Annotated in this window: 38 protein-coding genes; 18 read left to right on the top strand and 20 right to left on the bottom strand. The window is 68.1% G+C overall.

Going from position 1 to position 41,804, the window contains the following annotated elements; all coding sequences use genetic code 11:
* Window positions 1-88 precede the first annotated feature (88 nt).
* The gene (gene proP, locus DBY63_RS24115; protein WP_027599979.1) at window positions 89-1,540 is read right to left on the bottom strand and encodes a glycine betaine/L-proline transporter ProP; all 1,452 of its coding nucleotides are present in this window, start codon (window positions 1,538-1,540) and stop codon (window positions 89-91) included.
* A gap of 293 nt (window positions 1,541-1,833) precedes the next feature.
* Between proP and DBY63_RS24110 the strand changes: the two genes are divergently transcribed.
* Window positions 1,834-2,811: a DUF6515 family protein gene (locus DBY63_RS24110; protein WP_108583004.1), complete on the top strand. Its 978-nt coding sequence runs from the start codon at window positions 1,834-1,836 to the stop codon at window positions 2,809-2,811.
* A gap of 3 nt (window positions 2,812-2,814) precedes the next feature.
* Here DBY63_RS24110 and DBY63_RS24105 read toward each other — a convergent pair whose 3' ends face one another.
* Window positions 2,815-3,498 carry a class I SAM-dependent methyltransferase gene (locus tag DBY63_RS24105; RefSeq protein ID WP_007161037.1) on the bottom strand — a complete coding sequence of 228 codons (684 nt, stop codon included), beginning with the start codon at window positions 3,496-3,498 and terminating at the stop codon, window positions 2,815-2,817.
* Window positions 3,499-4,407: 909 nt separating this feature from the next.
* On the opposite strand from DBY63_RS24105, the gene DBY63_RS24100 reads away from it, so the two are divergent.
* Window positions 4,408-4,854, top strand: coding sequence for a type IV pilin protein (locus DBY63_RS24100; protein WP_052504157.1), 447 nt, complete (start codon window positions 4,408-4,410; stop codon window positions 4,852-4,854).
* Here DBY63_RS24100 and DBY63_RS24095 read toward each other — a convergent pair.
* Both DBY63_RS24095 and DBY63_RS25065 read right to left on the bottom strand, forming a co-directional pair.
* Window positions 4,851-5,690, bottom strand: a complete 840-nt coding sequence (locus DBY63_RS24095; RefSeq protein ID WP_007161030.1) for a DUF6502 family protein — start codon at window positions 5,688-5,690, stop codon at window positions 4,851-4,853. The two genes, DBY63_RS24100 and DBY63_RS24095, sit on opposite strands and share 4 nt — an antisense overlap.
* Window positions 5,691-5,810: 120 nt before the next feature.
* Window positions 5,811-5,954, bottom strand: a complete 144-nt coding sequence (locus tag DBY63_RS25065; protein WP_017642700.1) for a hypothetical protein — start codon at window positions 5,952-5,954, stop codon at window positions 5,811-5,813.
* A 177-nt stretch (window positions 5,955-6,131) separates the two neighbouring features.
* On the opposite strand from DBY63_RS25065, the gene DBY63_RS24090 reads away from it, so the two are divergent.
* Entirely contained in the window at window positions 6,132-7,232 is a 1,101-nt protein-coding gene (locus tag DBY63_RS24090; RefSeq protein WP_108583003.1) for a catalase family protein, read from the top strand.
* Window positions 7,233-7,239: 7 nt separating this feature from the next.
* On the opposite strand, the gene DBY63_RS24085 is transcribed toward DBY63_RS24090, so the two are convergent.
* Window positions 7,240-7,872 (bottom strand): glutathione S-transferase family protein, encoded by a 633-nt coding sequence (locus DBY63_RS24085; RefSeq protein WP_108583002.1) that lies wholly within the window; start codon window positions 7,870-7,872, stop codon window positions 7,240-7,242.
* A 127-nt stretch (window positions 7,873-7,999) separates the two neighbouring features.
* Here DBY63_RS24085 and dbpA point away from each other — a divergent pair, with 127 nt between their 5' ends.
* Window positions 8,000-9,373: an ATP-dependent RNA helicase DbpA gene (dbpA, locus tag DBY63_RS24080; protein ID WP_007161026.1), complete on the top strand. Its 1,374-nt coding sequence runs from the start codon at window positions 8,000-8,002 to the stop codon at window positions 9,371-9,373.
* Window positions 9,374-10,120: 747 nt separating this feature from the next.
* Here the strand turns inward: dbpA and DBY63_RS24075 are convergent.
* From DBY63_RS24075 to DBY63_RS24055, 5 genes are all read right to left on the bottom strand, one after another.
* Complete coding sequence (locus tag DBY63_RS24075) at window positions 10,121-10,993, bottom strand: oxygenase MpaB family protein (RefSeq protein ID WP_074584811.1); 873 nt, start codon at window positions 10,991-10,993, stop codon at window positions 10,121-10,123.
* Window positions 10,994-10,996: 3 nt separating this feature from the next.
* Complete coding sequence (locus DBY63_RS24070; RefSeq protein WP_007161024.1) at window positions 10,997-11,584, bottom strand: NUDIX domain-containing protein; 588 nt, start codon at window positions 11,582-11,584, stop codon at window positions 10,997-10,999.
* A 115-nt stretch (window positions 11,585-11,699) separates the two neighbouring features.
* Window positions 11,700-12,347, bottom strand: a complete 648-nt coding sequence (locus DBY63_RS24065; RefSeq protein WP_027599991.1) for a TIGR04211 family SH3 domain-containing protein — start codon at window positions 12,345-12,347, stop codon at window positions 11,700-11,702.
* A gap of 235 nt (window positions 12,348-12,582) precedes the next feature.
* A complete protein-coding gene (locus DBY63_RS24060; RefSeq protein WP_077171466.1) occupies window positions 12,583-12,795 on the bottom strand; it encodes a hypothetical protein in 213 nt (70 codons plus the stop codon).
* Between the two features lie 22 nt (window positions 12,796-12,817).
* Window positions 12,818-13,654: a CDP-diacylglycerol diphosphatase gene (locus tag DBY63_RS24055; protein WP_256594524.1), complete on the bottom strand. Its 837-nt coding sequence runs from the start codon at window positions 13,652-13,654 to the stop codon at window positions 12,818-12,820.
* On the opposite strand from DBY63_RS24055, the gene DBY63_RS24050 reads away from it, so the two are divergent.
* On the top strand, window positions 13,653-13,919 hold the full coding sequence (locus DBY63_RS24050; protein WP_027599993.1) for a DksA/TraR family C4-type zinc finger protein: 267 nt from the start codon (window positions 13,653-13,655) through the stop codon (window positions 13,917-13,919). The two genes, DBY63_RS24055 and DBY63_RS24050, sit on opposite strands and share 2 nt — an antisense overlap.
* Window positions 13,920-13,987: 68 nt before the next feature.
* Here DBY63_RS24050 and DBY63_RS24045 read toward each other — a convergent pair whose 3' ends face one another.
* Complete coding sequence (locus DBY63_RS24045; RefSeq protein WP_108583000.1) at window positions 13,988-14,692, bottom strand: glutathione S-transferase N-terminal domain-containing protein; 705 nt, start codon at window positions 14,690-14,692, stop codon at window positions 13,988-13,990.
* Window positions 14,693-14,833: 141 nt separating this feature from the next.
* On the opposite strand from DBY63_RS24045, the gene DBY63_RS24040 reads away from it, so the two are divergent.
* The 3 genes from DBY63_RS24040 to DBY63_RS24025 all read left to right on the top strand — a co-directional run bounded on the left by DBY63_RS24040 (window position 14,834) and on the right by DBY63_RS24025 (window position 18,441).
* Entirely contained in the window at window positions 14,834-15,583 is a 750-nt protein-coding gene (locus tag DBY63_RS24040) for an alpha/beta hydrolase (RefSeq protein WP_042137551.1), read from the top strand.
* A gap of 3 nt (window positions 15,584-15,586) precedes the next feature.
* The gene (locus DBY63_RS24035; protein WP_108582999.1) at window positions 15,587-16,633 is read left to right on the top strand and encodes a metal-dependent hydrolase; all 1,047 of its coding nucleotides are present in this window, start codon (window positions 15,587-15,589) and stop codon (window positions 16,631-16,633) included.
* A 362-nt stretch (window positions 16,634-16,995) separates the two neighbouring features.
* Entirely contained in the window at window positions 16,996-18,441 is a 1,446-nt protein-coding gene (locus tag DBY63_RS24025) for a PLP-dependent aminotransferase family protein (protein WP_177411495.1), read from the top strand.
* Here DBY63_RS24025 and DBY63_RS24020 read toward each other — a convergent pair.
* The gene (locus DBY63_RS24020) at window positions 18,438-20,156 is read right to left on the bottom strand and encodes a GGDEF domain-containing protein (RefSeq protein WP_108582997.1); all 1,719 of its coding nucleotides are present in this window, start codon (window positions 20,154-20,156) and stop codon (window positions 18,438-18,440) included. The two genes, DBY63_RS24025 and DBY63_RS24020, sit on opposite strands and share 4 nt — an antisense overlap.
* A gap of 246 nt (window positions 20,157-20,402) precedes the next feature.
* Here DBY63_RS24020 and DBY63_RS24015 point away from each other — a divergent pair, with 246 nt between their 5' ends.
* Window positions 20,403-20,912, top strand: a complete 510-nt coding sequence (locus tag DBY63_RS24015; protein WP_108582996.1) for a nucleoside 2-deoxyribosyltransferase — start codon at window positions 20,403-20,405, stop codon at window positions 20,910-20,912.
* A gap of 128 nt (window positions 20,913-21,040) precedes the next feature.
* Here DBY63_RS24015 and DBY63_RS24010 read toward each other — a convergent pair whose 3' ends face one another.
* A complete protein-coding gene (locus DBY63_RS24010) occupies window positions 21,041-21,742 on the bottom strand; it encodes a glutathione S-transferase N-terminal domain-containing protein (RefSeq protein ID WP_027600000.1) in 702 nt (233 codons plus the stop codon).
* Window positions 21,743-21,885: 143 nt separating this feature from the next.
* Window positions 21,886-22,800: a LysR family transcriptional regulator gene (locus tag DBY63_RS24005; protein WP_108582995.1), complete on the bottom strand. Its 915-nt coding sequence runs from the start codon at window positions 22,798-22,800 to the stop codon at window positions 21,886-21,888.
* A gap of 86 nt (window positions 22,801-22,886) precedes the next feature.
* Between DBY63_RS24005 and DBY63_RS24000 the strand changes: the two genes are divergently transcribed.
* Window positions 22,887-23,669, top strand: coding sequence for an NAD(P)H-dependent oxidoreductase (locus tag DBY63_RS24000; protein WP_108582994.1), 783 nt, complete (start codon window positions 22,887-22,889; stop codon window positions 23,667-23,669).
* Between the two features lie 273 nt (window positions 23,670-23,942).
* Here DBY63_RS24000 and DBY63_RS23995 read toward each other — a convergent pair whose 3' ends face one another.
* The 3 genes from DBY63_RS23995 to DBY63_RS23985 are packed head-to-tail and all read right to left on the bottom strand — an operon-like array spanning window position 23,943 to window position 27,369.
* On the bottom strand, window positions 23,943-24,242 hold the full coding sequence (locus DBY63_RS23995) for a DUF2845 domain-containing protein (protein ID WP_007161013.1): 300 nt from the start codon (window positions 24,240-24,242) through the stop codon (window positions 23,943-23,945).
* Window positions 24,239-24,523 (bottom strand): DUF2845 domain-containing protein, encoded by a 285-nt coding sequence (locus DBY63_RS23990; protein WP_007161012.1) that lies wholly within the window; start codon window positions 24,521-24,523, stop codon window positions 24,239-24,241. Before DBY63_RS23990 ends, DBY63_RS23995 begins: the two co-directional genes overlap by 4 nt.
* Before the next feature lie 17 nt (window positions 24,524-24,540).
* The gene (locus tag DBY63_RS23985) at window positions 24,541-27,369 is read right to left on the bottom strand and encodes a DUF748 domain-containing protein (RefSeq protein WP_108582993.1); all 2,829 of its coding nucleotides are present in this window, start codon (window positions 27,367-27,369) and stop codon (window positions 24,541-24,543) included.
* Window positions 27,370-27,826: 457 nt separating this feature from the next.
* On the opposite strand from DBY63_RS23985, the gene DBY63_RS23980 reads away from it, so the two are divergent.
* The 5 genes from DBY63_RS23980 (at window position 27,827) to DBY63_RS23960 (ending at window position 33,370) form a co-directional block, all read left to right on the top strand.
* Window positions 27,827-28,780 (top strand): bestrophin family ion channel, encoded by a 954-nt coding sequence (locus DBY63_RS23980; protein ID WP_108582992.1) that lies wholly within the window; start codon window positions 27,827-27,829, stop codon window positions 28,778-28,780.
* 251 nt (window positions 28,781-29,031) lie between these two features.
* Window positions 29,032-30,336 carry an MFS transporter gene (locus DBY63_RS23975; protein ID WP_037008010.1) on the top strand — a complete coding sequence of 435 codons (1,305 nt, stop codon included), beginning with the start codon at window positions 29,032-29,034 and terminating at the stop codon, window positions 30,334-30,336.
* 1 nt (window position 30,337) lies between these two features.
* A complete protein-coding gene (locus DBY63_RS23970; RefSeq protein ID WP_108582991.1) occupies window positions 30,338-31,441 on the top strand; it encodes a metallophosphoesterase in 1,104 nt (367 codons plus the stop codon).
* A gap of 48 nt (window positions 31,442-31,489) precedes the next feature.
* Window positions 31,490-32,758 (top strand): arsenic transporter, encoded by a 1,269-nt coding sequence (locus DBY63_RS23965; RefSeq protein WP_007161006.1) that lies wholly within the window; start codon window positions 31,490-31,492, stop codon window positions 32,756-32,758.
* A 78-nt stretch (window positions 32,759-32,836) separates the two neighbouring features.
* Window positions 32,837-33,370: a cytochrome b gene (locus tag DBY63_RS23960; protein WP_108582990.1), complete on the top strand. Its 534-nt coding sequence runs from the start codon at window positions 32,837-32,839 to the stop codon at window positions 33,368-33,370.
* Here DBY63_RS23960 and DBY63_RS23955 read toward each other — a convergent pair.
* Entirely contained in the window at window positions 33,367-34,299 is a 933-nt protein-coding gene (locus DBY63_RS23955) for a LysR family transcriptional regulator (protein ID WP_027600009.1), read from the bottom strand. The genes DBY63_RS23960 and DBY63_RS23955 overlap by 4 nt on opposite strands.
* Window positions 34,300-34,463: 164 nt before the next feature.
* Here DBY63_RS23955 and DBY63_RS23950 point away from each other — a divergent pair, with 164 nt between their 5' ends.
* The 3 genes from DBY63_RS23950 (at window position 34,464) to DBY63_RS23940 (ending at window position 40,682) form a co-directional block, all read left to right on the top strand.
* Window positions 34,464-36,695, top strand: coding sequence for an FUSC family protein (locus DBY63_RS23950; protein ID WP_108583005.1), 2,232 nt, complete (start codon window positions 34,464-34,466; stop codon window positions 36,693-36,695).
* A gap of 101 nt (window positions 36,696-36,796) precedes the next feature.
* The gene (locus DBY63_RS23945) at window positions 36,797-39,229 is read left to right on the top strand and encodes a glucan 1,4-alpha-glucosidase (RefSeq protein ID WP_108582989.1); all 2,433 of its coding nucleotides are present in this window, start codon (window positions 36,797-36,799) and stop codon (window positions 39,227-39,229) included.
* A 307-nt stretch (window positions 39,230-39,536) separates the two neighbouring features.
* Window positions 39,537-40,682 (top strand): acyltransferase, encoded by a 1,146-nt coding sequence (locus tag DBY63_RS23940; RefSeq protein ID WP_108582988.1) that lies wholly within the window; start codon window positions 39,537-39,539, stop codon window positions 40,680-40,682.
* Here the strand turns inward: DBY63_RS23940 and DBY63_RS23935 are convergent.
* Window positions 40,609-41,511 carry an NAD-dependent protein deacetylase gene (locus tag DBY63_RS23935; protein WP_108582987.1) on the bottom strand — a complete coding sequence of 301 codons (903 nt, stop codon included), beginning with the start codon at window positions 41,509-41,511 and terminating at the stop codon, window positions 40,609-40,611. The two genes, DBY63_RS23940 and DBY63_RS23935, sit on opposite strands and share 74 nt — an antisense overlap.
* Window positions 41,512-41,614: 103 nt before the next feature.
* Window positions 41,615-41,804: effector binding domain-containing protein (locus tag DBY63_RS23930; RefSeq protein WP_177411494.1), on the bottom strand; the 190-nt coding region annotated here is incomplete at its 5' end.

The following is a 41,804-nucleotide window of genomic DNA, read 5'->3' as shown; positions in this document are numbered from 1 at the left end:
CGCGGCCATGGGCCGCTCCTACAAAAGTCCAGGCTTGTAGGAGCGGCCGCCTCGGCGGACCGTCATGGCCGCGAGCAGACCTTCAGGCTTACGCCTGCCCAGGCGGCTGCTTGTCCACGGTCAGGGGTGCGTCGCTGGCCAGGTATTCCTTGGCTTCCTCTTCGCTGGCCACCGAGGGCGGCGAGCCGCGCAGGGGTTTGCCGGCGGTTTCGCGCACGGTGAGCATGGTCAGGATGCCGATCACGGCCGCCGCCATCAGGTAGTAGGCCGGCACCAGGGGGTCGCCGGTCTTTTCCACCAGCCAGGCAGTGACCAGCGGGGTGGTGCCCCCGAACAGCGACACCGAGATGTTGAAGGCGATGGACAGGGCACTGTAGCGGATCGGGGTGTAGAACAGCGCCGGCAGGGTGGACGGCATGGTGCTGGTAAAGCAGGCCAGGGCCACGCCCAAAAGCATCAGGCCGAGGAAGATCAGCCAGTCGTGGCCGCTGCCGATCAGTTTGAGGCAGGGAATCGCCAGGACCAGGATCGCCAGACAGGCGCCGATGATCATCGGCTTGCGGCCCAGGCGGTCGCTGAAGAAGCCGCCGAGAATGTTGAGCGGCATCATCACCACCATGACGATGAGGATCAGCAGCAGCCCCTTGGTCTCGGCGTAGCCCATGGTCACGGCCAGGTAGCTGGGCATGTAGGTCAGCAGCATGTAGTCGGTGACGTTGAACACCAGCACCAGGCCGATGCACTTGAGCAGGGCGACGCGATGCAGGGTGAACAGCTCGCGCAGGCTGTGCGCCGGACCGTCCGCCGCCTTGCCTTCGTTGGCTTCGGTGTGGGCCTTGAACGCCGGGGTCTCTTCCAGCTTGAGGCGCATATAGAGGCCGAGCAGGCCGAGCGGGCCGGCGATGAAGAAGGGAACCCGCCAACCCCAGTCGAGCAGCTGTTCCTGGGTCAGGGCCGCGGTGAGCGCCGTGACCGTTCCCGCGCCGGCGATATAGCCGGCCAGGGTGCCGAATTCCAGCCAGCTGCCCATGCGTCCGCGGGTCTTGTCGGTGGCGTATTCGGCGATGAAGGTCGCTGCGCCGCCGTATTCTCCCCCGGTGGAGAAGCCCTGCACCACGCGCGCCAGCAACAGCAGGGCCGGTGCCCAGATGCCGATGCTCTCGTAGCTGGGAATCAGGCCGATGCTGAAGGTGCCCAGGGCCATCATGATCATGGTCAGGGCCAGCACCTTCTGGCGACCGTACTTGTCGCCCAGGGGGCCAAAGACCATGCCGCCGATCGGGCGGACCAGGAAGGCCACGGTAAAGGTGGCGAAGGTGGCGATCAGCTGGGCGGCGGCATCGCCATCGGGAAAGAAGACCTTGCCCAGGGTCACGGCCAGGTAGCCGTAGACGCCGAAGTCGAACCATTCCATGGCGTTGCCGAGGGCGGCGGCGCCGACGGCGCGCTTGACCAGAGAATTATCGACGATGGTGAGGTCGTCCGGTTTTACCTCATGGCGGCGCTTGAACCAGCCAACGTGATGATGGTGTTTCGACATGTGTTTTCCTCCTTGCGTGGGGCCATAGACCCGAGCGGACCGCTAGAAGTGCGATTACAGAGGGGCAGAAACTTCCCCGCCGCCTCCAGGGAGCGACCCGGGAATGCCTGCACGGCCCTGGGAGATTTCAGGCCCGGGCGTCCGCTCCGACCTTGCGGCCTCCGGCTTTCCCGGCTCGTCCTCGGCAGTCTGTGGCGGCCAGTCGATGGCAGAGGGGCGCGCGGCTAACGGCCAGGCTGGGGAAGGGTCCAAGCCTTGGGGTACTCTGGATCATCCCCTCGTGGAGCCGTGCGATGAAATCGCCTGCCGTGCTGTGTGCGCTCGTCCTTTTCGGCGTTTCCCTGTGGAACGCCGCGCCCGCCTGGGCCGACAACAACTATCGCCTCGGCGGCGGCTACGTGACCCCGCCAGCCGGGGCCCAGCCGCCGATCGCCCCCGCCGGCAACGCCGGGCGCTGGCAGGGCGGTGGCCAGGGTGACTGGAATGGGGGGCCGCCCGGGCGTGGCGACGGTCCTGGGCGCGGCAATGGTCCGGCGCTGGAGCGCTGGGAGCGCAACGACCCCCCGCCACCGCGGCCGGGCTATCAGCCGGCCTGGCAGGATCGCCCCGTTCCCTTGCCGCGCCCGGGATATATGATGCCGGCGCCCGACCAACCGGGACGGAACTACCCGCCGCCGCCGCCACCGCGTCCGGAGCGGGATCCCCAGTGGGCCGGTCCGCGTCCGGGCTGGGGCACCAATCCCCAGTGGCGTCCGGGCTTCGAGGTGCCGGGCGTGCCGGCCGGCTTCACCCGCGTCTGGTACCGCGACAGCCAGTACTACTATGCCGATGGCTACTGGTATCGACCCCAGGGGCCGCGCTATGTGGTGACCCTGCCACCGACCGGGGTACGGGTCAGCGTCCTGCCGGCCTTCGCCGAGACCCTGTGGATGGGCGGCACCACCTACTACTTCGCCGCGGGCAGCTATTACCGCACCGATCCGGGCGGCGGCTTCGTCACCGTCGCCGATCCCACCGTGGCGGCCGTGCCGGCCACGACGGCAGCGCCTGCCGGAACGGACTACGATGCCTATGACGTCACCGCCTATCCTATGCAGGGGCAGTCGCCGCAGCGCTACGCCACGGATCGCTACGACTGCCGGCGCTACGCCGCCGGGGAGTCGGGCTTCGATCCCGAACGACCCGGCGCGGTCGGCGATCCCTACCTCACCCCGCGCTTTCGCCAGGCGCTGGCGGCTTGCCTGGCGGGGCGTGGCTATCGCGTGGAGTAGCGATCAGTCATTGGTCAGCTGCACCAGGGTGAACAGCCCGAAGGGCGGCACGCTGCTGCGACTGGCGCGGCGCAGGTCTTCGCGGGAGAGGATGGAGTCCATGGCGAAGTCCGGGTGCCAACCGAGCTTGCGCGAGGCCGGTGCCAAGGCCTTTTCCGCCAGCAGCCGCAGGCCGCTCTCGGCCTGGAAGTGATTGACCAGCAAGAGGTGACCTCCCGGCTTCACCACCCGGCGCATCTCCTGCATCAGCTTGCGCGGATTGGGCACCACGGAGGCCACGAACATGGCCACGGCGATATCGAAGGAGCCGGTGGGCAGGCCGGTTTCCTCGGCATTGGCTTCGAGCAGGGCGTCCACCGTGGTGATGTCGTCGCGAATGACTCGCTCCCGGGCCTTGGCCAGCATGTCGGGCGAGAGATCGATCCCGGTGACACGCTTGTCGGCGCCATAGTGGGGCAGGGCCAGCCCCGTCCCGACGCCCACTTCCAGCACCCGGGTACCCGCCAGGGCGTTGACCGCTGCCACCGCGCGCTTGCGACCGGGGGCGGAAACGCCGCCGAACACCCGATCATAGACATTGGCCCAGCGCCGGTAGGCGGAAATGATGGCGGCATTGTCCAGCGCGGAGTGCGGTGCGGAAGTGTCGGCGGTATTCAGCGAATAATCGATTTTCTTCGAGTCGTGCATAGCGGCCTTGTCATTGTCGGTAGATGAAAGCAGAGGCGTTACGGCGCCAACTCGGCGCGGCGTCCGAGGGTGAAGAGTTGCGGCCCGTCGATGGAAGCAGGCGCTTCGCTATTTCGTCGTGCGGATTGGAAGTGGCTCTTTCGCTTTTGTATCCAGGGGCTGCAAGCCAGGCGTGACGGCTGCTCCAGATAGGATCTTTACTGTTTTAGAACAATCGCACGGTGTTTGGCTAGTTGTGTCAGGCGTTATCTGGCTTGAATGAGAATTTGGTAGTTCTAATTATTTTTGATTGTTCGTTCTTTCAATTTAAATATCAGTTTATTGTTTGTTCGTTCAATCAAATCAGTTGTGGGCTGAAAGTGAGGCCGTTTTTACGCTTCTGTGGCGTAGTAGTAAGACCTTGGTGATGGGATAGGGTCAGGCAAGGACGAGAGAAGCAAATCGCAGAGGATATTGCAGGCGTGGAAGAATCAAGCGTGTGGGGCAAAGAGGGCGGATGCCGTTCGTACGGATTGTCCGTGCTGCATCCCCACACCGACTCATCCATGTCCTTGAGTCTCAGCAGGTCTCAAGATCGGGCTTGTCGGCGTGCAGGTTTCTCTCCAGCAAGAATCCTTGCGATTCGAACGCCATTACCTATCGTTAGGCTATGGGCACGAAAGGCTAGGTCCTTATTCCTACGGCTTTTTGTGTTGGCTTGGCTGCCGGTCGCCGAGCTTTGCGCAAGCTGAGAATCTGGTGTGTGGTAGTGGTCCAATCGAGCGTGAGGCCCAGCATGCTGCTAGGCAAAGCGTTTGCCTAAAGCGCAGCAACGTGGCCTGGCAGTTTGAGTATGGGTGTCAGGCATAACACCCGCACGTCAGACCTGGCGTACCTTCTTCAATCAGATTCCCGATCTCTGAGGTAGCGATGCGAGCACGAGGCTTTACCCTGATCGAACTGATGGTCGTCGTGGCGATTGTTGGCATCCTGGCAGCCATTGCCTATCCGACTTATCAGACCTCTGTGCTGCGCTCCAACCGCAGCGAGGGGCAGGCACTGCTCAACGAGGCGGCGGCACGGATGGAGCGCTTCTATGCGCAGAACAATTCCTATCCGGCGAAGGTAAAAGACCTAAACATTGTCAATACAAAGACCAACCCCGGCAGTGACAGAGTGTTCTCCAGCAGCGGGTACTACGAACTGACGATTTTAACCAGCGCTGCTGGTAGTGCTGGCTATAGCAGTGATGGTCCCTATGTGCTGACCGCACTGCCCAAGGGCAGTCAGGAAAAAGATTCCTGTGGCAATCTGATACTTAACGCTCAAGGCGTCAAAAAGGTATCGAGGGGTGATCCCACTGACTGCTGGCGCTAATCCTCCCGTCCCTGTACCAGGCCGGCATCCCTGTCCTGTTCCACGCGATAGCCGCCGAAGCCCAGGGTGACCCGCTGGGTGGCGTCGGCCTTGCCGGCGTCGCGGGCTTCGTGTTCGACCACCAGGCGGTTGAGGCGGTTGAGCAGGTGCATGGATTCGTCGTAGGCGGTGCGATAGAGGCTGAGCGTGGAATCCTCGGTCAGGTTGTGGCCGTAGACCACGTGAAAGGTGAAGTCCGGCGCGGCGCGGTCCTGCAGGTAGAGGCGCTCGAAGCCGGCCAGCAGGTCGCCGGTGAAATGGGCCAGCAGCCGCCCTGCGCCTTCCTGGCTCTCGGTGCCGCGCAGCAGCGAGCGGGGGGTGAGCACCACCCGGTCTTCCTCGTCGAGGCGGGCGTAACCCTTGCGCAGCCATTCATCCAGCACGGTGCGGGCGCGCACGTCGCTGCCGACGCTGGCGACCAGGGCGTCGAAACTCTGTTCGCCGCCACGGCGCTGAGTGCGGGGGAGGGGGCGCAGATTGCCCTCGGCATCGAGCAGATCCAATCGTGAGGTCCAGGCGCTGAGCACCTGCCATTCCAGGCTTGGCGTGCAGGGCGTACGTTCCGGGCTGGCCTCGCGCAGGGCGCGGACCTCGCGGCGCGGCAGGCCGGTCAGCACCGAGATACGGCTGTCGGAATTGGGCTTGTCGCGCAGCGGTTCGAAATCCTGGGCGACCTCGAAGTAGGTCTGGCGCAGCAGGCGATCGAAGGTCTGGTAGGTCACGCCGGAGGCGATGGCGATACGCACCAGCCGACCGATCAGGCTACGCAGAAGCAAGGGTACCTTGGTGGAAAGCATGGGGGACTCGACACGGCAGACGCCTGCCCATCTTCGCGGCGCCTTGGGCCCCAGTCAAACCGGCCGGTCACAAAGTGTCGCGGACGCCGCTCAGGCTGTCGTCCGCGGGTCAGGGCATGGCTAGCCAGGAGTGCCCGATTCGGTCTCGCCGGCCACGTCCGGATCGTCCGGAAACTCTTCCGGCTCCATGTCCGCATAGGGCAGCTCTTCGGGCGGCGGGGTGTTGCTGGGATTGTCGTAGGTCTTCTGGTCGGCGTCGCTCATGGTGGCTCTCCGGGGTGGGTGTGGAGATATCGAACCCCTCTGGGCGGGGCCGTTCCCGAGCGGCTGTCGACAGTGACCTCGTGTCGGCCGGGTGGCCAGCGCTCGAACGTCGTTAGCGCGATAGCGGTCTATCGGTTGACCGTCTCATCCGAATGACGGCGCCCGAGGAGTCCCGTGATGACCACGACTACCGCTGTCCACCCGCTGCCGTTCCAGCCCGCCTTCGAACAGGTGCCGGATGATGAAGCCGAAACCGTTCGCGAGATGGTCGCGGCCATGAGAGACATTACCGAGACCACCTACGCCAACGGCGGCCATGCCATCCGCAGCGTGCACGCCAAGAGCCATGGCCTGCTCACGGGTCGAGTGATGGTGCTGGGCGGCTTGCCGCCGGCTTATGCCCAGGGTGCCTTCGCCGTGCCGGGCAGCTATGCAGCGGTGCTGAGATTCTCGACCAATCCGGGCGACATCCTGGCCGACAGCGTTTCCACCCCGCGGGGTCTGGCGCTCAAGCTGATCGACGTGCCGGGCGAGCGCCTGCCCGGTAGCGAAGGCCAGGTGACCCAGGATTTCGTCATGCAGAACGCCCCGGCCTTTACCGCGCCGGATCCCAAGACCTTTCTCAAGACGCTCAAGCTGCTGGCCAAGACCACCGACCGCGGCGAGGGCCTGAAGAAGGTGGCGTCAGCGGTGCTGCGCGGCACCGAGAAGGTGGTGGAAGCCTTTGGCGGCGAAAGTCCGACGCTGAAGAGCCTGGGTGGCCACCCGGAGACCCATCCGCTCGGCGAAACCTTCTACACCATGGTGCCCTTTCTCTACGGCCCCTATTTCGCCAAGCTCAGCGTGGTCCCGGTGGCGCCCGAGCTGACCGCTCTGACCGACGCGCCGGTCGAGGTCAACGGCAAGCCCGACGGCCTGCGCGAGGCGGTCAATGCCCATTTCGCCCGGCACGGCGGCGTCTGGGAGATCCGCGTGCAGCTGGGCGTCGATATCGAGCAGACACCTATCGAGGACGCCTCGGTGGTCTGGCCGGAAGACCTCAGTCCCTATGTGACCGTGGCGCGCCTGGAGGTGCAGCCGCAGCCGGCCTGGAACGAGGCGCGCTCGCGCGAAGTGGACGATGGCATGGTGTTCAGCCCCTGGCATGGTCTGGCTGCGCACCGCCCGCTGGGCGGCATCATGAGATCGCGGCAACCGGCCTACGAGATGTCGTCGCAGTTTCGCAGCGAGCGCAACGGCTGCCCGTTGCACCATCCGCGCGGACCGGTGGAGCTGTAGCGCGGGCTCAGTTGAGCGTGGCGAGCTCGGCGTCGTCGAGTTCGCGGGCGCGTATCGCCGCCGGGCGGGACACCAGCCCGGCGACATAGCGCTCGAAGTGGGGGCGCTTCTCGATGGTGCCGAAGGCCATGCCCCAGGCGAGATGGGCACCGACATAGACGTCGGCAGCGGTGAAGCGGTCGTCCACCAGGTATTCACCGGGGGCCAGGGCGGCGTCGAGGGTGTCGAGCACCTCGGCGAGACTGCCATAGCCCACCGCGCCGCGCTTTTGCGGATCCTCGGGCAGCACGACGCCCAGCGCCTGGTTGGTGGTGGCCGCCTCCAGCGGACCGGCAGCGAAGAACAGCCAGCGGTAGTAGGTACCGCGCGCCGGATCGCTCAGCGGTGGGGCGAGCCCCGCAGCGGGAAAGGCGTCGGCGAGATAGGCGCAGATGGCGGCGGTCTCGGTCACCACGGCTGCGCCATGGCGCAGCGCCGGCACCTTGCCCATGGGGTTGATGGCGCGATAGGCCGGGGATTTCATCGCCGGCCCGTAGTCGACCCGTTGCACCTCGTAGGGTTGTCCGAGCTCCTCCAGCAGCCAGCGCACGATGCGTCCGCGCGACATGGGGTGGGTATAGAGCACAGGCCGGTCGAACATGGTGAAGCTTCCTTGAGTTGTCGTACCCCTTAGCATAGGTAGGCCCTCATCCAGCGTCCATTCGCAGGAGAGCCGGTACCCTTCTGCTAAACTGGTAAACCTTTACCAGCCGTTTCACAGGACTCCCGTGCCCTCATCCTTCGATTCCCTGCCGCTGGCCGAGGCCATGCAGGCCAATCTGGCCGAACTCGGCTACCTGAGCATGACGCCCATCCAGGCGGCCAGCCTGCCCATCATCCTCAAGGGCCAGGACCTCATCGCCCAGGCCAAGACCGGTTCGGGCAAGACGGCGGCCTTTGGCATCGGCTTGCTGACGGGACTCAATCCGCGCTATTTCGGCTGTCAGGCGCTGGTGCTCTGTCCGACCCGCGAACTGGCGGACCAGGTGGCCCGCGAACTGCGTCGCCTGGCGCGCACCACGCCCAACATGAAGATCCTGACCCTCTGTGGCGGCATGCCGCTGGGGCCGCAGATCGCTTCCCTGGAGCATGGCGCCCAGGTGATCGTCGGCACCCCGGGGCGGGTGCAGGAGCACCTGCGCAAGGGCACTCTGGTGCTGGACGGCCTCAACGTCGCGGTGCTCGACGAAGCCGATCGCATGCTCGACATGGGCTTCATCGACGCCATCGCCGACATCCTCAGCCAGACGCCGGCACGGCGGCAGACGCTGCTGTTCTCGGCGACCTATCCGGAAGGCATCGAGCGCCTGGCCCAGGACTATCTGCGGGCGCCGCTGCGCATCAGCGTCGAGAGTCAGCACAGCGAGACCCAGATCCGCCAGCGCTTCTACGAGATCGCCGCCCAGGATCGCCTGGCCGCCGTGGTGCGCCTGCTCCGGCACCATCGCCCGGCCAGTGCCGTGGCCTTCTGCCAGACCCGCCAGCAGTGCCAGGAGGTGGTCGAGGCGCTGCATGCCCAGCGCATCTCCGCGGCCGCCCTGCATGGCGACCTGGAGCAGCGCGAGCGCGACCAGGTGCTGGCGATGTTCGCCAACCGCAGTCTCTGCGTGCTGGTGGCCACCGACGTGGCGGCCCGCGGCATCGACGTCGCCGGCCTGGAGGCCGTGATCAACGTGGAGCTGTCCCGCGATCCGGCGGTGCACGTGCACCGCATCGGTCGCAGCGGTCGGGCGGGTGAGCAGGGCCTGGCGCTGTCGTTGGTGGCGCCGGCCGAGGCCAGCCGCGCCCAGGCCATCGAGGTGCAGCAGGGCTCGCCGCTGGACTGGCAGCCCCTCGGCGCCCTGCGCGACACCCCGGAGCCGCTGGTACCGGCCATGCACACCCTGGCCCTGGCGGCCGGCAAGAAGGACAAGCTGCGCCCCGGAGACATCCTCGGCGCCCTGACCGGCGACGCCGGCCTGCCCGGCGCCAAGATCGGCAAGATCACCCTGTTCGACAACCAGGCCTATGTCGCCGTGGAAAGAGACATCGCCCGCCAGGCGCTGCAGCGGCTGAGCGAGGGCAAGATCAAGGGGCGGTCGATCAAGGTGCGGATGCTGTAGGGCGGATTTGGCTACGGCCATTGTGGCGCTGACGACCCGCGCCTGACGGTATTGGCTTTATCGCGGCCATGGGCCGCTCCTACAGGTAGCAAACCGATCTGTAGGAGCAGTCGCTACGGCGCACCGGCACGGCCGCGATCAGCGATAGGCCTGTCTCAGGTGTGTGGTAGCGCCGTAGCGTGGAAAACGGCGCAGCCTTTTCCACCGGGACTTCGTCGCGAGGCGCGCCCTCACCCCAACCCTCTCCCAGGGGGAGAGGGGGCTATCCAAGCAGCGCCGTAGCGTGGAAAACGGCGCAGCCTTTTCCACTGGGACTGCGTCGCGAGGCGCGCCCTCACCCCAACCCTCTCCCAGGGGGAGAGGGGGCTATCCAAGCAGCGCCGTAGCGTGGAAAACGGCGCAGCCTTTTCCACTGGGCTTCGTCTCGAGGGGCGCCCTCACCCCAGCCCTCTCCCAGGGGGAGAGGGGGCTATCCAAGCAGCGCCGTAGCGTGGAAAACGGCGCAGCCTTTTCCACTGGGGCTTCGTCGCGAGGGGCGCCCTCACCCCGACCCTCTCCCATGGGGAGAGGGGGTTGTCCAAGCAGCGCCGTAGCGTGGAAAACGGCGCAGCCTTTTCCACTGGGGCTTCGTCGCGAGGGGCGCCCTCACCCCAGCCCTCTCCCAGGGGGAGAGGGGGTCGCTTGAGTGCCTTGACGTACCTCGGGCTGTTGGGCTTCGACGATGGAGCCGTCCCGACCCCACCTGCCTCAGCCCTCGATCCCCATCCGCCGTCTGGCGCGATGCGAGGAGCCGTTGCGCACGGCCCAGCGCAGCACCGGGGCGGTGGAGCCTATTCCCGTGCGAATCAGCTGCCGTTGCAGCGCACTCTGGTGGAAACCCAGCTCCGCGCTAGCCCAGTCGGGCAGCAGGTCGATGCCGGCCTGCATCATCAGGGCGCCGAAGGGCTTGGCCAGGGCACTGGGCGCGGGCGCCTGCAGCAATACCCGGCAGACCTCGCGGCTGCGTTCGTCGCACACCAGCTGCGGGCGGATCGCCTGGTAGTAGGCGGCTATCTCCGCCCGGGAGCGGGGCACGTCGGTCGCGCCCAGGCGTTCGGCGACCAGGGCGATTTCGGCGTAGTAGCGATCCTGTTCGGTGCCCGGCAGCCGGGGATCGAAATAGCGCAGATAGGCCGCCAGGAAGTGACTGACCTCGGCCACATGGACCCAGGTCAGCAGCGCCGGGTCTTCGGCGCTGTAGGGGCGGCCGTCGGCGGCCTGGCCCCGGATATGCCGGTGGATGGCCTTGACCCGGGCGATCAGTCGCTCGGCATCGCCGCGGCTGCCAAAGGTGGTGGCGGCGATGAACTGACCGGTGCGCCGCAGGCGGCCGAGCATGTCTTCGCGAAATTTCGAATGGTCCCAGACCCCGGCCAGGGCCAGCGGGTGCAGGGTCTGCATGAGCAGGGCGGCGATGCCACCGATCAGCATGCAGGTGAAGTCGCTGTGCACCCGCCAGGGCACGCTGCCAGGCCCGAACAACCCGGGATCGCCCGGTGGTTGCTCGTAGTCGACCTCGCCCAGGGCCAGTCCGGTAAGGCTCATCACCTGTTGCTCGATACGGCTGCGGATCCGCTCCATGGACTAGCGCGGCAGCAGGTAGAGCGCCGCGTACTGCAGCAGCATGATGGTCTTGCCATCCAGCAGCCGGCCGTCGCGCGCCATGGCCAGGGCCTCGTCGAAGGGCAGTTCCAGCAGCTCGATGTCCTCGCCTTCCTCGTGCAGTCCACCGCCGTCGGCGATGCGCTGGTCGGCGCGGTATTCACCGGCGAAGAAGTGCAGCAGCTCGGTCACCGAACCGGGACTCATGAAGGCGTCGAACAGGTGCTGGACATTGTCCAGGCGGTAGCCGGTCTCTTCCTCGACCTCGGCCTTGATGCGCGCTTCGGGGGCGGCCGCGTCGAGCAGGCCAGCGGGGGTCTCCACCAGCAGGCCGTCGTCCAGGCCGTTGCCCAGGGTCGGCAGGCGGAACTGGCGGATCAGCAGCACGGTGCGCCGCTCGCGGTCGTACAGCAGGATGGTGGCGCCGTTGCCGCGGTCGTAGGTCTCGCGGGTCTGGCGTTGCCAGCTGCCGTCGCGGCGCAGGTAGTCGAAGGTGGTCTTCTTCAGCAGGCCCCAGTCCTGGGAAAGGGTCTCGACCTGCTGGATGCGAATGCGGGAGGTGTCGGGCATGGGGGCTCGTCTGGACAGGAGGCGTCGGGCCACGGTAGCAGAAGCGCTGCCTTTCTGAGGCATGCCCCGTGACCCCGGGTTCCACCCTGTCGTGAGGACGGCAGACCGCCGACGTCTAGAACCAGCGGTCGTTCTTCTTGCGACCCCGCGTCATGGACGGCAGGATCAGGCCGGCCAGCAGGCCGGCGCCGGCGATGCTGCCGCCGTAGACCATGTACTGCATCAGCGCCTGCTTGTTCTCGTTGCCGAGCTTGGCCTGGGTGCTGCGCAGTTCGGACTGGGCCTGGGTGAGCTGGGCGTCGAGGTCCTTGCGGCGGCTCTCCAGTTCGTCGATCTGCTTCTTGCGCGAATCCAGGGTCTCCTGCATGCCCTGGACGCGATTCTTCCAGCTGTCGTCGATGGTCTTGAGCTGGCCGCTCAATTCGGCCACCTGCTGTTCCAGCTGCGGCAGGCGCTCGGCCTGGCCGGGCTTGGCCTGCAGATCGGCATTGGGAATCCAGACGGTGCTGCCGCCTTCACCGCGCACCTGGCTGTAGTCGCCCTGGGTGCTGATCAGCTCGACCTTCTGCCCGGACTTGAGGGTGCCGACGATGCGATAGCCATCGGTGGGACCACTGCGGACATAGGTGGTCAGGCTGTCGCTGACCCAGCGGGCAGTGCCTTCCTGGGCCACGGCGGTGCCGGCCAGGGAAGCGAGGGAGGCAGCCAGGCAGAGGCCGAGATGCGGTAGGCGGGACAGCAGGCGAGTTGGGGACATGGGCATGATCGGGTCTGTATGCATGAGCTGAAAAGATGAAGGCCGTGATGAACAAGCCGGATTATTGTGGGGCAGTACCCTAGCAAGCCGCCGCGATCTATCCGCCAACCCGTAGCGCCCTCTGTTCGAGACGGTGAAGCAGTTCAAGCTTTGGCGGCGGAAAGCGACGGTCAGTGTCATCTTGCCGCCATGCGGTAGGCGGTAAAAGCGGCAAAGCCGTTCAGGATCTTGCAGCGGCGGTTCAGAGCCGATGGAGCAGATCCAGACTCAGGGCCGCGAGTGCGCCCAGGCCGGCGCAGCCAAAGGCCAGGGCCTTGCCCCACCAGCGTCTCCAGGCGATCGCGCCAGCCACCATGCCCACCCCGCAGAGCAACAGGCCGGACTTGAGATAGAAGTCGGACCAGGCGAGCAGCTGATCGATAAAGTCGAAGAGGTCTTGGAATTCCTGCGGCATGGGGCCTCCTGGCGCGCTGGCGCTATTGAGTCGCCGGGGCCGCGGTCGTTCCCTGGCAGTCCGCCGCCAGCAACCGTTCCGCCGAACCCTGGTCGCCCGGCTGGCTGCCCGCGCGACCGGCCAGCAGCAGGAACTGGCGGCTGGCGTCCTGGCTCGGCAAGGCCACCACCGCCAGTGACAGCCGTGGATCCGGCAGCGGATAGGGCGGCCGGTTGGCCAGGGCCTGGAAGAAATCCACGGCCAGCAACTGGGTTTCGCTCAGCCGCCGCGCCTGATAAAGACTGCCCGCCAGCGCCTTTGGCAGCGCGCGCCAGTGTTCGTCCAGAGCGGGCGCCAGCGGCAGGAGCTGCGCGCGTACTTCCGGCCGCAGACAGGCCAGATGCACATGCAGCTGATCCTGGCTGCGCCCGCTGGGGGCATTGAGGGCCAGGGCGATCCGCTCGTCCGCCACCGGCGCCTGGCCCCAGGCGCTCAGGTACCAGCGCTGGCGCCAGGCCAGAGCGAACCAATTGGGTTGGCCGGGCTGCCACAGCGCCGGACTTTCCAGCCCGCGCAGGGGCCGCAGCGGGACCAGAATGAAATGCTGTCGCTCACCCGGCGCGCGCAGCACGGCGAAGCCGGGATCCGCCACCACCTGGCGACAGGGCGCCGCCAGACCGGTGAGCCGGGCATTGGGCAGGCAGAGCCCGGTCGTGACCTGGCGCAGCAGGTCGCGGCTGGCACAGCCCGTCAGCGCCATGCCCAGCATCAGCAGCGACAGCAGACGCCGCCACGACGAGCGGCCGCCGGTCGGCAGCGAACAACTGCGCGCGCGGCGCTTCCAATGGCTATCAGGGCAACGCACTGGGAGATCAGTCATGGCCAATGGTTGGGCCGGAGACGGCGCGGTTCAGGAACAGATCGACAGCACGGTGGACGATGCGGTGCAGCGCGCCCGCAGCCGTCTGCATCGGGGCGCGAGCCTCACCCATTGCGAGGAATGCGGCGACGCCATCCCCGAAGCACGCCGCCAGGTGGTACCGGGCGTGCGCCTGTGCATCCGCTGCCAATCCGAGCAGGACGCCGAAGACCAGCGCGCCGGCGGCTACAACCGGCGGGCGAGCAAGGACAGTCAGTTGCGCTAGGGCCGAGCGCGTGAACGCCGGGCCGATTTCCAGCCACTGGCGCAGCCCCAGCTCGACGTCGCCCGGCATCAGGGCGCTGCCGGGATCTGCAGGCCGCGTTGCACCGCCGGGCGGGCGAGGAAGGCGTCGAGGGCGCGACGCACCTCGGGGAAGTCCTGGAAGCCGACCAGGTCGGCCACCTGGTAGACCTCCAGCAGGGCGCGGATCCAGGGGAAGGTGGCGATGTCGACGAGGCTGTAGTCCTCGCCCAGGATCCAGGCGCGGCCCTTGAGCTGGCCATCCAGCACGCCGAGCAGGCGCCGGGCTTCGGCTACATAACGCTCGCGGGGACGGGGGTCCTCGATGTCCTTGCCGGCGAATTTGGTGAAGAAGCCGAGCTGGCCGAACATGGGGCCGATGCCGCCCATCTGGAACATCAGCCACTGGATGGCCTGGTAGCGCCGCGCCGAATCCTCCGGCAGCAGGCGCCCGGTCTTTTCCGCGAGATAGAGCAGGATGGCGCCGGATTCGAACAGCCCCAGGGGTTCGCCGCCAGGGCCGTCGGGGTCGAGGAGGGCGGGGATCTTGTTATTGGGGCTCAGGGAGAGGAATTCCGCGGTGTGCTGGTCGTTCTGGCCGAAGTCGATGCGATGCACCTCGTAGGGCAGGCCGAGTTCTTCCAGCAGGATGGCGACCTTGACGCCGTTGGGCGTGGGCAGCGAATAGAGTTGCAGGCGCTCGGGATGCCGAGCCGGCCAGCGGTGGGTGATGGGAAAGCGCGACAGATCGGCCATGGTGGACTCCTGGCAAGGGGGCGGTTCTGGTGAGACCGGCCGGCGCGGCCCGGGTTGCCGGGCCTCGAGCGAAGCGGAACTTAGCGCGATGCCCACCTCTCCATCTGAGGAGTGCCTTCAGCCCCGCACCGAGGATTTCCCATGCTTCCCCACAGCCAGCAGGGCAGCGGTTCGCCCACCTTCGTGCTCATGCACTTTCTCGGTGGCTCGCACCGCACCTGGTTTCCCACCGCCCCCTACCTGGATGGCGAACACCGCTGCGTGGCGCTCAATACGCCGGGCTTCGGCGACGCCGCCGAAGTCGAGGGCTACAGCGTGGCCGAGATGGCCGATCAGGTGGATGCCAGCATCCGCGCCCTGGGTCTTACGCGTTGCATCCTGGTCGGCCATTCGATGACCGGCAAGGTGGCCGTGGTGCTGGCGGCGCGGCGACCGGACTATCTGGTCGGGCTGATCCTGGTGGCGCCTTCGCCGCCCGGACCGCAGCCCATGAGCGAGGCGGATCGCGATGCCCAGCGCGCCTATGGCAAGAGCCGGGCGGAAGCCGAGGCCTTCGTCGACGAATCCAGCGCCCACCGCCTGCCCGATGCCATCCGCGAGGTGGTGATCGCCGATGCCCAGCGGCTGAATCTGCAGGCCTGGCGCGCCTGGGTCGATCACGGCAGTCGCGAGGACTGGAGCGAGCGGATCGACACCCTGGACTATCCGGTGCTGCTGGTCTGCGGCGCCGACGACCAGCAGGTGCCGGGGCCGGACGAGCAGCGCCGCACCACCCTGGCGGCCTTTCCCAACAGCCGCCTGGAGGTCATTCCCGGCGCCGGCCACCTGATGCCGCTGCAGACGCCCCAGGCCCTGGCGCGACTGATGCTCGACTTCGCCCGGGAGCTCTGACCGGTGGATTCGCTGACCCAGGCCGTGCTCGGCGCCACCGTCCAGACCGCACTCCTGGGTCGCTGGCAGGGGCGGCGCGCCATCCTCTATGGCGCCGCCCTGGCCACCCTGCCGGATCTCGATGTGGTCATCGACTACGGCGATGCGGTCAAGGAAATGACCTATCACCGCGGCTTTAGCCATTCGCTGTTCGTGCTGACCGGACTGGCGCTGTTGCTGACGGGGATCTGCGGTCGCTGGCGCGATCCCGGTTACAGCCAGGGACGCCTGTTCCTGACGCTCTGGCTGGTGCTGGTCACCCATCCCTTGCTGGATGCCTTCACCACCTATGGGACCCAGTTGTTCTGGCCGCTGCCGACGACCCCGGTGTCCTGGTCCAGCGTCTTCATCATCGATCCGCTCTATACCCTGCCGCTGCTGGCGGCGGTGCTGGCCGGGCTGCTGATCGGCCCGCGCGGACGCTCGCCGCGGCTGGCCGTGGCGGCGCTGGCGTTGTCCACCGTCTATCTGGGCTGGACCCTGGTGGCCAAGTACGCCGCCGAGCGCCAGGTGCGCCAGGTACTGGCGGCCCAGGGGCAGGCGGATGCCCGCCTGTTCAGCGCGCCGCTGCCGTTCACCAGCCTGCTCTGGCGGGTCATGGTGGATGACGGACCCGAGCGCTACCGGGAGACCTGGGTGGGACTGTTCGACGATCGCCCACCCACCTTGATCCCGCTGCCACGGGGTGGCGAACTGGCGCCGATCCTCGCCGATTCGCCGGCCGAGCAGCGGCTGCGCTGGTTCACCGATGACTGGCTGCGTTACGACCGCCTGGGCAACGACCTGGTGGTGACCGATCTGCGCCTGGGCGCCACCGGCTACCACAGTTTTCGTTTCGTCCTGGCTCAGCGGGAGGCGAGCGGTTGGCGACTGGTCGCCGAGCCGTCGTTGTGGCCGCGCGAGCGAGGGGGCCGCGAACAGCTGGCGGTGGTCTGGCGCAGACTCTGGCATCCGGAGCTGCCATCGCCAGTGGCGGACTGGGCCGCGCGACTGTCGCGCCTGCCGGACTGACGCCAGGCCTCCAGCAGCAGTCGCCACCAGGGGCGCCGGGCCTCGCGCAGGGCGGTATGGCGGTCCAGGCCGACATCGGCCAGTTCCCGGTCGGTAAGCTCGGGCAGGACGCGGCGGGTAGTCAGCTGGCGCTGGAACAGCAGCCAGCAACCGCTGGCGCGCGTCTGGTCGTGAAGGCTGGGGTCTCTGGGCATGGCGTCTCTCCTGGGCTGTCTCCATGCTCCGCCGTCAGCCGCTTCAGGGGCAGATCCAACGCGATGGGTTGTCCGCCATACAGCTGCCTTACAGCGCTCAGCTGTATGGTGCGCGGCGTGGCCATCTGTATGGCGCGCGATGCCTGTCTGCGCCGCTATAGTCCGGGCATGAATCGCTATCAGCTGTTGGCCGATGCCCTCGGCCGCCGTATCGAACAGGGCCTCTATCGACCGGGCGAACGCCTGCCGTCGGTGCGCGCCCTGGCCCAGGAGCACGGGGTCAGTCTGGCCACGGTGCAGCAGGCCTATCGGCTGCTGGAAGACCGCGGCCTGGTGGAGCCCCGGCCCAAGTCCGGCTATTTCGTCCGCCTGGAGCGACGCGCCATCGAATTGCCGCGGGTGACCCGGCCGGCGCGCTGGCCGGTGGAGGTGTCCGGCTGGGAACCGGTGCGGGAGCTGATGACCTCCACCCCGGATTCGGTGCGGGTGCAACTCGGCCGCGGCCTGCCGGATACCGAGGCGCCGACCCTGGCCCCCTTGCTCGCCGGCATGGCGCGGCTGGCGCGGCGGCCGGGCAATGCCGGGCTGTCCTACGACAGCATCCAGGGCGTGGCGGCGCTGCGCGAACAGGTGGCGCGGCTGCAACTGGACGCCGGCTGCGTGCTCACCGCCGATGACATCGTCATCACCAGCGGCGCCCACGAGGCGCTGGCCATCGCCCTGCGCGCCACCTGCCAGGAGGGCGACATCGTCGCGGTGGATTCGCCGACCTTTCACGGGGTGATGCAGACCCTCAAGGGCCAGGGGCTCAAGGCGCTGGAGATCCCTACCGATCCGCGCACTGGCATCAGCCTGCCGGCGCTGGAGCTGGCCCTGGAGCAGTGGCCGGTGCGGGCCATCCAGCTCACCCCCAGCTGCAACAACCCCCTGGGCTACTGCATGCCCGAGGCGAACAAGCGCCAGCTGGTGGCCCTGGCGCGCAAGCATGACCTGGCGGTGATCGAGGACGATGTCTACGGCGACCTGCTCTACAGCTATCCCCGGGGCCGGGCGCTCAAGGCCTTCGACGAAGACGACCGGGTGGTGCTCTGCAGTTCCTTTTCCAAGACCCTGGCGCCGGGTCTGAGGGTCGGCTGGGTGGCGCCCGGGCGCTATGCCGAGCGCATCCTGCACCTCAAGTACATAGGCACCGGTTGCACCGCGCCCCAGCCGCAACTGGCCATCGCCGAATTCATCGCCGCCGGTCACTACACCGTGCACGTCCGGCGCATGCGCGCCCAGTACCAGCGCAATCGCGACCTGATGAGCGCCTGGGTGCAGCGCTACTTTCCCGCCGGTACCCGGGTCAGCCAGCCCCAAGGCAGCTTCCTGCTATGGGTCGAGTTGCCCGAGGCCTGCGACAGCCATCGACTCAATCGCGAGTTGCTCGCCCAGAGCGTGCAGATCGCCTGCGGCAGCATCTTTTCCGCCTCGGGCAAGTACCGTAACTGTCTGCGCCTGAACTATGCCCAGGCCCAGCGTCCAGGGATCGAGGAGGGCGTACGGCGCGTGGGCGAAGCCGCCTGCCGACTGCTCGACGAGGCGCTGCCGCGGTCGCTGGCGACGCTGGCTTAGCCGAGTTCGGCGATCTCGCTGCAATTGCGCCCGCGATGCTTGGCCCGGTAGAGGGCTGCATCGGCTTGCGCCAGCAAGCGAACCGGGACGCCTTCCGCCAGGCGCGGCGTCACCGCCACGCCGAAGCTGGCGGTGACCGGCAGCGCCTCGGTCGGGCCAACGGCAAAGGGCGTCGCGGCGATGCCCTGGCGCAGGCGCTCGGCCAGTGCCAGGGCATCCGCCGGCTGGGCCACGTCGGCGAGCACGGCGAATTCCTCGCCACCGATCCGGGCGATGCGATCGCCAGGGCGCAAGAGCTCGCGGCAGCGCTGCGCCAGCTGCTGCAGCAGCAGATCGCCGGCGGCATGGCCGTAGGTGTCGTTGATGCGCTTGAAGTGATCGATATCGAAGGCGATTGCCGCCAACTGCCCGGGCGTGCTGGTTACCCCCTGCGCCAGCTCGCGTTCGAAGGCGCGGCGATTGGCCAGACCGGTGAGGTAGTCGGTTTCCGCGCGGATGCCCAGTTCGGCGATCAGGGCGTCGCGCTCCTGGCGCAGCCGGTCGGCCTGCAGCAGTTCGTCCTCCAGCTGGGCGAAGGCGGCGAACAGGGTGCGCGGATCGTCTTCGGCCACCGTCCCCAGCGGTCGGGCGCGCCGGCTGAGGCTGAGCAGCCGCTGGGTATTGGCCAGCAGCGGCGTCAGCAGGCGCAGCTTGAGCAACAGCAGGCCGGTACCCAGCGCCAGCAGGATGCCCACCGCCGCGGCGATGGTCAGCAGCAGCCGCAGCTGGGCCTCGCGGGCCAGGACGTCGGCTTCCTCGCGGGCCAGGCTCAGGGCTTCGTCGCGCAACTCCAGGATGCTGACCATGGTCGGGACATAGCCCTGGGCGAAGCTGGCCGCACTGGGCGCCGTGCCGGTCGCCAGGGCGGCGAGGGTCTGGTGGTACCAGTCCAGGCCTTCGCCCAGGTAGCGCTCCTGCACCTGCACGAAACGATCGCGTTCGGGGCGACCGGGGGCCAGATTGAGATTGCTGCGCAGGAGGTCCATCAGCTGGTTGATGCGGCCCTGGGTCTGCAGCAACTGGACCTGTTCCGCGCCGCTGGGTAGGCGCTGCGCCTGCAGCGCGGGGGTCAGCAGCGAGCCCAGGCGTCCGGCGGTGTCGCGCAGGCGCGCGGCCAGCTTGGCATTGACCAGGTAGATGGCCACGGCCGGGCTGCGCTGGATGAGGTCGTGCAGGGTGAGGTCGGCGGTGATGAAGTTGCTGTCGAGGGCGCGGAACATGCCCTGGACCAGGGTGGCGATGTCCTGGGGCGCGGGATCGTCGGGCGTGGCCCAGAGGCGCTGGTCGACCCGGGCACGCGCCTGCAGCAGCGCCTGATAGCCGTTTGCCGCCTGCTCGGCGGTCACGCTGCATTGCTGGCAACCCTGCAGCAGGTCCCGAAGGCGAGCGAAGCGCTGATCGCTCAGGGCTCGGGCACGCGCCAGCTCACGGCTATCGCCGCCGCGACCGCCGAGCAGGGCATTGGTCGGGCCACGCTCGGCAGAGACGGCTTCCACCAACCGCAGCGCCTCTGCGTAGACCGGCAACTGATCCCGGGTCAGGCGCATGCCTGTCGAATTCTCATGGGCCTGCCGCACGAGCAGGGCCATGCCGCAGGCAGTGGCGAGCGAGGTCACCACCAGCAAGGCATTGATCAGTCGATTGAGGTGAACGGTCAGCAGAAAACGGCCAGACATCAGGCGACACCGAAGCGAGCATGCCCAGGAGGCGAGCCGATTCCGGACAGCGGGGGAGTCAGGCTCTCAAGGTGCGCCGATCTTAAAAGGTCTAGCTTTCAAAACGTATACAGGCGGGGGCGGGCGGATTGGTTATTGCGTAAACGGTCGTGCCGGGAGCACGAGTGGCATGGCGATCACGAAACCTTGTCAGGCAGACGAGGTAGTACCCACCCTCTACACTGGCGCTTTTCGCGAGGTCCTGCCATGCCACCCCGTATCTATCTTGCCGGCCCCGAGGTCTTTCGTCCCGACGCCGTCGCCCAAGGCGAGGCGCTCAAGGCACTGTGCGCCCGTCACGGCTGCACGGGCCTGTTTCCACTGGACAATGCCATTCCCCCGGAGCTGACCGAGCCGGGGGCGCAGGCCGCCTGGATCTATCGGGCGAATCTGGCGCTGATCAGGCAGGCCGATGGGGTCCTGGCCAGCCTGGACTTCTTTCGCGGCGCCGAGCCCGACAGCGGCACCTGTTTCGAGGTGGGCTACGCCGTCGCCCTGGGCAAGCCGGTGGTCGGCCATGTGCCGGAAGCGGGCAGCCTGGCCGAGCGGATTCGCGCCCGCCATCCCGAATGGGTGGGCAAGGGGCTGCTGGACCGTGACGGCTGGACGCTGGAGGAATTCGGCCTGCCGCTCAATCTGATGCTGGCGGTGCCGGCCAGCATCGTCGTCGGGAGCCCGGAGGAGGCCCTGGCGGTATTGCGCGAGCGGCTGGGCTAGCCGGGCGGGGGCGTGCAGCCCTCTCCCAGAGGGGAGAGGGGTGGTTGGCGGTCAGGACAGTGGAAAAGGCTGCGCCGTTTTCCACGCTACGGGGCCTTGAGCCGGGGAGGAGCGCGGTTGCAGCGGAGTCAGCCGTGCGCCAGGGCCGCCAGTTCGTCCAGTCCGCTGTGGCCATCGGCATAGGCCGCACGGAAGCTGTCGCGCTGCTGCCAGCGCGCCCAGAAGGCCGCTAGGTGCTCGAAGCGCTCGTCCAGCGGCGTCTGGTTGGTGGGGAACTTGGAAAAGGCGATGGCGGTGCACAGGGTGATGTCGGCGAAGGTCGGCGCTGCGCCGCCCAGCAGCCATTCGCGCCCGTCGGCCAAGTGCCGATCCACCAGCGCGGCGTGCATCAGGGCTTCCTTGCGGCAATGCTCGCCCCATTGCGGGTTATGGGTCAGCTCGAGCTTGTGGCCGAGGCCTTCGTGCTGCACATGGAACATGGTCACGATGCGATAGAGCACATGGACGAAGATGCGGTCGTTCCACATGGCGTCCTGGCCCTGCTCCAGCGGCGTTTCGCCCATGACCTTGCGCCCGGGATGGCTGTTGTCCAGATAGCGGGCGATGGCCGCGCTCTCGGCCAGGTAGCCGCCTTCGGCCAGTTCCAGGGTCGGGGTCTCGCCCCAGGGATTGCGCTTGAGGTGCTGCCACTGGCGTTGCTCGCCTTCGGGCGCCATCTTCAGGATGACCTCCTCGAACTGATCGGCGATGCCCTTTTCATGGATGAACAGCCGCAGCCGTTGCGGGTTGGGGAAGGCGGACGGCGAGGTGAAGAGGCGTAGCTTGGCCATGGCGGGCTCCGGAAGGGACAGTGACGCAACATGCGACTGCGGGCGGTCGTGCCGCGTTCGTCTGAGGTGACCAAGAATGCCGGGCCAGGGCGGGGGAGCAACAGCCAACTCGCTGTATGCCCTCCATGCAAAGAGTCGATTGGTCAGGCCGGCGTTTGGCTCACGAGGCTGGCGACGATTCGTTCGCGCAGCCAGGCATGGGCGGGATCGCGGTGCAGGCGTTCGGGCCAGAGCAGCAGCATGTCGAAGCCCGGGATGGCCAGGGGTGACGGCTGGACCTGCAGGCCGGGATGATTCAGGGCGATCTGGGCGGGCAGCAGGGCCACCAGATCGCTGACCAGCAGGACACTGGCCAGGGTGGCGAAGTGGGGCACCGACAGCACCACCCGCCGCGCGCGGCCCTGTTCCGCCAGCAACCGATCGGTGACGCTGGCGAAGCCGCCGCCGCTCGGCGAGACCAGCGCCTGATCCAGTTGGCAGAAGGTGTCCAGGGACACAGGTTGCTGCAGGGCCGGATGGCCGCGCCGGCCCGCCAGCAGATAGTGTTCGGTGAACAGCAGACGCTGGCGCAGACCCGCTGCGGCGGTATCGGCCACATCCAGTGCCAGGTCCAGGTGATCCCCCTCCAGCTGTTCCGCGAGCAACGCTGGCTTCTTGTCCAGCAGCGCCAGGCGGATACCGGGCGCCTGCTGACGCAGGTCAGCCAGCAGTGGGGTGAGCAGGGTGGTTGCACTATGGTCGCTGGCGGCGATGCGCCAGGTTCGCTCGGCGCGGGCCGGTTCGAAGGGGGCGGCCGGTGCCAGGGCGTCTTCCAGCGCAGCCAGTGCCTGGCGCAACGGCTCGCGCAGGGCCTCGGCACGCGCCGTGGGGCGCATGCCGCGGGGACCCGGCAAGAGCAGGGGATCTTCGAGCACCTGGCGCAGTCGGCCGAGTTGCAGGCTGACGGTGGGCTGCGCCAGGTTGAGCCGGCGTGCGGCGCGGGTCACGTTGAGTTCGGCGAGCAAGGCGTCGAGGGTGACCAGCAGATTGAGGTCGAGGCGCCTTAAGCTATTGTGCATGGCAATGGCTGCTGTTTCGGCAATTCATTTTCAGCATAGCGCGACCGCTTCTAGTCTAGGCACTTCTTTCTCACGAGGTGATCACCATGAAGGTCCTGCTGGTCTACGCCCATCCCGAACCCCGGTCGCTCAACGGCGCGCTGCGCGACTTCGCCGTGGCCCATCTGCAGGCGGCCGGCCATGAGGTCCAGGTCTCCGATCTCTATGCCATGGATTGGAAGGCCACCCTGGATGCCGCGGACGCCCCGCACCTGGCACCCGGTGAGCGTTTCGATGCAGTCGTCGATTCCCAGCGCGCCTATGCCAGTGGTGGACAACCGGCGGATATCGCCGCCGAGCAGGCCAAGCTGCTGTGGGCCGACGCCGTGATCCTGCAATTTCCGCTGTGGTGGTTTTCCCTGCCGGCCATCCTCAAGGGCTGGGTGGAGCGGGTCTATGCCTGCGGCTTCGCCTATGGGGTGGGCGAGCACAGCGATAGCCACTGGGGCGATCGCTACGGCGAAGGCACTCTGGCCGGCAAGCGCGCCATGCTGGTGGTGACCTGTGGCGGCTGGGAATCACACTACAGCGCGCGTGGGATCAACGGGGGCCTGGATGACATCCTCTTTCCCATCCAGCACGGCATCCTCTTCTATCCCGGTTTCAGCGTGCTGCCGCCGTTTCCGGTCTATCGCACGAGCAAGGTCGACGCGGTCGCCTTCGAGCGGCTGTGCCAGGCCTATGGGGCACGGCTGGATGGGCTGGCCACGGACACACCCCTGGCGTTCCGGCGGCAGAATGGCGGGGACTACGAGATTCCGGCGCTGACCCTGAAGCCTGACCTGGCGCCGGGGCGGACGGGGTTGGGGGTTCATCTGCGGGAGGAGTGAGGGTTGGCGCGGCCTGGTTTCCGTGGCTCGGGGCTCAACGGCGGGGCTGGGCCTTGGGTGGTGTCGGGCTTCGCTGGCGCTCAAACCAACCTACGATGCTTCCCTCACCCCAGCCCTCTCCCAAGGGGAGAGGGGGCGGTTACATGCAGTGCATGGACTGCAGCGAAGTTGGCCTGGTCGAGACAGTGGAAAACGCTACGCGGTTTTCCACGCTACGAGCTGTAGGGTGGACGACGGCGCAGCCTCGTCCACGCGAATCTCACAAGGCAAGCCTCAGTTGGCTCTCTTGCTGTCCACCTGATCCAGACGGCCGCCGCGGAAGGTGAGGAAGTACAGCATGCCGTTCCAGGGGCCGTAGGCCCATTCCTCGACGAATTCCACCTGGCGATAGCCGTAGCCATCGGTGACCTGGCGTTCGCCCAGCGGCGTGACGCTCAGCGGATCGCCGCACTTGCCGCGGACCTCGTGGGTGGTGGAGCCGGTGGAGACCAGGGCGCTGCCGCAGCGCAGCGACGCGGCCTGACTGGTGCCGGTGGCGAGCAGGAGCAGCAACAGCAGGGGGCGCAGGTTCATTGGCGCTGGAACTCGATGCGAGAGAGGCGATTGGCTTCGAAGGTGAGGATGTAGTTGGCGCCGTTCTTCGGGCCGTACACCCATTCTTCGATCACCGCCTCGCGGCGTTCGTTGCGGCCCAGTTCGTAGCCCACCAGGTCGCGATGGGCGGGTTCGCCGCATTTCTGCAGCACTTCGAAGGCGCGATCACCCCGGCTGACCAGGGCGTTGCCGCATCTCATGGAATCGGCGGCGGCGCCGGTGGCGACCAGCAGGGTGAAGGCGGCGAGCAGGCAACGCATGAGGGTCTCCTGACCGGTCAGAGCACCCCGAGCTGCAACTGCGCGGCCGTGGGCGATTCGCCGGATTGGGCTTGAGTGCTGACGTCCAGCAGGTAGACCCGCTGGGCGTCCAGTTTCGCCGTGTCCACCAGGTAGGTCTTGATGGCGCCCGCGCGCTGCTGGGCCAGGCTGCGCAGGAGGCCGTCGTTGCCGCTCCAGGCTTCGAGCACCGCCTGGCGCAGGCGCGCCGTGCGGGTGGCATCGTCAAGACTATCCCATTCCTGCGGCGGTTGCGCCTGCAGTCGCAGGCGGTACAGGCCTTCCAGCAGGGGCGCGCGCATGTCGGCGGGCACCTGCAACTGGCTGGGATCGGCCGGGACCTTGTCGCCGCGACGCTGCAGCAGGTTGAAGTACTGGGTCTGGAAGTCCTTTTCCAGCTGGCTGGCGGCCAGGGCGCGACCATCGCTGGCGGCACCAGCATGCCCCTTGACCTCCACCGTCAGCTGCGGCCGCTGGCGCAGGGCCGCGGCCAGCTTGTCCAGTTCGCCGCGGGCCTGGGCCGAGAGGCTGGTGCTGCCGGGGGCGAAGTCGATGGCGCTGAGATCCGCCTCGTGCCCGCCGACCAGTCCCGCCAGCATGCGGAAGGGCGCCTGGACGGCGCGGCTGAGCACATTGCGCAGGGTCTGCCAGACCACCGGCATGACGCTGAAGTTGGGGTCGGCGAGATTGCCCGCCACCGGCAGGCGCAGGTCGATGCGACCGTGGCTGTCCTTGAGCAGGGCCACCGCCAGGCGCACCGGCAGGTCCACGGCGTCCTTGCTGTCCACCCGCTCGCCCAGTTCCAGCTGGTCGAGCACCACGTGGTTCTGCGCCTGCAGCTTGCCGTCGTCGATGCGGTATTGCAGATCCAGGTCGAGGCGCCCCTTGCGCACCGCATAGCCGGCGAACTTGCCGGTATAGGGCGACAGGGTGGTGAGTTCGACCTGGCGGAAATAGGCGGTCACGTCCAGCTGCTGCAGGGGATCGAGGGGATCGAGGCGGCCCTTGATCTCCACTGGGGCGAAGCGATCGACCTTGCCGGCGAGGTGGATGTCGGCCGGCTTGGAGGCGGCGGTGTCCAGGGTGCCGATGCCGCCTTCCAGGGACTGGATGTTGGTGGCGAAGCCGGGCTTGAGGCTGTTGTCGGCGAAGTCGGCGCTGCCGTCCCTGATGCTCACCCCGCCGATGCGGATCTGCAGCGGTGGTGAGCTGTCCTTCGACTCGGTTTTCGGCTGGGGAACCAGCAGGGCGCTGAAGTTGTTGCTGAGGTCCTCGTTGATCACCAGGGTGCCATAGGGCTTTTCCAGGTCGATCCTGTCGATCACCAGCCGCTTGCCCAGTTCGAAGGCGATGCCCTGCACGTCCAGCCGCTGCCAGCGCATGAAGTCCTGCTGGTGCAGGGTGTCGAGCACGTGCACCTGGGTGACCTGGGCCGCGCCACTGACGGTGAGGCCCAGGGGTTCGCCCGGGACCAGGGCCACCTTGAGCCGGCTGGCCAACTGGCCGCTGCGGATCTCCAGGCGCACATAGGGGCTGAGATAGGGCTGGGCCTGGCGCAGGTTGAGTTCGTCGATGCCGATGTCGAAGCTGCCCTGCAGCGGTGTCAGCGCCAGCTGGCCATCGGCGGTGATGCGCCCGCGATCACCCAGGGTGGTCTTGAGCGCCAGGTCGAAGGGCTTGCTGCCGGCGCTGTCGAAGCCTTTTACGGCCAGGTCCAGGCCGCTGAAATAGAGACTGGCCGGCTCCTGGGGCACGCGGTCCACCAGGTGCAGCTGGTTGTCGCTGAGCTGGGCGTCGTCGAGGCGCACGCGCCAGCCCGGGCCGCCGCTGCTCGGGGCGTCGCTGGCGGGGAACAGCCTCTGCCAGTCGAGACTGCCATCCTGCTCGCGATTGCCCCAGGCATCCAGGCCATTGCCGCGCAGGCGGGCGATGCTGACCTCGCGCTGCTGCAGATCCAGGGCGATGCCCTCGGCGGCCAGGCGCTTGAAGCTGGCCTTGGGTTCGGCGTTCACCGCCTGCACGGCGACGTCGTCCAGCGCCAGGCGGCCCTGGCTGAGCTGCAGTTGCAGGGTCTTGCTCAGGTCCAGGCGGTAGTGGGCGCTGGCTTCCAGGCGGCCCTTGCCAAGCGCCAGCGGCAACTGGTTGCGCACATAGGGCCACCAGGGCGCGAGGCTGACGCCCTTGAGGGTCAGGTCGCCTTCGCTGCGCAGCGGCAAGAGATCCAGGCTGCCCTTCCAGGTGAGCTGGCCGCCCTGGGCGGTGGTGGCGGTCAGTGCCAGCTGGCCGGGGGCGTCGCCGCTGCGGGTGCGGAATTCCTGCAGGGTGGCATCCAGGGGGGTGAAGGTGGCTTCCACCGGCTGGGCGCCCTGGGCGTCGAGGAAGTGCAGCCGGCCACCGACCAGGGCGATGCGCTCGATGTGCACCGGGAAGGGTTGACCCGGCTCCGTGGCGGCCGGCGTCGGCGTGACGGGGGTAGCGGGCTCGCTGCGCCAGAGCTGGGCCAGATTGACCTGGCCGCCCTTGGCGATGCGCAGATCGACCTGGGGCTGGTCGAGGCGCACCTCGGTCAGGTGCAGGGTGCGCCGCCAGAGGCTGTCCCACTGCAGGTCGGCCGAGAAGCCTTCGGCGGCGATTACAGGATGCTCCGCCGGGCCGATCAGCAGCTTTTCGGCGTGCAGTTGCAGGGTGAAGGGATTGAACCTCAGCGCCTGCAGACTGGCCGGCTGGGTGAGGCGCTCGGTCAGCGTCTGGTTGAGGTAGTGCAGGGCGAGGCGCGGTCCGACCAGGAATCCGAGCAGACTGTAGAGGGCCAAGAGCACGAGCAGCACGAGGCTCGCTTTCACAATTCTGGACATGCAGGCATCTGGGACGGCGAAGGTGTCCGGATTATGGCACGGCACCCCCGGCGACGAGGGCGCTGGCCGTCCCAAAAGCACTGCTGGCTATGCGAGCCATCAGGGACACGATTACAGGAGCGGTTGCAAGATCGCTCACATTTTCGCCAATCCGGACGAGTGGCGAGGACGCACGACCGATCAGTGGTCAGGTGGATGGGAAGGCTTCTGGTAGAGGCGTCGGGGCCTTTGCCGAAGGCTCTAACACGGCACTTTGCCATGATCCGCCCGTCGCTCCAGATTAAGTTTGACTTAAGGACCGCCGACTAGTCTCGCGAACAGGTTGCATTCTCAGGGAGGGGAGGCGGTGACGGGCTCGACGGCTCGCGGTGTGACGACAGGACGGTCAGGGCAACCGCGAATCGAGAATCCGCGTCGCCGGGAGTAGCAGATGTCCAGTCCGATCCAGCTCCATTCCATCCAGAAGAAGATCCAGTTCCTGCGCACCACCTTCAGCTATGTCGGCTGGTCGCTGTTCGGTCTGCTGCTGTGGGACGTGGCGGTGACGGTGGACGCCATGCTGTTCGTCGAGGATCGCTTCGATCTGCCGCTGACGCCCCTGACCCTGCTGTGCTCGGCGCTGGTGGTGCTGATCAGCTTTCGCAACAGCAGCGCCTATGCCCGCTGGTGGGAGGCCCGCACCCTGTGGGGCGCCATGGTCAACAGCTCGCGCAGCTTCGGCCGCCAGGTGCTGACCCTGATCGACGACCAGGGCAAGGCGCAGAACCGGGTCAAGGCGGTGCTCCTGCGTCGGCACATGGGCTATCTGCACGCCCTGCGCGCCCAGCTCAAGCGCCAGGATCCGGCCCAGGCGGCCGCGCCCTATCTGGCCCGCCACGAACTGGCGCTGGCCGAAGGCAGCCTCAACTTCGCCAACGACATCCTCGCCGGCACCGCCGAGCTGATCGCCAGCGAATACCGCCAGGGCCGGCTGGACAGCATCCGCCTGGCGCGGCTGGAAGAGACCCTGGTGGACATGTCCAACTGGCAGGGCGGCATGGAGCGTATCGCCAACACCCCCTTGCCCTATCCCTACGTCTGCTTTCCGCAGCTGTTCAGCTTCCTGTTCTGCATCGCCATGCCGCTGGGCCTGGTCTCTACCCTCGGCTGGTTCACTCCGCTGGTGTCCACCGTGGTCGGCTTCATGCTGCTGGCCCTGGAGCGCATCGGTAGCGATCTGCAGGCGCCCTTCGCCGACAGCCAGCACCAGATCACCATGGACAAGCTGTGCGCCACCATCGAGGCCAACCTGCTGTCGATGCTGCGGCCGCGCAGCGAAGAGGGCAGTGCGGTGGCCCTGGCCCAGCCCGAGGTCGAGGCCGCACCGAGCCGACGGGTGGCCTGACCGGCGGCGTCAGCCGGGGAGAGCGGGGCAGGTGGGACGGAAAACGTGCGGAAAGTCCCGCGCCAGAGGCATTTCTTTCGTGAGGGCACGGCACTAGCGCCGCTTCGTTCCGGTCACATTTTGCAATCTCCCCTGGCAGCGGTGGTTGGCTGGGGCCCAGCGGCGCTTGCCATGGGTCGCTGGCGGGCCGGGGCGAGAGGTGCCGTGGGGCCTGCGTCCCGCGACCTATATCTCGCTACGGATGCCCGCTCATGTCCGAAACCCGTCTCCCGACCGCCGGGGCCAGCGCCGAACCCTCGCGCCGCGCGCGCCATGCCCTGGATGCCCTCAATTTCACCCTGGCCGACGTCCGCGACGGCCTGGGCCCCTATCTCGCCATCTATCTGATCGCCGTGCGCGGTCCGGGGGAGGGCTGGAACGAGGCCACCGCCGGTTTCATCATGACCCTGGCCGGCATCGCCGGACTGATCGCCCAGACCCCGGCCGGCGCCCTGATCGACCGCACCCGCCACAAGCGCCTCATGGTCGGCGTCGCCGCCCTGGTGGTGACGATCTGCAGTGTGCTGCTGCCCTTCGTCTCCAACTTCTATGTGGTGGCGGCCACCCAGTCGCTGGCCCATGCCGCGGCGGCCATCTTCGCCCCGGCGCTGGCGGCCATCACCCTGGGCATCGTCGGACCCAAGGCCTTCACCAAGCACATCGGCCGCAACGAGGGCTTCAACCACGCCGGCAACGCCGTCTCGGCGGCCCTGGCCGGTGGCCTGGCCTATTTCTTCGGTCCCACCGTGGTGTTCTGGCTGATGGCGTTGCTCGCGGCGGCCTCCATCGTCGCCATCGTTCGCGTACCCCAGGACGAGATCGACGATGACCTGGCCCAGGGGCTGGGCGAGGAAAACGGCGCCCGCGATGCCAAGCCGGTGTCGGCCTGGCAGGCGCTGCTGGCCAATCGCAAGCTGCAACTGCTGGCGCTGCTGGCCGCCATCTTCCACCTGGCCAATGCCGCCATGCTGACCTCGGTCGGCCAGCAGCTGACCCATATCGTCGGCAAGGACAGCGCCACCTCGCTGGTGGCCGTCTGCATCGTCGCCGCCCAGTGCGTGATGGTGCCGGTGGCCATCCTGGTGGGGCGCAAGGCCGATGCCTTCGGGCGCAAGCCGATTTTTCTCTTCGCCTTCGCCGTGCTGGCGATCCGCGGCGTGCTCTACACCTTTTCCGACAGCCCTTACTACCTGGTGGCGGTGCAGCTGCTCGATGGCATCGGCGCCGGGATCTATGGCGCCCTGATGCCGGTGATCGTCGCCGACCTGACCCGCGGCAGCGGACGCTTCAACGTCAGCCAGGGCGCCATCGCCACCGCCCAGGGGCTGGGTGCGGCGATCAGCGCCACCATCGCCGGGATCATCATCGTCCGCTTCGGCTATGCGGCGGCCTTCACCACCCTGGCCGCCATCGCCGCGGTGGGCTTCGTGCTTTATCTGCTGCTGATGCCGGAGACCCGCGACGAGCACGTTGCCGGAGAGGCGGCGCGTTCCACCGGTACTGTGGTGGGAGGCTGAGATGGCACGCCAGGATGATTTTCTCGCCTTCGCCCATATCGGCGATCTGCACCTGACCACCGCCGAGGCCGACAACGCCCGGGACCTGCAGACCCTCCTGCAGCGCCTGCGCGGGTGCACCGAACTGGATTTCGTCTATCTGCCCGGGGACAACGCCGACAACGGCACCGCGGAGCAGTACCGGCTGCTCAGGCGGCTGCTGGACGACTTTCCGCTGCCGGTAACGGTGATCACCGGCGACCACGACATGGAGGGCGGCGATCTCGGCCCCTTCTATGCCGAGTTGCAGGTGCCGCAACTGCCTTATTCCAGGGAGGTGGGCGGCGTGCGTTGCCTGTTCCTCGACATGTGCGGACCGGGCAGCGGCGGGCCGGATTTCCGTCTTGGTAGCGAGCAGCTGCAGTGGCTGGAGCAGGAGTTGCACGAGGCGACCCGGCGGGAGCAGCGCTGCGTGGTCTTCATGCACAGCTATCCGGCGGACCTGCAGGGGCCCGGCGAAGCCGAGCGGGTGGCGCGGCTGCTGCACGAGGGCCCGGTGCGCCTGGTGGAGATCGGCCATACCCACTACAACGAACTGGCCCACGACGGCGGCGTGCTCTATGCCGCCTGCAGATCCACCGGCCAGATCGAGGAAGGCGGTGTAGGATTCGCGCTGGTCACCCTGGACGGTCCGGCGGTGAGCTGGCGCTTTCGCGAATTGCCCGACGGCTGGCCCTGGGTGCAGATCACCGCGCCCGGCGATCCCCGCCTGAACGGCGCTGGCGTGGCCGAGGGTCACGAGTGCCGGGTGCTGGTGCTGAGCGACGCCGACCTCTCCGCCTGCGAATGGCAGTGCGACGACGGCCCCTGGTGGCCGCTGCAGCCGTTGGGCAAGGGTCGCTACCAGGGCGATCGGCCGGTGCCGGAAGGGACGCGGCGGTTGCAGGTACGGGTCAGGGACTCTCGCGGCGGCGAAGATATCGACCGGCTCGACCTGGACGGCGGTCACCGGCCGCTGGCGGCGCCGGCCGACTGGGGTTCGGATCGCACCCAACTGGGTGAATGGCAGGCCAAGGGCGTGCTGGGGACCCAATTGGGACCCAATCGCAATGGCCGCAAATGGTGAGGTCGGCAGCGCCGGTCTCGCGACTCGACTAGAAGGAACAGCGCTTTCATGGGGTCCATCGTCACCACTCCCCACGTCCTGACGTGGGTCATCGCCGCCCTGGCCACCCTCGGGGTGGTCTCGCGGCCCTTCGGTCTGCCGGAGGCGCTGTTCGCCGTGGCCGGTGCCGTGCTGCTGGCGCTGTTCGGCCTGTTGCCGCTGGACGGCGTCTGGCACGGAATCGCCAAGGGCACCGACGTCTATCTGTTCCTTATCGGCATGATGCTGCTGGCCGAGATCGCCCGCAAGGAAGGGCTGTTCGACTGGGTCGCCGGCCACGCGGTGCGCGCGGCGAAGGGCTCGGCGCTGCGGCTGTTCGCGCTGGTCTATGGCGTCGGTATCCTGGTCACGGTGTTTCTTTCCAACGACGCCTGCGCCGTGGTGCTGACCCCGGCGGTCTACTACGCCACCCGCGCGGCGAAGGTGAAGAATCCGCTGCCCTATCTGTTTTCCTGCGCCTTCATCGCCAACGCGGCGAGTTTCGTGCTGCCGATCTCCAACCCGGCCAACCTGGTGGTCTTCGCCGAGCACATGCCCGAGCTGAGCCGCTGGCTGGCGCTGTTCACGGTGCCGTCGATCCTGGCCATCGCCGCGACCTTCCTCACCCTCTGGGCGACCCAGGCCAAGGTCCTGCGCGCCGAGCGGCTGTCCGAAGGGGGCGCGGTGGATGCGCTGCCCACCACCGGACGCATCGCCGGCTGCGGCCTGATCCTGACCATCCTGGTGCTGCTCGGCGCCTCGGCGCTGGATCTGGAGCTGGGTCTGCCGACCTTCCTGGCCGGCTTCGCCACCTTCCTGGTGGTGGTGGCCTGCAAGCGCGGCGGCGGCCTGGAATTGCTCAAGCACATCTCCTGGGGCGTGCTGCCGCTGGTGGCCGGACTGTTCGTGCTGGTGGAGGCCCTGGAGACCACCGGGGTGCTGCAGGCGCTGGCCAATCAGCTGCAGGCCGCCGCCCAGGCGACCCCGGAGCGCGCCGCCTGGGGCGCCGGGCTGCTGGTGGCCTTTGGCAGCAACCTGGTCAACAACCTGCCGGCCGGGCTGCTGGCCGGGGCGGCGGTGCAGGCCGCCCATGTCTCGGAAAAGATCGCCGGCGCCGTGCTGATCGGCATCGACCTCGGCCCCAACCTGTCCATCACCGGTTCCCTGGCGACCCTGCTATGGCTGGCCGCGCTGCGCCGCGAAGGGCTGTCGGTGAGCTTCTGGCAATTCCTCAAGCTGGGCGCCGTGGTGATGATCCCGGCGTTGCTACTGGCGCTGGCTGCGCTGATCCATCTCTGACGGACGGTCTCCAGGCGTAGCGGCGCTGCCGCTGCGCCTGGGGCACTATCGGGGTTCGTCCGCTACGGAGCATCGCCCATGGCCATCGCCCGCTATACCGGCTTCGCCCAGGCGCTGCACTGGCTGACCGTCGCCCTGCTGTGCCTGCTCTTGCCCTTCGTCTGGGTGGCGGAAAACTTTCCGCCCGGTCCGGTGCGTACGCTCTGGTACCTGCTGCACGAATCCACCGGGATCTCGGTGTTCCTGCTGGTGCTGATCCGCCTGACCTGGCGCTGGCGGCATCCGGCGCCGCCGACCAATCCCCGCGACGGGCGCCTGCTGCGGCTGCTCGCCGGTCTCAATCACTGCCTGCTCTATGCCGTGCTGCTGCTGATGCCGGTGACCGGCTACCTGATGGCCGGCCAGGGGCAGCCGGTGCCGGTGTTCGGGTTGTTTTCCCTGCCGGGTTTCCCCCGCCATGAAGCCCTCGGCATCCTCGCCAATCGCATCCATGTGGCCGGTCAGTTCGCCGTCTATGGCCTGGTGCTGCTGCACGTGGCGGCGGTGGTCTGGCACGTGGCGATCCGCCGGGATGGGACGCTGGAACGGATGCTCCCCGAGCAACGCCTCTAGGCGCTGCCTTCCACCCGCTGCCGGTCACGCTCCAGCAGCGCCGGCAGGGTCTCGCGCAGGTGGTCCACCAGGGTGCGGATCTTGGCATCGAGAAAGCGCCGCGAGGGATAGAGCGCATGGATGTCCAGGGCATAGAGCCGGTGCCCGGGCAGCACCCGTTGCAGGCGGCCACTGGTCAGACCCTCGACCGCGGCGTACAGCGGCAGGGCACCGATACCCAGGCCGCTGGCCACGGCCTCGGCCAGGGCGTCGGCGGTGTTGACCTGGAAGGGCGGTCGATCCACCGCCACCTCGGCCAGGCCCTCGGGCCCTTCCAGCAACCAGCGATCCGGCGCCATGGCGCGATTGACCAGCCGCAGGCAGCGGTGCCCGGTCAGCTCCGCCGGGGTGGTCGGTCGGCCCTGGCGTTCCAGGTAGGCAGGCGCCGCGCAGAGCACGCTGTGGGTGCTGCCCAGGCGCGCCGAATGGAAGGCCGAGTCCGGCAGGCCGTCGGCGAGGATCAGCGACAGGTCGTAGCCTTCCTTGAGGATGTCGGTGAAGGTGTTGGTCAGTTGCAGATCCAGGTCGACCTCGGGATAGCGCTCGCCATAGCTGGCGAGACTCTGGATCAGGTAGTGCTGGCCGAGGCCGGTCATGGTGTGGATGCGCAGCCGGCCGCGCGGCACGGCCAGGGCATGACGAGCCTCGGCATCGGCTTCGTCGAGGTCGGCGAGGATGCGCTGGCAGCGCACCAGGTAGCGTTCGCCGGCTTCGGTCAGGCGCAACTGGCGGGTGGTGCGGTGCAGCAGCCGGGTCTGCAGGTGCTGCTCCAGCTGGCTGACCGCCCGCGACACATAGGCGGTGGTGAGTTCCAGCTGGCGCGCGGCGGCGGTGAAGCTGCCGGTCTGGGCCACGCAGGCGAAGGCGCGCAGATTGAAGAGATGATCCATGGACGGGGCAGGGCGGTGGAAAGGGCCATTGTGGGCCATTACCCGCCCGTTGGTTAACGCTCTTTGCTGTCGCACCCGGCTTAATCGGGGTGGACCCGGCTTCCTAGAATGGCCGCCGAGGCGCTGCCTCTCGCCCCCTCCCGTCGATCCCGTCGTTGCCCAGCATGCCCCTCGCTTCGCCGTTGCCCCTGCGGCCCGCCCGCTCCGTTCCGCGCCAACGCTGGCCTAGCCTGAATGCCTGGCGCCGCGCCGGCCGCGAATGGGCCCGCACCGACGGCCAGACCTGGGCCTTCATCGCCAAGGCGCTGTTGGCCGCGGCCCTGGCCCTGTGGCTGGCCTATCGCCTGGAACTGCCGCAACCGAGCACCGTGCTGGTCACTGTCTTCATCGTCCTGCAGCCGCAGAGCGGCCAGGTGCTGGCCAAGAGTTTCTATCGCATCCTCGGCAGCCTGGCCGGCCTGAGCTTCACCGTGGCCGCCATCGCCCTGTTCGCCCAGGAGCGGGTCCTGCTGCTCGGCGCCCTGGTGCTGTGGATCGGCTATTGCACCCGCGGGGCGGCGCGCTATCGCGACTTTCGCAGCTATGCCTTCCTGCTGGCCGGCTATACCGCCTGCCTGGTCGGGCTGCCGGCGGTGGCCCAGCCCCAGGGCGCCTTCTTGCAGGCGGTATGGCGTCTGTTGGAGATCGCCCTGGGCATCTGCTGCGCCGGGGTGGTGAGCGTGGCGATCCTGCCGCAGACCACCCGCGGCGTGCTGCGCCGCACCCTGGCGCAGCGCCTGCGCGACTTCCTCGCCATGGCCCATGACGGCCTGCTCGGCCGCCTCGAGGCCGAACGCTTCGCCGCACTCAGCGCCCGCTTCGCCGCCGATTCCGTGGGGTTCGAGAGCCTGCGCAGCGCCAGCGTCTTCGAAGAGCCCTATCTGCGGCGGCGCAGCGGGCGCCTGGCGGCCCTGGGCAATCGCCTCATGCTGCTCAACACCCGCTTTCATGCCCTTTACCAGTTGCTGGCGCGCCTGGCCGAGCGGCCGCCGGCGGTGCGTCAGGCCCTGGCGCCTGCCCTGGAACTGATCGCCGCCGCCCTGGCACCGAGCCTGGGCCGACTACCGGAAGAGCGGGATCTGCGCCGGCTCAACGAGCGCCTGGCCGCGGAGCGTGAAACCTTGATGGCGGCGATCCGCGCCGGTCGTCAGCAATTGGCTCGCACGGCGCCTGCGGCCGAGGTCGACCGGCTCGACTACGACACCGCCGCCGAATTGCTCTATCGCTTCGCCGAGGACCTGCACCTGCTGCTGAATACCCAGCTGGAGCTGGACCTGCCGACCAGCACCGCGCCCAAGACGCGCGAGACCTTCACGCCGCTGGCCAGTCGCGCGGTGGCCTGGATGGCCGGGGTGCGCAGCGCCCTGGTGGTGCTGGGCGTAGGGCTGTTCTGGATCGAGACCGCCTGGCCGAGCGGCGCGGCCTGCACCCTGGCGGCGGCGCTGATCTCGGCGCTGGCCTCCACCTCGGCCGATCCGCGCCGCTATTGCCTGCAACTGGCGGTTGGCACCCTGGTCGGGGCCCTGGCCGGTGGCCTGTTGCACTTCCAGGTGCTGCCCTGGATCGACGGCTTCGCGCTATTGCTGCTGGTGCTGGCGCCGGTATTCACCGCCGGCGCCTGGCTGATCACCCGGCCACGCCTGGCCGGTTATGGCACCGGGCTGATGGTCTGGTTCTGCTCGGCGGCCCTGCCGGGCAATCTGCCGCGCTACGACGCCGACCTCTTCTGCAACACCTACCTGGCCTACCTCGTGGCCTGCGGCGTGGCGGTGGTGGCCGTCAGCGTGCTGCTGCCGCCCAGCCAGCCCTGGGTCTGGCGGCGGCTGGAGGCTGCCCTGCGCGAGCGCCTGGTCCACGCCATAGGCGCGCCCCTGGCCGGCCTGAGTGGCCGCTTCGATTCCGGCCTGCGCGATCTGCTCAACCAGGTGCAGGTGCTCACCGTGGGTCAGCCGGTGGTGCAGCGGCAGCTGCTGCGCTGGACCTTTCTCAGCCTGGAACTGGGCCACGCCATCATCGAGTTGCGCCTGGAACAGGCCGCGCTGCCGCCCTTGCCCTGGTATCGCGAACAGCGCGCCTGGCGCCTGGCGATCCGCGCCCTGGGCCGGGCGCTGGTGCGGCTGGCTCGCCAGCCCGATGCCGCCAACCTGGCCCGCGCCCTGGGCGCCGTGGATCAGGCCATCCTGCTGGCGCACCAGGCCCAGCGCCACCTGGAGCCCACGCCGGGCGACTTCGACCGGTCGCCGCTGCGGCGCATCGCCAGCTACCTGCACGTCATCCGCACCTCGCTGCTGGCGCCGGATTCGCCTCTGGCCGGGTACCTGCCGCAGGCCCGGCCACCGGCGCGCGACGAAGGCTAGCCAGCAGCCGGCCAAAATCCGACTAGGCTTACGGACGGGGAGGGCCAGCAGGCCCTCTGCCATGCGACTTTCGGCACAACCAGAACAAGGCCCGCCTGCCCATGCCCGTCCGCTTCGTCCGTCCGCTGCTCTGTTCCGCCAGTTTTCTCCTGACGCCCCTGGCGTCTGCCCTGGAAGCCCCGGGCGCCCCCGGCGCCGCACCCTTCTGGTCCTATTCCGGCAAGACCGGCATCGGCACCAGCTACGAGGCCTATCGCGATGGCGCCTACAGCGACCAGGCCAGCACCGGACGCGTCTCGCGGGTCTGGTTCTCCCTGGCCCAGGGCGTGGTCACCGAGACCATGCAGGGCCTCATCCACGAGGCGCAGCTGCGCGAGATGCAACTGGTGATCCGCGGCCCCGACTTCACCCACCTGGAGCGCGACGACACCGACAGCCGCATCGAATACCTGGCCACCGATAGCGCCGGCCGGCCGACTTCCCTGGCCTACCGGATCGTCAATCGCGACCGCCAGGGCCGCTACGAGATCGAGAAGCACGTTTTCACTGACCCGGACCAGGACACCCTGGTCATGCGCGTCATCTTTCGCAGCCAGGATCCGCGCATCCAGCCCTATCTCTATGTCGATCCGGCGCTGGCCAACAGCGGCAGCCATGATCGCGCGGCGGTGAAGGGCGCGGTGCTCTACGCCAGCGAAGGCGAGCACGCCCTGGTGGTCAAGGCCAGCCAGCCCCTGCAGACGCCCACCGTGGGTTTCGTCGGCAGCTCCGACGGCCTCGACGACCTGCGCCGCAACGGCAAGCTGACCCAGCTCTACAGCAGCACCGGTGACCAGGCCGGCAACGTCGCCATGCTGGCCAAGCTGCCGCTCAAGGGCGCCGAGACCACCCTGGACGTGGTGGTGGGCTTTGGCGCCAATCCGCGCCAGGCCGAGGCGGCGGCCGATGCCACCCTGGCCCGCGGCTACCAAAAGGTGCTGGCCCACTACAACGGCGAGGGCGACGCCATCGGCTGGCAGGACTACCTGGCCAGCCTCGATCAACTGCCGCGCCTGCAGGCCCAGGCCGGCGACGGCGGCAAGCTGGTCAACGCCAGCGCCCTGGTGCTCAAGGCCCAGGAAGACAAGACCCACGCCGGCGCCCTGATCGCCTCGCTGTCCAATCCCTGGGGCGAAACGGTGCCGGCGGCCAAGGGCACCACCGGCTACAAGGCGGTCTGGCCGCGGGACTTCTACCAGTGCGCCATGGCGCTGCTGGCGCTGGGCGATCGGCAGACGCCCAAGGTCGCCTTCAGCTACCTCAAGCAGGTGCAGGTGGACGCCAACACCGCCCACAAGCCGGCCGACAGCTCGGCCTTCATCCACCAGCAGAAGCAGGGCGACGAGGTCCGCGCGCCGGGGGCCACCGGCTGGTTCCTGCAGAAGACCCACGTCGACGGCACCATCGAATGGGTGGGCGTGCAACTGGACCAGACCGCCATGCCGATCATGCTCGGCTATCGCCTCTGGCAAGGCGGCCTGCTGGGCGATGCCGAGATCGATCGTTGGTATCGCGACATGCTCCGGCCCGCGGCGGATTTCCTCGCCCGCGACAGCCAGGTCAACCTGGGCTGGAACACCTGGCAGGTCAAGCCGCCGCAGACCCAGCAGGAGCGCTGGGAAGAGCAGTGGGGCTATTCGCCGTCCACCACCGCAGCGGTGATCGCCGGTCTCGCCACGGCCAGCGAACTGGCGCGCCATGCCGGCGACGAGGCCAATGCCAGTCGCTACCGCGACACCGCGCGGCGCTATTCGAGCCAGGTGGAAAAGACCATGGCCACCACCCAGGGCAGCCTGGGCGCCGGCAACTACTACCTGCGCATCACCCAGAACGAGGATCCCAACGACAAGGGCAAGCTGGTGGACAACAACAGCCGCCCGGGCCTGCCGGAAGACCAGGTGCTGGACGCCGGTTTCCTCGAACTGGTGCGCTACGGCGTGCGACCGGCCGGCGATCCCCTGGTGCAGAAGAGCCTGGCGGTGCTGGACGACGAGGGCCTGCCGGAGAATCTACGGGTCAAGTACAGCTTCCAGTACCAGGGGGTGCAGGGCACCTTCCCCGGCTGGCGCCGCTACGGCAACGACGGCTATGGCGAGAGTGAAAGCTCCGGCATCAACTTTCCGGCCACCGAGCAGCCGGTGCCCAACTCCGGACTGCGCGGCCGGGTCTGGCCGATCTTCACCGGTGAGCGCGGGCACTACGAGCTGGCGCGCCTGGTCCTGCAGGGCAAGCCGGATGCGGCGGCGCTCGGCAAACTGCGCGACACCTACGTCCGTGGCCTGGAACTGTTCGCCAACGCCGGCCTGATGCTGCCCGAGCAGGTCTGGGACGGCGTGGGCGACAACCGGCGCCACGGCTACACCAAGGGGCAGGGCACCGATTCGGCGACGCCGCTGGCCTGGTCCCACGCCGAATACGTCAAGCTGCTGCGCTCCATGGCGGACGGCCAGGTGTGGGATCACTACCCGGTGGTGGCGCGGGCACTGGCGCCCTGAGGGCGGATCCGACGAATGGCAGGCGGCCTCAGGGCCGCGTGCCAGGGCCGCTGAGCCAGGGCAACGAAACGTCGAACCCAAGGGAACGCCTGTAACAAGACTTGTCTGATGGGCGTTCTCGGGCTTTCCTGAGATGGGCGGATCCTTCCGCTCCCTGCTTTCCCTCTTCGCTCCGGCCCTCCTGCCCACGGTCCCGTACCGCGCGGTAGCGTGCCCGGCTGTCGCGCTTTTCTCTCGCTCGCTCCGGCGACCGCTCCGGTGGTCTGGGGGCGGGTCTTTGCCGGTTCCTGTCAAGAAGGTCACGGATATGACTGACGTCGCTCTCCCCATCGCCCTCTACCTGGGCACCCTGGTGCTGCTGGCCTTCGCCTTGCGCCGCAGCCCGCTGCTGACCGAGGAGACCCTGGCGCGCTCCTCGCCGCTGGATGCCCTGCGCGGCATCCTCGCCACCGCCGTGGTCTGCCTGCATTTCGTGCTGACCTATCACCTCAAGGCCGAGGGCCAGTGGCGCGAACCCGACAGCGACCTGCTCTACAACATGGGCGTGGTACCGGTCTCGCTGTTCTTCATGATCACCGGCTACCTGTTCTTCGGAAAGGTCTATCGCCGCACGCCGGACTGGGGCGAGCTGCTCCGTTCGCGGGTGCTGCGGGTGATGCCGCTGTATCTCTGCGTGGTGGCCGTGGTGGTGCTCTTCACCCTGATCCGCACCCACTTCGTCATCGCCGACGGCCAGCGCTTCATGCTCGAGCTGCTCAGCTGGGAGCTGTTTTCCGGCTTCAGTCTCAACGGCCTGGAGGAGAGCGGCTGGATGACCGCCGGCGCCCACTGGACGCTGCGCTACGAGGCGCTGTTCTACCTGGCCCTTCCGCTCATCGCCGCGCTGTTCAATCGTCGTGGCTTCGGCCTGCCGTTGCTGGTCTCGGCGCTGCTGGTGGGCGGCCTGGTCGCCGCCGGCTATCACTACCACGTGCTGGGCGCGCGCTTCGGCCTGCTGTTCCTGCTGGGATTCCTGCCGGTGTTCGTCAAGGTCCATCGGCCGGCGTTGCTGGCACGTTTGCGCACGCCCCTGGTGGCCGCGCTGTCGCTGGCGCTGGTGGCCTATGCCATGACCCAGCCGGACTACAACCTCAGGCAGATGCTGGCGCTGGCCTTGCCCTTCGCCGCCATGGCCGCCGGCAACGACCTCTTCGGCCTCCTGCGCAGTCGCGGCCTCAAGGTGCTGGGCGAGATCAGCTACAGCCTCTATCTCACCCATGGCCTGCTGCTCTACGGCCTCTTCACCCTGCTCAACCTGGGGTCGGTCGAGGTCCTGGGTACGGTCGGCTTCATGGCCCTACTGCCACCGGTGCTGGTGCTCGCCTGCCTGCTGTCGATGCTCAGCTACCGCTGGATCGAGCGTCCGCTGATGCACCTGGGCCGGGCGCCACGGCCTCGGCAAGTGCCGGCGTAAGCGCCGGCGCCGCCCCGGGATACTCCAGCAGAAAGGCCAGTGCCTGGGCGCAGGAGGCTTCCACCTTGAGCGCGAGCAGGTCGTCCGCGCGGGTGCGGCCATAGCCCAGGGCGGCGATGGGCAGGCCGGCGCGAGCCGCGGCCTGGGCGAAGCGAAAGCCGGAATAGACCATCAGCGACGAGCCCACCACCAGCAGCGCATCGGCGCGGCCCAGGTGGGCGAAGGCACGCTCCACCCGCGCGCCGGGCACGTGTTCGCCAAAGAACACCACGTCCGGCTTGAGCAGGGCGCCACAGCGCGGGCAGTCGGGCACGCGAAAACTCATGAAGTCCACGCCTTCCAGATCGGCATCGCCATCCGGCGCGGTAGCCGCGTCCAGCTGCAGCCAGTCGCCATTGAGTTCGCCCAGCCACTGCTGGAATTCCTGGCGCGGCAGGCGCAGCTCGCAACCCAGGCAGCGGATCTGGTCGAGGCGCCCGTGCAGGTCGATCACCGCCTCGCTGCCGGCGGCCTGGTGCAGCCGATCGACGTTCTGGGTCAGCAGCATCTCCACCTGGCCGCGCCGCTCCAGGGCCGCCAGGGCCTGGTGGGTGGCGTTGGGCCGCGCCTGGCAGAAACGCGGCCAGCCGATCAGGCTGCGAGCCCAGTAGCGGCGGCGCAACAATTCGTCGCCAACGAAGGCCTGCAGGGTGACCGGTTGCGGGCGCTTCCAGGCGCCGTCGCGGTCGCGGTAGTCGGGAATGCCGGAATCGGTGCTGCAACCGGCACCGGTGAGCAGAAAGATCCGCTCGTGCCGGGCGATAAAGGACTGGAGCTCGGGCAGGGACATCGTGCACCTGGAGTTGCGGGCGATATCCCCAGCTTGGAAAGGGTTATGCCGGGAGGCAAGCCGCAGCTGACGAACGTCCTGTCCGCGCTGCGGCGAGTGGCCTTCAGAAAACCGGCACGTAGATATAGATCTGCGAATCCTGGGCATCCACCCCGGTGAAGGCCTCGGTGTAGTGCTCGAAGCAGGCGCCGGGACGGGGTTGCAGGCCGCGCGCCGGCAGCAGTTCGGCGAACAGGCGGCCGAGGCTCTTGGCCACGCTGGGCGCGGTGCCCAGGTGCACGTAGCGGGCGTAG

Source organism: Pseudomonas sp. RIT411 (assembly GCF_003057735.2).
GTDB lineage: Bacteria > Pseudomonadota > Gammaproteobacteria > Pseudomonadales > Pseudomonadaceae > Chryseomonas > Chryseomonas oryzihabitans.
The sequence above is the reverse complement of the archived record's forward strand: the minus strand, read 5'-3'. Positions and strand labels throughout refer to the sequence as shown.

What these genes read in the sequence shown, in the direction of transcription:
- DBY63_RS23945 (WP_108582989.1), top strand. Translation starts at nt 36,797, where the DNA reads ATGCCCGTCCGCTTCGTCCGTCCGCTGCTCTGTTCCGCCAGTTTTCTC.
- DBY63_RS24055 (WP_256594524.1), bottom strand. Translation starts at nt 13,654, where the DNA reads ATGACTGATCTCCCAGTGCGTTGCCCTGATAGCCATTGGAAGCGCCGC.
- DBY63_RS24020 (WP_108582997.1), bottom strand. Translation starts at nt 20,156, where the DNA reads ATGTCTGGCCGTTTTCTGCTGACCGTTCACCTCAATCGACTGATCAAT.
- DBY63_RS23990 (WP_007161012.1), bottom strand. Translation starts at nt 24,523, where the DNA reads ATGCGTTGCCTGCTCGCCGCCTTCACCCTGCTGGTCGCCACCGGCGCC.
- DBY63_RS24070 (WP_007161024.1), bottom strand. Translation starts at nt 11,584, where the DNA reads ATGCCCGACACCTCCCGCATTCGCATCCAGCAGGTCGAGACCCTTTCC.
- DBY63_RS24110 (WP_108583004.1), top strand. Translation starts at nt 1,834, where the DNA reads ATGAAATCGCCTGCCGTGCTGTGTGCGCTCGTCCTTTTCGGCGTTTCC.
- DBY63_RS23940 (WP_108582988.1), top strand. Translation starts at nt 39,537, where the DNA reads ATGACTGACGTCGCTCTCCCCATCGCCCTCTACCTGGGCACCCTGGTG.
- DBY63_RS24105 (WP_007161037.1), bottom strand. Translation starts at nt 3,498, where the DNA reads ATGCACGACTCGAAGAAAATCGATTATTCGCTGAATACCGCCGACACT.
- DBY63_RS23935 (WP_108582987.1), bottom strand. Translation starts at nt 41,511, where the DNA reads ATGTCCCTGCCCGAGCTCCAGTCCTTTATCGCCCGGCACGAGCGGATC.
- DBY63_RS23980 (WP_108582992.1), top strand. Translation starts at nt 27,827, where the DNA reads ATGTCCAGTCCGATCCAGCTCCATTCCATCCAGAAGAAGATCCAGTTC.
- DBY63_RS24005 (WP_108582995.1), bottom strand. Translation starts at nt 22,800, where the DNA reads ATGCACAATAGCTTAAGGCGCCTCGACCTCAATCTGCTGGTCACCCTC.
- DBY63_RS24000 (WP_108582994.1), top strand. Translation starts at nt 22,887, where the DNA reads ATGAAGGTCCTGCTGGTCTACGCCCATCCCGAACCCCGGTCGCTCAAC.
- DBY63_RS24025 (WP_177411495.1), top strand. Translation starts at nt 16,996, where the DNA reads ATGAATCGCTATCAGCTGTTGGCCGATGCCCTCGGCCGCCGTATCGAA.
- DBY63_RS24085 (WP_108583002.1), bottom strand. Translation starts at nt 7,872, where the DNA reads ATGTTCGACCGGCCTGTGCTCTATACCCACCCCATGTCGCGCGGACGC.
- DBY63_RS24100 (WP_052504157.1), top strand. Translation starts at nt 4,408, where the DNA reads ATGCGAGCACGAGGCTTTACCCTGATCGAACTGATGGTCGTCGTGGCG.
- DBY63_RS23970 (WP_108582991.1), top strand. Translation starts at nt 30,338, where the DNA reads ATGGCACGCCAGGATGATTTTCTCGCCTTCGCCCATATCGGCGATCTG.
- DBY63_RS23950 (WP_108583005.1), top strand. Translation starts at nt 34,464, where the DNA reads ATGCCCCTCGCTTCGCCGTTGCCCCTGCGGCCCGCCCGCTCCGTTCCG.
- DBY63_RS24050 (WP_027599993.1), top strand. Translation starts at nt 13,653, where the DNA reads ATGGCCAATGGTTGGGCCGGAGACGGCGCGGTTCAGGAACAGATCGAC.
- DBY63_RS23955 (WP_027600009.1), bottom strand. Translation starts at nt 34,299, where the DNA reads ATGGATCATCTCTTCAATCTGCGCGCCTTCGCCTGCGTGGCCCAGACC.
- DBY63_RS24045 (WP_108583000.1), bottom strand. Translation starts at nt 14,692, where the DNA reads ATGGCCGATCTGTCGCGCTTTCCCATCACCCACCGCTGGCCGGCTCGG.
- DBY63_RS24065 (WP_027599991.1), bottom strand. Translation starts at nt 12,347, where the DNA reads ATGCCCATGTCCCCAACTCGCCTGCTGTCCCGCCTACCGCATCTCGGC.
- DBY63_RS23965 (WP_007161006.1), top strand. Translation starts at nt 31,490, where the DNA reads ATGGGGTCCATCGTCACCACTCCCCACGTCCTGACGTGGGTCATCGCC.
- DBY63_RS24060 (WP_077171466.1), bottom strand. Translation starts at nt 12,795, where the DNA reads ATGCCGCAGGAATTCCAAGACCTCTTCGACTTTATCGATCAGCTGCTC.
- DBY63_RS23975 (WP_037008010.1), top strand. Translation starts at nt 29,032, where the DNA reads ATGTCCGAAACCCGTCTCCCGACCGCCGGGGCCAGCGCCGAACCCTCG.
- DBY63_RS24075 (WP_074584811.1), bottom strand. Translation starts at nt 10,993, where the DNA reads ATGGAGCGGATCCGCAGCCGTATCGAGCAACAGGTGATGAGCCTTACC.
- proP (WP_027599979.1), bottom strand. Translation starts at nt 1,540, where the DNA reads ATGTCGAAACACCATCATCACGTTGGCTGGTTCAAGCGCCGCCATGAG.
- DBY63_RS24010 (WP_027600000.1), bottom strand. Translation starts at nt 21,742, where the DNA reads ATGGCCAAGCTACGCCTCTTCACCTCGCCGTCCGCCTTCCCCAACCCG.
- DBY63_RS25065 (WP_017642700.1), bottom strand. Translation starts at nt 5,954, where the DNA reads ATGAGCGACGCCGACCAGAAGACCTACGACAATCCCAGCAACACCCCG.
- DBY63_RS24095 (WP_007161030.1), bottom strand. Translation starts at nt 5,690, where the DNA reads ATGCTTTCCACCAAGGTACCCTTGCTTCTGCGTAGCCTGATCGGTCGG.
- DBY63_RS24015 (WP_108582996.1), top strand. Translation starts at nt 20,403, where the DNA reads ATGCCACCCCGTATCTATCTTGCCGGCCCCGAGGTCTTTCGTCCCGAC.
- DBY63_RS23960 (WP_108582990.1), top strand. Translation starts at nt 32,837, where the DNA reads ATGGCCATCGCCCGCTATACCGGCTTCGCCCAGGCGCTGCACTGGCTG.
- DBY63_RS23995 (WP_007161013.1), bottom strand. Translation starts at nt 24,242, where the DNA reads ATGAACCTGCGCCCCCTGCTGTTGCTGCTCCTGCTCGCCACCGGCACC.
- DBY63_RS24040 (WP_042137551.1), top strand. Translation starts at nt 14,834, where the DNA reads ATGCTTCCCCACAGCCAGCAGGGCAGCGGTTCGCCCACCTTCGTGCTC.
- DBY63_RS24090 (WP_108583003.1), top strand. Translation starts at nt 6,132, where the DNA reads ATGACCACGACTACCGCTGTCCACCCGCTGCCGTTCCAGCCCGCCTTC.